Genomic DNA, 57671 nt, shown 5'->3' with positions numbered 1-57671 from the left:
GCTCTAGGAAAGCTGAGGCGGGACGAAACAGGAAATCCTATTCCGCCGCCTGCGCATGCGGGCGATGCTCGATTGCATCGTCCTCGTCATCCTCTACCGGCTTCGGCTGTTTCCAGGCGATCAGGCGGTAGAACATCGGAATGAAGAAGGTGGCGATGAAGGTCGCCGCCAGCATGCCGCCGATGACGCCGGTGCCGATGGCATGGCGGCTCGCCGAGCCTGCGCCCGTGCTGATGGCCAGCGGCACGACACCGAGGATGAAGGCGAGCGAGGTCATCACGATCGGGCGGAAGCGCAGTCGCGCCGCCTCAAGTGCTGCTTCCGCCGCGCTCATGCCGTCCTTGCGCTTCAGCACGGCGAACTCGACGATCAGAATGGCGTTCTTTGCCGCCAAGCCGATCAGAGTCACCATGCCGATCTGGAAGTAGACGTCGTTGGTGAGCCCGCGCAGATAGGTGGCCAGCAACGCACCGAACAGCGCGAAGGGGATCGCAGTGATGACGGCAAGCGGCAGGCTCCACTTTTCATACTGCGCAGCGAGGATCAGGAACACCATGATGACGCCGAAGATCATCGCCTGCGTGCCAGCGCCGCTCGTCTCCAGCTCCTGATAGGCAGACCCCGTCCAGGCGATCTGGAAACCTTGCGGCAAGGTCTCGGCCGCCACTTGCTGCATCGCCTTGATCGCATCGCCTGACGTATAGCCGGGCGCCGGATTGCCGGTGATCTTGGCGGCATTGAAGGCGTTGTAGCGTTCGAGCTGGTCCGGCCCGATAGCACGCGTCACCTTGATGAGCGTGTCGAGCGGGATCATCTTGCCGCTGTCGGAGCGAACGAAGACCTGGCGCAGATCGTCGGGCGACTCGCGGAATGGCGCTTCCGACTGCAGGTTGACCTGATAGTTGCGGCCATAGAGCGTGAAATCGTTCACGTAAAGGCTGCCGAAGGTCGCCTGCATGGCGTCGAAGACGGAGTTGATCGGCACGCCGAGCGCCTTGGCCTTCTCGCGGTCGAGATCGGCGCGGAACTGCGGAACGTTGGTGTCGAGCGTCGTGCGGACACCGGCAAGCTCCGGCCGCTTGGAGGCTGCCGCGACAAGCTTCTGCGCCTCATCGGAAAGCCCTGCGACGCCCTTGCCGCTGCGGTCCTGCAGATAGACCTCGAAACCGCCGGTCGTCGAAAGACCCATGATCGGCGGCGGGTTGAAGGCGAGCACCATGGCATCCTTGATGCCCATATTGGCCCCGATCATCGGGCCTGCGAGATTGCGGGCGTCGAGTTCCGGCGTCTTGCGCTCGCTCCAGTCCTTCAGCGTCACGAAGGCGACGCCGGCACTGCTTTTCAGGCCGCCCGACAAGAGGTCGAAGCCCGAGACCGCAAAGACGTTCTCGACACCGGGCAGTTTCTGGGTGTTGACCATCGCCTCATCCATGACCGCCTGCGTGCGCGTCAGCGACGCCGCCGGCGGCAGGATGGCGATCTGGAACAGCGATCCCTGATCTTCGTCCGGCACCAGCGATCCCGGCAGCGTATAGAAGAGATAGCCGGTCACGCCGAGCAGGCCGGCAACCAGAACGCAGCCGACGATGACGCGCTTCAGGAAGAAGGCGACGCCCGCGGCGTAACCCTCAGTCAGCCGGTCGAAGGCGCGGTTGAAGATGCGGAACGGCAGGACCGGTTCGTGATGGCCGGGCTTCAGGATCAGCGCGCAGAGTGCCGGCGTCAGTGTCAGCGCCACGATACCGGAGAGCGTGACCGAGATCGCGATGGTGACGGCGAACTGCTTGTACATCTGACCGGCGAGGCCGCCCATGAAGGACACGGGAATGAAGACCGCGCAGAGCACGAGCACGATGGCGATGACCGGACCCGTTACCTCGCCCATCGCCTTGATGGCTGCCTTCCTCGGCGACAGCTTCTCGGTCGACATCAGACGCTCGACGTTTTCGAGCACGACGATGGCGTCGTCGACGACGATACCGATCGCGAGCACCAGTCCGAACAGCGTCAGCAGGTTGATCGAGAAGCCGAGTATGTACATGCCGGCGAAGGTGCCGATGATCGAGATCGGAACGGCGATCACGGGAATCAGCGTCGCCCGCCAGTTCTGCAGGAAGACGAAGACGACGATGATGACGAGGAGGATCGCCTCGATGAAGGTCTTGATCACCTCCTCGATCGACACCTGGATGAATTTCGTCGTGTCGTAGGGAATCTCGTAGGCGACGCCCTGCGGGAATGACTTCTGCAGCTCATCCAGACGCGTTTTCAGCGCCTTCATCGTGTTCAAGGCATTGGCGCCGGGCTGCAGATAGACGGCGATCGGGATCGCCGGCGTACCATTGAGACTGCTCTGAACGGAATAGCTCTTGGTGCCGAGTTCGATGCGCGCTACGTCCTTCAACCTGAGTGTCGCGGCATTGGCGGTCGAACGCAGGATGATTTCGCCGAAGGCGTCGACATCGGGCAGGCGCCCCTGCGTCGTCACGGTATAGGTGAAGGCCTGCGGATTGTTGCTCGGCTGATCGCCGAATCGGCCGGCGGCAAACTGCGAGTTCTGCTCCTGGATGGCGGTCGCGACATCGCTCGGCGTCAGATTATACTGTGCCAGCTTGTCCGGCCGCAGCCAGATACGCATCGAATAGTCGATATCGCCAAGCAGGTTGACATCGCCCACGCCCGGAATGCGCTTGAGATCGTCGATGACGTTGAGCAGCGCATAATTGCCGACATAGGCGCGGTCGTAGCGGCTGTCGGTCGAATACATGGCGATGAAGCCGAGGATCGAGGTCGAGCGCTTGGTGACGACGACGCCGAGGCGCGTCACATCCTGAGGCAAAGTCGAGACTGCGCGCTGCACACGGTTGTTGACGTTGATCGCCGCCTGGTCCGGGTCCGTGCCGAGCGCGAAGGTCACCGTGATCTGCATGGAGCCGCTGTTGGAGTTCGTCGACTGCATGTAGAGCATGTTTTCGACGCCGTTGATCTGCTGCTCCAGCGGAGCCGCAACGGTCTGCGCCACCGTCTCGGCGCTGGCGCCGGGATAGGTGGCCGTCACCACCACCTGCGGCGGCGTCAGCTCCGGATATTGCGCGATCGGCAGGATGCGCAGGCAGACCGCGCCCGCAAGCAGGATGACGATCGAGATCACCGCCGCGAAGACGGGGCGGTCGATAAAGAATCTGTTGCCCAACATCAGTTCTGCGCCACCTTGTTCGTATCCTTGGGCGATGCATCCGCCGTCGCCTGCACCGGTGCGCCCGGGCGCACCTTGATGATGCCTTCGGTGATCAGCCTGTCGCCGGCCTTGAGGCCGGACAGCACCAGCCAGCTATTGCCGATCTTCTGGCCGAGCGTCACGGGATTGACGTGCGCCTTGCCGTCCTGGTCGATCGTATAGACGAACTGTCCCTGCGGGCTCTGCATCAGCGCCACTTCCGGGATGGTGATGGCGTTGTCGAGCGAAACGCCCGTCACCTTCGCGCGCACGAACTGACCCGGCAGCAGACGGCGATCGGGATTGTCGACCACGGCGCGAGCCTGCAGGGTGCCGGTGGACACATCGATCGTGGATGACGTGAAGTCGACGACACCGTCATGATCGTAGGACGAGCCGTCGCCGAACGAGATCTTGACGCCGAGGTTCGGCGCCTCGCCCTTAGCCTTCTTCATGTCGATCAGCCGGCGCACTTCGGCAGCTTCCGCATCGGAAAAGGAGAAGTTGACATAGACCGGGTCGAGCTGGGTGATGCTGGTTAGCAGGCCGCTATCGCCCGTCGTGCCGATGAGACTGCCTTCGGAGACCTGCTCCAGGCTGGTAATACCGCCGACCGGCGCGGTGACCTGCGTATAGTCGAGATTGAGTTGGGCCGTCTGCAGCTGCGCTTGCGCGGCAGCGACAGCGGCGTCCGCCAGCTCCCGCGCCGAAATGGCATCATCGCGAGCCTTCTGCGTCGCGGCATTCTGCTGGAAGAGCGTGACGTTGCGCTTCTCTTCGCGCTGCGTCTGGGTCAGCTGAGCCTGGCTCTGCTGCAATTGCGCCTGGGCCTGGGCAAGCGCTGCCTTGTACGTTGCCGGATCGATGAGGAACAGCACGTCGCCGGCCTTCACTTCCGCACCTTCGATAAAGTTCCTTTTCAACAGGATACCGCCAACGCGCGCCCGCACATCGACTTGCCTAAAGGCAGAGATGCGCGCAGCATATTCATAAGAGAGCGCCACGGTCTGCGGCTTGACATCGACCACCGTCACCTGCGGCGGCGGCATCTGTCCGGCTTGCTGCGCGAAGGAGGAAGACGCGCAGAAAAAGAGCAGTCCGGCTGCAATGAGACTGCTGCGCAGGAGGAGGGATTTATGCGTCGTCATGGGAAAATCACCGCGAGATTCGACATTCTTGTTGCGGCGCAATATACAAACATACATGAATGATTGTAAACATCAAATCGATGTGACTTTTGCGACTAAGATCGGAAGTCGCCCGACGGCTTCAGATATTAACGCATGAAATCATGGACATAAGACGAGGCGAAATTCCCCCTTTTCGCCCGCAAAAGTTTTGAGGAGGCGCATGCGCAGAACGAAGGAAGATGCCGCCAAGACCCGCGAGGAAGTCCTTAGCGCCGCCGCCGAGATCTTCTATGAAAATGGCGTCAGCGGATCGAGCCTCGAGAAGATCGCCCAGCGCGCCGGCGTTACGCGCGGTGCGATCTACTGGCATTTCAAGGACAAGGCCGAGGTCTTGACGGCGCTGCATAAGGAGATCCGCCTGCCGCAGGAGACAATCGTCGACTATGCGATTGCTCACGGCCATGACGATCCCCTCGGCCTGATCGAGAATGCTGCAATCGACGTCCTGCAGATCCTGGTGAACGACGAGCATCAGCAGCGCGTCTTCGCCATCATGATCCTCGGCTGCGAGTTTACGGAACACCTGTCCGATGCAGCCCAGCGTATCATTACGGCCAATGCCGAAATGTTCGGCAAGCTGCAGAAACTGATCGAGATGGCGGATGGGCAGAGCGCGCTTGCACCGCTATGGACCGCCGATTCCGCCGCCCGCGCCATTCAATGCTCGATGAATGGGCTCCTGGCCGAGTGGCTTCGATCCGGCAAATCCTTCCCCTTGGTCGATGTCGGCGAACGGCTGATACGTAGCCTGGTCGGCTCGATGCGGAGCGGCGGCAAGCAGTAGCTATCCTTCGGCGTGCCGCACCGCCTCTGCAAGCGAGATGTCCGACTTGATCTCCCGCGTCGACATCGACGTCACGGTGTGCCGGACGCCGGGCAGCCTGTTCAGCTCCTGCCGAAGCAACCGGTCGAGGGCCGCCATGTCGGTCGCCAGAATATGCAGGAGATAGTCGGCCTCGCCCGTCGTCGCATGGCAACGCCAGATCAGCGGATGGCGGCGCACGGCGGCCTCAAACGCATCGAAACGCTCGACATCGATCGACACCTGCACGAAGGCCTCCAGCCCGAAGCCGAGCTTGGCCGGGTCGAGAAGCGTCCTGTACCCCCGGATCACGCCCGCTTCCTCCAGCGCCTTTACGCGCTTCCAGCATGGCGTCTTGCTGAGACCGGCCAGATCGGCAAGCGCCGCGAAGGAGAGGCGGGCGTCGGCCTCCAGCGCGGTAATGATCTTATGGTCGAGCGCGTCCAATTCCATCGTTCTCTCCATGACCGCAAGAATGATCGATCGTACTCCATTTTTCCAGATTTGAATGACAAATAGGAACAATGTTCAAGCTGAATTTCGTATCCTTGAAAGCGGGCAAATATGCTTGACGGCCGAGAGCCGGAACAAAGGGAACGAAGATGCAGAAGAAAGATTATTACGCGCGCATCGAGGCGCCCGAAATGCGCGACTATGGCGTCTACCTGCAGTGCGACAAGCTGCTCGCCTGTCAGAAACCGTTGAACGGCATGGTCAACGGCGACGAACTGCAGTTCCAGATCGTCCATCAGGTCGAAGAACTCTGGATGAAGCTGATGGCCTATACGCTAGTCGATGTCATCGGTTTCATGCAGGAGCGCAATACGCATCGCGTCGTGACCCTTATGGGTCGCGTGCATCGGATCATGCGCATGATGACGACTCAGCTCGATCTTCTGGAAACCATGTCGCCGAAGGAATATCAGCAAATCCGCCTGCAGCTCGGCAATGGCAGCGGCCAGGAATCGCCCGGCTTCGGGTTTCTGCTGCGCATGCCGCCGGATCTGTGGCATGCCTTCAAGGCGAACTATCTCGATGCTGCCGGCCTGACGGTCGCGGATATCTATGACGGCAAATACGATCACGGCGACAGTTACGTGGTCGCCGAGGCGCTAGTGGAATATGACGAGTTGTTCCAGAAGTTCCGCGCCAATCACCTCTATCTGATCCAGCGTTCCATCGGCCTCGGCTCGAAATCGTTGAAAGGCCGTCCCGTCGAGCTGCTGCAGGCCGGCACGCGCCATCGCTTCTTCCCCGATCTATGGGATATTCGCCACGAAATGACCGATCGCTGGGGTGGCCAATATGGCATCGTCCGCGATTCCATTTCCAAGCATGACGCCGCCGAATAGGCTCTGACCGGCGACCGCCTTCCGCTGCTTCGGTAGCGGAGGGCCTCCTTGCTCGGACGAGATTTAGCGAGCTGCGCCAAGCCTCGGCTCTCTCGCTCCAAGACGCATCGGCCCGCCATGGGCGAAACGACACCGTCTCGCCGCTCGCATCCCCCTGGTTGATCCAACTTTCCCTTCACAGACGCAGGCATTACCAGCGCCGCCCATCTCGACACCCGTCTCCTAGGCAAACGACCGGCAGGCCAAGGCTTCGGCCGGAGACGATGCAATGACCATTGAAATATAGCCTATTGCATAATTCTGATATCGGTCATATTTATTTAGTAGTCTCATAGCATGACCCTCCCGGAGCCCCGCATGACGCAAGTTCAGGAAGCTGCAGTAGAGCGGCGCGCATGGCAGTTTGCCAGCCGCGACGAGGACGATCGTCCGAGCCTTCCGGAAGTCAACGCCACGGTCAAGGTTCCTCATGGCGGCAGCTGGATTCGACGCCTGCTGGCTTTCGTCGGCCCCGGTTACATGATTTCCGTCGGCTATATGGACCCCGGCAACTGGGCGACCGATCTCGCCGGCGGCGCGCAGTTCGGTTATACGCTTCTCACCGTGATCATGCTGTCGAACCTGATGGCGATCCTGCTGCAGGCGCTGTCGGCAAGGCTCGGCATCGCCACCGGCCGCGATCTCGCCCAGGCCTGTCGCGATCACTATCCGCGGCCGGTCAATCTGGCGCTGTGGTTTGCCTGTGAGCTCGCCATTATCGCCTGCGATCTTGCCGAAGTCATCGGCACGGCGATTGCCCTGCAGTTGCTCTTTGGAATTCCGCTGATCGGCGGCGCGCTGATCACCGCGCTGGACGCCTTCTTATTGCTGTTGCTGATGAGCAAGGGCTTCCGCTACCTCGAAGCTTTCGTCATCGCGCTGCTGATCGTCATCGCCACCTGTTTTGCGATCCAGATCGCAGCCGCGGCGCCGCCGGTAGCAGCGATCCTCCAGGGCTTCATCCCCTCGCCCGAAATCGTCACCAATCACGAGATGCTCTATATCGCCATGGGGATCATCGGCGCGACAGTCATGCCGCATAACCTCTATCTGCATTCCTCGATCGTGCAGACCCGCGCCTACAAGCGCACCGAAGAAGGTCGCCGCGACGCCATCAAATGGGCAACGATCGACAGCACCGTCGCGCTGATGCTGGCACTCTTCGTCAATGCCGCGATCCTGATCGTCGCAGCCGCCGCCTTCCACACCAGTGGCCATTCCGATGTCGCCGAGATCAGCCAGGCTTACGAGCTGTTGTCGCCGCTGCTCGGCCTCGGTATCGCCTCCACCCTTTTTGCGATCGCGTTGCTCGCATCCGGCCTCAACTCGACCGTGACGGCGACGCTTGCCGGCCAGATCGTGATGGAGGGCTTTCTCCGGCTCAGGATTCCGCACTGGGCAAGGCGACTTTTGACCCGCGGCCTCGCAATTATTCCGGTTGTGTGCGTGACCGCCATTTATGGTGAAAAGGGCACTGCGAACTTGCTCGTGCTGAGCCAGGTCGTGCTATCAATGCAATTGCCCTTTGCCGTCATCCCCCTGGTCCAATTCGTCACGAATCGCGAGAAAATGGGCAGTTTCGTCATCTCCAGAAGCATCGCCATTCTGTCTTGGATAGTTGCCGCGATCATCCTGGCGCTGAACTTCAAACTGCTCTACGACACCATCTTCGGTTGACGAATCATCTTGAACGCGCGAATCTCGCCCTGTGGATGATCACGGCAGTTAACCGACTCGTAATATTTGCCTAGATTTTGCCATGATTTGCCCTAGTTTGGGCCCACCGCAATCTGCAGGGTTCCTCACTTCATGGCCGAAAGTCCATTGCGCGTTCAATTTCCTGCAGAGGCTGCGATCCAGGCGCGGCCACATCACGATTTTCATATTCCCTTTCTGCCCCGCTCCGCCCATCTTCGCCATCTGATCATCATCGGTCTCGCTGGCACTGCGTCCTTCGGCCTGCTCGCCACCGTGCTCTATCCCTTGCTGGCGCGTCACGCGATCGAACGGGCAACGCCGGTGCGCACCTCCCAGCTCGCGCGCTCTCAGCCAGCCATGCGCAAAGCCAGCAGGCTGGCTGCAAAACAGCGTTTCGACGGTGCCCGCTTTGCGCAGGTGGCCGAAAAACTATCCAGCGGCGAAACCCGTATCTTCACCTATCATCGCACGACGCTGGTCTTCAAATCCGACGAAACCGCCCTGGCGCGTGACGGCGCTCGCGCCATCAATGCCTCCTATGGCGACGAGCGCGCCGACAACGTGGCATTTTCGCCGCCGTCGCTTTCCGATATCCGCCACGGTATCTATCCGCAGAGCAGCACGCGCTATGATGCGGTCCGCCGTTCCCGCTTCCCCGTTCGCGGTGTGCCTCTGAACGTCAGCGTATCACGCGCCACGACCGGCGAAGCCGGGCGCGAATTCCACCGCCTGGTCTCCATGCCGAAGGACAAGCAGGATCTGCAAGACATCCTCGCCTCGGCAGGCCTCGGCAGCGATGCTGGAGACGAGCTGCAGCGCGCCCTAGAGACCGATACTGTTTCCCCGGGCGACAGCCTGGAACTGCTGCTTGAGAAGAAAGGCCCCAATGCCCGGCCCAAGCTGATCATGGCGCGCCTCAGCGGCGACAAGACGCCGGAGCGCGTCGTTGCCCGCGACGATGCCAATGGCTTCGTGCCGATGGCCAATGACAGGCTGTTTTCCACGCTCTATAGCGAAAGCCAGGCCGACGCTCCATCCTCGACGGAGGTTGCCGCGGTCGATCTCAAAGGCGTCGACGAAAGTGACGAGAGGGCGGTTAGCGACAAGCTCGAAAGAGCCGGCCTGACCAAGGAATATGCCTCGCAGCTCATAAAGCTCGCCAAGGCCAAGGGCATTTCGCTGACCAGCATCGATGAGGCTCCCGACAGCGTCGACCTGCTCTTCCGCAAGGCAGACGACGGCCGGAGCGAGCTGATGTTCATCGAATTCCATGCCGATGGCGACACGCACCGCTTTTATCTGCACAAGAACGAAGGCGAAGGCCCCTCGGAATTCTACGACGAGAGCGGCCACTCGATCGCCAAATCGCTCGTGCACCGCCCCGTGCCAAACGGCACGCTTGGCGATGGCTTTGCCTGGCGCATCCATCCCATTCTCGGCGTGAAGAAATTCCACAATGGCGTCGATTTCCGCGCCCCGATGGGTAGCCCCATCCAGGCCGCCGGTGACGGCGTCGTCGAAAAGATCTCCTGGGAAACCGGCTACGGCAAATATGTACGCATCCGCCACGACGGCGGCTACGAAACCACCTATGCCCATATTTCGGCAACGCCGTCGGATCTGCGCGTCGGACAGCGCGTCACCCAGGGCCAGGTCATCGCCTATGTCGGCTCGACGGGCTACTCCACCGGGCCGCATCTCTACTACGAGCTGCGCGTCAACGGCCGTTACGAAAATCCGCTGACAGCGCAGTTGCCTGCCGGCACCAATCTGACGGGCAAGTCGCTCGACAGCCTGCGCTCGCAGGTCAACCATGTCGAGAACATCATGAGCTACCTCGACGTTCCGCCGGCTCGCGACAATCCGCCCACCCCCTTTGCCAACTTCGAGCAAGGCCCGAGCTTCGGGCCGAATTCAGGATCTGATTTCGGACCGAACTTGGGACCAGGCTTTGGGCCAAATCATTTCGGCGCACCGTCTCCATAAGTCGGCCAGAAATCCGCACGAACGTCCTTCCCGATTCTCGCAAGCCCGATTCCCGCTTGCGGCAATGGCGTCTCGCTGCCGAATGCGATAACAATCCTCCTGTATTTGGCCATGGAGAAGATATCGCCGCGCACTATCTGACGCGAATGCCGGATATCATCACGTGGCAATCCGCAAGGAGCAGAAATTGGCACGCAAGCCGTTGCCGGAACCAAAGCCTATGCTGCCGAATGAAAGCAAGCGTCTGCGCGCCGATGCGCGCCGCAACTATGACAAGCTGATCGAAGTGGCTGCACAAGCCTTCGCCAGCCACGGCACCGCCGCCTCACTGGAAGACATAGCTCGCCGCGCGGATGTTGGGATCGGAACGCTCTATCGCCATTTTCCGAGCCGGGAACATCTGGTGGAAGCTGTTTATCATCACGAAGTCGAAGCGCTGTGCGATGCCGCCGAGGAGCTTTCACGCGAGCGCGCACCGGATGAAGCCCTGGAGGAATGGATGCATCGCTTCGTCGGTTACATCGCGACGAAACGGGGCATGGCCGATAGCCTGCGCATCCTTTTCAACAGCAATTCCAAGCTCTTCGCCGACAGTTACGGCAAGGTGCCGGTCGTGCTCGCAAGCCTGATCGAGCGCGCAGTTGCCGCCGGCTCGATCCGCACCGACGTCGACAGTACCGACGTGCTGCAGGCGCTTTCCGGCACCTATTCCATGCCCAGTTCGCCGGAATGGTATGAGCGCTCCCGCCGCCTCGTGCGTCTCCTGATGGATGGATTGCGTTGGGGTGCGCGCAAGGGCTGATAATCCGGGCGGGGCATCCCTACATCTTCTGGAACAAAGTCAGCCTGGGCCGGTTCCCTACGGAGAAAGATGCGCCCAGCCGCCCTTGCAACTCATCTCAGGAAATCCAATCATGTCGGAAAGAGCAGTCAAGATCCCCGGTCCGGATCATCCGATCACGATCGAGGACAAGCAGGCCCATGTCATCGTCTCCGCCGCCGGCAAGGTCATCGCCGATACGCATGAGGCGTTATCGCTCAAGGAAGCGTCCTATCCAGCCGTCATCTATATCCCACGCAAGGATGTCGATATGTCGTTGCTGGAAAAGACCAGCCATGAAACCTACTGCCCTTACAAGGGCGAATGCTCCTATTACAGCATCCCGGCCGGCGGCGAGCGCTCGGTAAACGCCATCTGGAGCTATGAAACCCCCTATACGTCCGTCAGCCGGATCAAGGATTACATGGCCTTCTATCCGGATCGCGTCGATGCGATCGATGTGAGAACTTAAAGAGCCAGGCCACTCGCGGCATCGAAGACATAGACCTGTTCCGGGCTGACGGAGACGTTCAGCGGCTGCCCGTAGCGGACCGGCGCCTCGCCATCGACAACAGCCGTCACCTGTTCGCCGGCAAGGTCGAAAAGCACATGCGTCTGGGCGCCGGTCGGCTCGACGAGCAGCGTCTGGCCCGTGAGTGGCGAACCGGCACTTGCAAGGCTCAGATGCTCGGGCCTCAAACCAACCTTCACGCTCTGGCCCACCTTCACCTTGCGTTCCCCGGCAATGCGGATCGGCGTGCTGTCCTTCAGCCGTACGGCCGGCGCACCGTCGAGGCCCTCGACCGTACCGTCGAGGAAATTCATGGCCGGCGAGCCGATGAAGCCGGCGACGAAGAGATTGGCCGGCTTGCGGTAAAGCTCGATCGGCGTGCCCTGCTGCTCGATCTTCCCCTGGTTCAGCACCACGATCCGGTCGGCAAGCGTCATGGCCTCGATCTGGTCGTGGGTGACGTAGATCGAGGTGGTCTGCACCTTCTGATGCAGCGCTTTGATTTCGGAGCGCATCTGGACGCGCAGCTTCGCATCGAGGTTGGAGAGTGGCTCGTCGAACAGGAAGACGGCGGGGTTGCGCACGATGGCGCGCCCCATGGCGACGCGCTGGCGCTGGCCGCCGGAAAGCTGCGCCGGCTTGCGGTCGAGCAGCTTGGTGAGATCGAGCATGCGCGCGGCTTCATTGACCCGCTGTTCGATCACCTGCTTGGTCTCGCCCGAGAGCTTCAGGTTGAAGCCCATGTTCTCGGCGACCGTCATATGCGGATAGAGCGCGTAGGACTGGAAGACCATGGCGATGTTGCGCTCGCGCGGTGTCATGGCGTTGACCACCTGACCGCCGATCGACACGTCGCCATCAGTGATTTCTTCCAACCCGGCGATCATCCGCAACAGCGTGGACTTGCCGCAGCCGGAAGGGCCGACGAGCGCGATGAACTCGCCATCCTCGATCGAAAGCGAGATATCGTGGATGACGGTCAGCGCCCCATAGGCCTTGTGGATATTGTGCAGTTCGACGGATGCCATTTGTTTGTGCTCCAATAAGGCTCAGGATTTCACAGCGCCGGCGGTGAGGCCGGCAATGATGTGCTTCTGCGCCAGGAAGAAGACGATGACGGTGGGCAGGATGGTGAGCGTGATGAAGGCGAGCACCAGCTCCCATTCGGTACCGAATTCGCCGCTATAGACCATCATGCCGAGCGGCCAGGGGTAGATCGAATCCGAATTCAGCATGATCAGCGGCAGGATGTAGCTGTTCCAGCTGCCGACGAAGGAGATGATGCTGACGGTCGCAATGATCGGCCGCGAGAGCGGCAGCGAGATGTGCCAGAAGAAGCGGATGTAGCCGCAGCCGTCGACAAAGGCCGCCTGGAACAATTCTTCCGGAAGGTTTCGAAAATAATTCCGGAAGAGCAGAATGCTCATGCCGAGGCCGAAAGCCACCTGCGGCAGCACCACGCCCCAATAGGTATTGAGCAGGCCGAGATCGCGGATGCGGATAAAAAGCGGCAGGATGGCGGTCGCGGCCGGAAACATCAGGCCGATCAGGAAATAGTTCAGCAGGAAGTTCGAGCCGAAGAACTTCACATGCGCGAAGGCGAAGGCCGCCATCGCTGAAACTGACAGCGTCAGGAACACGGTCAGCACAGCGATGATCAGGGAATTCATCATCTGCCGCCAGTAGCGGTCGCCGAACAGGATGCCGGTATAGTTCTCGAAATGCCACTCGGCCGGCAGGCCGAAGGGGTTGGTGCGGAGATCGCCGAGCGTCTTGAAGCCGCCGAGCGCGGTCGTCAGCAGCGGGATCAGCACGATGGCGGCAATGATGGTCAGCGACACATAGAGATAAATCTTCGTGCCGGTGGTCAGTCGAACGGATGAGGCCAGATCAGTCATTGCGCATAAATATCCGTTTGTAGCCGAAGGCGAGGGTGACGCAGATCACGAACAGCACGACGCCGACGGCGCTGCCGAGGCCGACCTGCATGCGGGTGACGCCGAAATTGTAGAGGAAGGTCACCATCGTCTGGGTCGAGTTGAACGGGCCGCCGCCGGTGAGCGGCATGATCATGTCGAAGAGCTGCAGCGATCCGACAACGGCGAAGAACACGGAAAGACGCAGCGTCGAGCCTAAGAGCGGCAGCGTCACATAGCGGAACTTCTGCCAGCCGGTGGCGCCGTCGATCTCGGCCGCCTCCAGCACGCTCTTGTCCAGCGACTGCATGCCGGCGATGAACAGCATCATGTGAAAGCCGAAATATTTCCACACGATCACGCCGAGCACGGCGTACATCGCCAGGTCCTTGTCGGCGAGCACATAGGGCGTCGGCGTGCCGAGGAAATGCGCGATCGCGGCGAACAGGCCGTAGTCACCGTCATAGACGAAGCGCCAGATCAGGCCGGCGGCCACTTCGGCGAGTACATAGGGCAGGAAGAAGATCAGCCGGAAGAGCACGACGCCGCGAATGCGGTGCGCCAGCATCGTCGCCAGCCAAATGGCAAGCGGCACCTGGACCGCGATCGACACGACGATGATCAAAGCATTGTTCTTCAGCGACGTCAGAAAGGCGCCGTTCTTGAAGAGCACCTGGAAATTGCGCAAGCCCACGAACTCGGTCGGCGGCCCATAGCCGTTCCAGCGATAGAGGCTGTACCAGGCCGCTTCCCCCATCGGCAGGATGACAAAGATGGTGAAGAGCAGAAGAGCAGGCGGCAGGAATAGCAGGATAACGGGCATGCGGCCGCGCGCGGCCGGCGATTTTCGCTTCGCGGCGGGTCTCGCTCTTGCGACAGAGGGCATAGTGGTCGTGGCGCTGACATCGGTCATGGGCAGTCTCGACGATTGCAGTTCAAAGAAAAACCGGCGCCGGCACAAGGGAGCGGCCGGCGCCGGATGCCGCTAGAGCTGGTCCTGTTCGAAGGCGTCCTGGACCTGCTGCGCGCCATCCTTCGGCGTGATCTGGCCGGAGACGATACCGACGGCCACATCGTTGACGACGCGGCCGACGGAGGGGCCGAGATCCTGGTCGAAAAAGTTCTGGTGCCAGGTCGAATGCGCCAGCTGGTCGGCAGCTTCGTGCATCAGCGGACCCTTGACGCCGTCTTCGGCGCCGACGGCGACCGGGATGATCATGCCGGCTTGCGCCATGGTGCGCTCGTTTTCGGCATTGGTCAGATAGGCAAGGAAATCGAGCGCCTCGGGCGGGGCCTTCTTGGTGACGGCCCAGCCGTTCAGGCCGCCGAGCGTATCGGTCGGAAGGCCGGCACCGCCGGTCACGGCCGGGAAGGCGAAGCGGCCGATATTGTCATCCGCCAGACCCTTGCCGTCACCGGCATTGGTGCGCTGGTTGGCAACCGTATTTTCAAAGCCGAGGATCATAGCAGCCTTGCCGTCACCGAAGACACCGAGCGCCTGCGGCCAGGTGGTGCCGAGATAGCCGGGCTGGAAGGGTTCAAGCTTGCCGAGTTCGGCAAGCTGCTCACCGGCCTTGATAATGGCCGGATCGTTGAAACCGTTGCCCTTGCCGTTCTTGGCGTCGTTGAAGACCTGCTGACCGCCGTCGCGCATCACCAGATAGCTCCAGTAGAAATGGATCGGCCACTTCTCGCCGCCGCCGCCGGCGATCGGCGCGATACCGGCAGCCTTGATCTTCTTGACCGCGGCCAGATAATCGTCCCAGGTTTTGATGGCACTAGCATCGACGCCGGCCTTGGCGAACAGCGCCTTGTTGTAGAAGAAGGAAACCGTGCCGAGCTTGTAGGGTACGGCGCTGATCTTGTTATCGAAGGTCAGGCCCTTGACCGCCGCCTGATTATAGCTCTTCAGCCAGGCGCCATCCTTGGCGTTCATCGCCGCGGTCAGGTCCAGCAGCGTGCCGGTCTGCTGTTGCTGCTTGAGCACACCACCGCCCCAGCTGAAGAAGAAATCGGGAGCATCCTTCGATTGCAGCAATGTCGGCAGCTTCGCCTTGAAGGCCTCGTTGGCCAGGAACTGCATCTCGATCTTCGTGCCGGGGTGCTTGGCCTCATACTGGTCGGCGATCTTGCGCCAGACGGCGACATAGGTCGGATCGGTTTCCAGATGCAGCCATTTGACGACGGTGTCGGCGGCAGCGCCCGTCGCGCCGGCGAGAATCGCCAGTCCGGTCGTGGCGGCAATAGCGGCGATTCGAAGGGCCTTGGCCCCACGTAGATGGATCATGATGTTCTCCTCCCAAGGGAACCAAGAGCCTCAATATTTTTTCCCTTATGCGGAATAATTCAGCGGAGCTTTGCCGAAATGTCAACCGCCACCGCCAAATTTTCGGCAGATTGACCGCAAAATGGCTTGACATTGGGCAAGTGCCATAGGTTATTTAATTCGCACTCCGTTAAAAATACCAGGCCGCAGCCGAGCGGGTTCATCATTCGGCACGATTTTCATGAAAACAGCAGATCCCGAGCTTATGCGGGCGATAAACCGCTTCAATGTGCTGGATACGATCCGGCGGGCGGGCTCCATCGCACGTATCGAAATCAGCGACCGCACCCAGCTTTCGACCACGACGGTCTCGGCGATCACCGCGTCCTTGCTGGATGACGGGCTGATTCTCGCCCGCACCGAAGGCGACCTACGCGAGTCCGCCAGCCGCGGCCGGCCCCGCGTCATGCTGGAACTCAATCCGGATGCGGCCCGCGTCGTCGGCGCGAAGATCGCCGCCAACCGCATGGTTTTCGTCGTCACCGACTTCTGCGGCGAGGTTCTCTCGACGCTGACACTGGCATTACGCGTCGACCGGCAGCCGATCGGCGTCATCGCCGATCTGATCGAAGACGGCGTGCGCCGCTGTGTCGTTGACGCCAATCTGGCGCTGGACGAGGTCGATTCCGTCTGCCTCGGCCTGCCCGGCGTCGTCGAGCATCGCACCGGCCATGTCCGCACCAGCCCGATCTTCCGCGAGACGGGCGTCGATTTCGCCAAGGAAATGTCGGAGCGGCTGGGCGTGACCACCATCGTCGAAAGCGATGCGCATGCCATCACCCTCGCCCATCACTGGTTCGGCAAGGCGAGAGACCTCGACGATATGGTGCTGGTGTCGCTGGAACAGACGCTGGGGCTCGGCGTGCTGCATGGCGGCCAGCTCTTTCGCGGCGCCGGCGGTCTCAGCCACAATCTCGGCGATCTCGTGCTTGGCATGGGTTCCCAGGGTCTCATCAGACTGGCAAGCCTTGCCGGCGAAAGCGCTATCCTTGGCGACCAGCCGAGTGGCCGCTTCGCCGAAGCAATCCGCCTCGGCCGGGGAATGGCGCACGCCAAGACGCTGATCGACGCCGAAGATATCTCGCTGATCAGCGCGGCCATCCGCGCCGGCGAAGCCTGCGGCATGGCGCTCGCCAACATCGTCACGCTATTTGCCCCACCGCGCGTCATTCTGGTGGGATCGAGCCTGGCGCTCGGACAGCCCTTCCTCGACAGCCTGCGGGAGGCCTATTCACTGGCGATCCCACCGTCGATCAGGGGCGTGACCGAACTGGTTTTCGACCAGTCGACCGACGAGACCTGGGCGCAGGGTGCTGCGGTCGTGGCACTGCGCGAACTTTACGAATCGCCCTGGGGAACGACGGGACCGGCACCGGCCCTTTGATTTCGCGGGACAGCAAAGACAATTCATCTGGAGGAAGCTTATGAACAAGGTCGGTATCGGCATCATCGGCTGCGGAAACATTTCCGGCGCCTATCTCACCGCCATGAAATCCTTTCCCATTCTCGACATCAAAGGTGTCGCCGACCTCAATCGTGAACTCGCCGAGGCAAAAGCCGCCGAATTCGGCCTGAAGGCGGTCGATATCGCCACTCTGCTCGCCGATCCCTCCATCGAGATCATCGTCAACCTGACCATACCGAAGGCGCATGTCGCCGTTGGTCTGCAGGCGCTGGACGCCGGCAAGCATACCTATTCGGAAAAGCCGCTCGGCATCAATTTCGCCGAAGGCAAGAAGCTTGCGGATGCGGCTGCCGCCAAGGGCCTGCGCATCGGCGCAGCGCCCGATACCTTCCTCGGCGGCGGCCACCAGACGGCGCGCGCCATCATCGACGAGGGCGCGATCGGCATCCCGGTCGGCGGCACCGCCACCTTCATGTGCCCGGGCCATGAGCGCTGGCATCCGAATCCGGCTTTCTATTACGAAGTTGGCGGCGGCCCGATGCTTGATATGGGTCCCTATTACATCACCGATCTCGTCAACCTGCTCGGCCCCGTCTCGCAGGTCGCCGGCTTTGCGGTGACGCCGCGCAAGGAGCGCGTCATCACCAGCGAGCCGCGCAACGGCGAGCACATCCCGGTACATGTGCCGACGCATGTTGCCGGCGTCATGGCCTTTGCCAGTGGTGCGGTCGTCCAGATCGGCATGAGCTTCGATGTGGCTGGCCACAAGCATGTGCCGCTCGAAGTCTACGGCACCGAGGGCACGCTGATCGTGCCCGATCCCAACCGCTTCGGCGGCCCGGTCGAGTTTTTGAAAAAGGGCGGCGAATTTGCCGAGTGCGAGATCACCGCCCCCTATGCCGATGGCAACTACCGCTCGCTCGGCGTCGCCGACATGGCGCACGCCATCCGCTCGAACCGTCCGCACCGCGCCAACGGCAGCCTCGCGCTGCATGTGCTTGAGGTCATGGAAGCCTTCCAGACGGCTTCCGACAGTGGGCGCACGGTCACCATCGCGACGCAAACGGAGCGTCCGGCACCTCTGTCCGAATCCCTGGTGGATGGGCAGATCGGCCGCTAACGACACAATTTCAGGAGGACTATCATGCGTGAAGCACTTATCGTCTGGGGCGGCTGGAGCGGCCACGAACCGCAGGAATGCGCCCATATCATCCGCGACATGCTGGAAGAGGACGGCTTCAAGGTCTACCTCGAAAACAGCACCGAGGCCTTCGCCGATCCGTCGATCCACGATCTCAGCCTGATCGTGCCGATCGTCACCATGTCGAAGATCGAGAAGGAAGAGGTGAAGAACTTCGCCGCCGCGATCGAAAGCGGCGTCGGCATAGCCGGCTATCATGGCGGCGCAGGCGACTCGTTCCGCGAAAGCGTCGAGTATCAGTTCATCATCGGCGGCCAGTGGGTCGCCCATCCCGGCAACATCATCGACTACACGGTCAATATCACCCGCCCGGACGACCCGATCATGGAGGGGATCACCGATTTCCCCTACACGTCGGAGCAATATTACATGCATGTCGATCCGTCGAACGAGGTGCTGGCGACCACCACCTTCACCGGCGACCATGCCTACTGGATCGACGGTGTCGTCATGCCGGTTGCCTGGAAGCGCAAATACGGCAAGGGCCGCGTCTTCTATTCCTCGCTCGGCCACCAGGCCAAGGAATTCGACGTGCCGCAAATGAAGACCATCTTCCGCCGCGGCGCCAACTGGGCCGCGCGCTAAGCGCGCGCCGCATATTTCGAACATTGCCGCCCCTTATATTGTTTGAGGGGCGGTTTTCATTTGCAGCCCGATAATGGCGCGATCGCACAGACCGCGATGAAGAAAGCTCTCCAGAAGCTCCGCCCTGCTGCATCCCGCTATCGATCGCCTCCCCCAATTTACCCTCGGGCGTTGCAGATCTCGCCTTGCATTCAGTGCTGGCTCCGCTGCCATTTTAAGCGCTCAACTGTCGAAACGGACAACGGGACTTCCCGGCAACCGCGATCCGCGCGGATGCGGCGAAGAGCCCGTCGCCCCCATTTGCAATTCCAATCAATTGCTTACCTGGCATGCAATAAATCGCTAAAACACGCTCAAGATGAGATTAATGAAGCGAAACTGAAACGCGATCAGTTTTCGTTTGACATTCCTTTATCTTCATTTATCGTCATTCTTGTTTCGGTTTTCGCGTGAGGGATGCAAATCGAAACAGGGGGAGGGATAATTGTCCGAACATCAGATCGATACGGAAAATGGCATGGCTGGCGGCACCGTCTGCATGGCCATCGACGTCGCCTGGCGCAATCCTTGCCGGCGCGACAGTTCCGCGGGCAGATCGGCACAATCCACTTCCGAACAATCATAATCTCAGCAGCAGGCACCGTCCGGCAACGACAGGACGGATCGGTCTCTTCGCAATCCTCGCGGCGGCATTGATATGCGGCGCATGGAAGGAATCTATCGTGCTTGAACTCAGGGGCGTATCGAAGTCTGTCGGCGGCGAAACGCATATCGCAGAAACAAATCTGACGTTGCAGCGTGGCACGCTGAATGTGCTGCTGGGGCCGACGCTGTCGGGCAAGACCTCGCTGATGCGGCTGATGGCTGGCCTCGACAAGCCGACCACGGGCACGATCCATGTCGACGGCACCGATGTGACCGGCCAGCCGGTGCAGCGCCGCAACGTCGCGATGGTCTACCAGCAGTTCATCAACTATCCCGCGATGACCGTCTACGACAACATCGCCTCGCCGATGCGGTTGAGCGGCAAAAGTGCTGATATCATCGACCAGGAAGTAAAGAAAGCGGCCGATCTTCTGCGCCTCGGCCCCTTCCTTGATCGCCTGCCCTTGAGCCTCTCCGGCGGTCAGCAGCAGCGCACGGCGCTTGCCCGCGCCATCGTCAAGAATGCCGGGTTGGTTCTGCTCGACGAACCGCTTGCCAATCTCGATTACAAGCTGCGCGAGGAACTGCGTGCCGAATTGCCGAAGATCTTTGCCGAATCCGGCGCGATTTTCGTCTATGCCACCACCGAGCCATCCGAAGCCCTGCTTCTCGGCGGCAATACCGCCACCTTGTCGCAAGGCCGCATCACCCAATTCGGATCGACGATCGACGTCTTCCGCAATCCCCGGGATCTGATCACCGCCACCACCTTTGCCGACCCGCCGCTGAACACGATCACGCTCGACAAGCGTGGCCGGGAATTCGCGCTTGATGGCAACATCCGCCTGCCCGTGCCGAAGGGTTTGGAAGACCGGCCGGATGGCCGCTACACGATCGCCTTCCAGCCGCATCATCTGGCGCTTGCGCCGCAAACGCCGGAAGCCGTCGCCGCGCCGGCAAGGGTCATGGTGACCGAGATCACCGGCTCGGAGAGCTTCATCCACATCGATTTTGCCGGCCAGCGCTGGGTCATGCTGACCCAGGGCGTACAGGATATCGATGTCGACGATGCGATCGATGTCTATATCGACCCGCGCCACATCATGGTCTTCGACACCGATGGCTCCGCCGTCACTCCCGCCCTGCAACAAGCCGCCTGAGGAGAGACAATGGCCCGCATCGATCTTGACCACATCCGGCACGCCTACAACGACCACCCGAAATCCGACGCTGACTATGCGCTGAAGGAAGTGAACCACAGCTGGGAAGATGGCAGCGCCTATGCGCTGCTCGGCCCTTCAGGCTGCGGCAAGACCACCCTTCTCAACATCGTCTCGGGCCTCGTGCAGGCCTCCGAGGGCCGCATCCTGTTCGACGGCAAGGACGTGACGCGGCTGTCGACCCAGGAGCGCAACATCGCCCAGGTCTTCCAGTTCCCGGTCGTCTACGACACGATGACCGTCTACGACAATCTCGCCTTCCCGCTGCGCAACCGGCATGTTCCGGAGGCAGAGGTCAAGCGCAAGGTCGACGAGATCATCGAGATGATCGGCCTTTCCGACAGCGCTCACCGCAAGGCACGCGGGTTGACGGCCGATGCCAAGCAGAAGATTTCGCTGGGTCGCGGCCTGGTGCGTTCCGACGTCAACGCCATCCTGTTCGATGAGCCGCTGACGGTTATCGACCCGCATATGAAATGGGTGCTGCGCTCGCAGTTGAAGCAGCTCCATCGCCGCTTCGGCTTTACCATGGTCTATGTCACCCACGATCAGACGGAGGCGCTGACCTTCGCCGATAAGGTAGTGGTCATGTACAACGGCGAAGTCGTGCAGATCGGCACGCCAAACGACCTGTTCGAGCGCCCGCGCCACACTTTCGTCGGCTATTTCATCGGCTCGCCCGGCATGAACGTCATGCCCATCGAAATCGAAGGCAGCAGCGCACGCCTCGGCAACCGCACGATCGCGCTGCCCGGCGCACCGCTGGAAAAGCGTGGCGGCCGCTCCGAACTCGGTATCCGCCCCGAATTCGTCCGTATCGGCCGCGAGGGCATGCCCGCCACCGTCACAAAGGTCGAGGATCTCGGCCGCCGCAAGGTCGTCCGCGCCAAGCTCGACGGCCAGGACATCGTCGCCGTCATCGGCGAGGACCAGACGGTGCCGGCCGAGCCACACATCGCCTTCGATCCCGCCGGCATCAATATCTACGCCGACTCCTGGCGCATCGAAATGGGAGCCTGACGATGGAGAAGACCTGGAACAACAAAGCCTGGTTCATGCTCATTCCGGTTCTGCTGCTGGTCGGCTTTTCCGCCGTCATTCCGCTGATGACGGTCGTGAACTATTCGGTACAGGACACCTTCGGAAACAATCAATTCTTCTGGGCGGGCACGCAGTGGTTCGAAGAGATCCTCCACTCCGGCCGCTTCTGGGACTCGATGATCCGCAATCTGATCTTCTCCTTCGTCATCCTGGCGATCGAGGTGCCGCTCGGTATCTTCATCGCGCTCAACATGCCGAAGAAGGGCATCGGCGTTCCCGTCTGCCTGGTGTTGATGGCCCTGCCGCTGCTCATTCCGTGGAACGTCGTCGGCACGATCTGGCAGGTCTTCGGCCGCAGCGATATCGGGCTGATGGGCTACGTCCTCGTCAATCTCGGCATCGACTATAATTACGTCTCCGATCCGGCAGATGCCTGGGCGACGATCATCATCATGGACGTCTGGCACTGGACGAGCCTTGTCGTGCTGCTCTGCTACGCCGGTCTCGCTTCCATTCCGGATGCCTTCTATCAGGCCGCCAAGATCGATGGCGCCTCGCGCTGGTCCGTCTTCCGCTATATCCAGCTGCCGAAGATGAACCGCGTGCTTTTGATCGCCGTGCTGCTGCGCTTCATGGACAGCTTCATGATCTATACGGAGCCTTTCGTCGTCACAGGCGGCGGCCCGGGCAATTCGACGACTTTCTTGTCGATCGACCTCGTGAAGATGGCGCTCGGCCAGTTCGACCTCGGCCCGGCCGCAGCCATGTCGCTCGTCTATTTCCTGATCGTGCTCCTGCTGTCCTGGGTCTTCTACACCGTCATGACCAATTACGATGCGGGAGCAAGCCGATGAGCGGCAAACCTCTATCCACCACGGCCGATGACGCCGCGATGCACAAGATGGCCGCTTCCGCAGCCGTAAATGCGGCTGCTGCGACAGGCACGCAGGTTGCCCGCCGTCATGGCGAAAGGGGGCGTTTGTCCTGGCTGGTGCCGGCGATCTACATCATCTTCCTTTTGCTGCCGATCTACTGGCTCATCAATATGAGCTTCAAGACGAACGAAGAGATTATCAGCGGACTGACGCTCTATCCGCACCAGCCGACGCTGCGCAATTACACGATCATCTTCACCGATCCGTCCTGGTACAAGGGCTATATCAACTCGATCACCTATGTCGTCATGAACATGGTGATCTCGGTCGCCTGCGCCCTTCCAGCAGCCTATGCCTTCTCGCGCTACCGCTTCCTCGGCGACAAGCATGTGTTCTTCTGGCTGTTGACGAACCGCATGGCGCCGCCGGCGGTCTTTGCGCTCCCCTTCTTCCAGCTCTATTCGGCCTTCGGCCTGATCGACACCCATATCGCCGTGGCGCTGGCGCATTGCCTCTTCAACGTGCCGCTGGCGGTCTGGATCCTCGAAGGCTTCATGTCCGGCGTGCCGAAGGAGATCGACGAGACGGCCTATATCGACGGCTATTCATTCCCGCGCTTCTTCATCAAGATTTTCATTCCCCTGATCGCAAGCGGCATCGGCGTCGCCGCCTTCTTCTGCTTCATGTTCTCCTGGGTGGAACTCCTGATCGCTCGTACCTTGACGACGACCGATGCCAAGCCGATCGCCGCCGTCATGACGCGCACGGTCTCGGCTGCCGGCATGGACTGGGGCCTGCTTGCCGCCGCCGGTGTCCTGACGCTCATCCCCGGCGCACTCGTCATCTATTTCGTCCGCAACTACATCGCCAAGGGCTTCGCGCTCGGCCGCGTCTAAAGGAAAACCGCCATGAATACAGACTTTTCCTGGATGGCCTGGACGCTGCCGACGGCGCTGTTTTTCGCGACGATCCTGCTGCTGCTGATCGGCATGGCCGTGTGGGAGTATTTTGCTCCCGGCGGCAACCCTCGCCTCGGCATTCTGCGCTTTGAAACGACGCGCGGCGACCGGCTATTCATTTCGCTGCTCGGCGCCGCCTTCATCCATCTCGCCTGGCTGGGTCTGGGAGGCCCAAGCCTGTGGTGGGCTCTTGCTCTTTCCGTTGTTTACGCCATCGGCGTCTTCCGTCTGGTCTAGCGCGGAAATTCAACCCGTTACCGCCCCGTTGCCCATCCGGTCATGCGGAGCAGTAAGGCAAATCGATACAGACGGCCGGACATCCGGCCGGCTGACAATGCACTCGCAACCTGTAGGGAGGAATATATGCGACGGCATCTCTTGACGACAACGGCAGTTGCCCTGCTGGCCTTGGCTGGCACGGCGCACGCCGGCATGAACGAAGCCAAGACATTCCTGGACAAGGAGATCGGCGATGTTTCGACGCTCTCGCGCGCCGACCAGGAAAAGGAAATGCAGTGGTTCATCGATGCGGCCAAGCCTTTCCAGGGCATGGAAATCAAGGTCGTTTCGGAAACCCTGACGACCCACCAGTATGAATCGCAGGTTCTCGCTCCGGCCTTCACCGCCATAACAGGCATCAAGGTCACCCATGACGTCATCCAGGAAGGCGACGTCGTCGAGAAGATCCAGACACAGATGCAGACCGGCCAGAACCTCTATGACGGCTGGGTCAACGATTCCGATCTCATCGGCACGCATTGGCGCTATAAGCAGGTTCGTAACCTGACCGACTGGATGGCCGGTGAAGGCAAGGACGTCACCAATCCGGGCATCGATATCGCCGACTACATCGGCTCCAGCTTCACGACAGCTCCTGACAAGAAGCTCTACCAGCTTCCCGACCAGCAGTTCGCCAACCTCTATTGGTTCCGCTACGACTGGTTCAACGACGAGAAGAACAAGGCCGATTTCAAGGCCAAGTATGGCTATGATCTCGGCGTGCCGGTCAACTGGTCGGCCTATGAGGATATCGCCCAGTTCTTCACCGGTCGCGATGTCGACGGCAAGAAGGTCTTCGGCCATATGGACTATGGCAAGAAGGACCCGTCGCTCGGCTGGCGCTTCACCGATGCCTGGCTGTCGATGGCCGGCAACGGCGACAAGGGCCTGCCGAACGGCCTGCCCGTTGATGAATGGGGCATCAAGGTCGATGCCAATTCCCGCCCTGTCGGTTCCTGCGTCGCCCGCGGCGGCGACACCAATGGCCCGGCCGCCGTCTACTCGATCCAGAAGTATCTCGATTGGCTGAAGGCCTACGCCCCGGCGGAAGCGCAAGGCATGACCTTCTCGGAATCCGGTCCGGTTCCGGCACAGGGCAATGTCGCCCAGCAGATCTTCTGGTACACCGCCTTCACCGCCGACATGGTCAAGCCCGGCCTGCCGGTCATGAATTCGGACGGTACGCCGAAGTGGCGCATGGCTCCCTCGCCACATGGCGTCTACTGGAAGGACGGCATGAAGCTCGGCTATCAGGACGTCGGCTCCTGGACGCTAATGAAGTCGACCCCGGTCGACCGCGCCAAGGCCGCATGGCTCTATGCGCAGTTCGTCACCTCGAAGACGGTGGACGTGAAGAAAAGCCATGTCGGCCTCACCTTCATCCGCGAATCCACCATCCGCGACAAGAGCTTCACCAAGCGCGCGCCGGAACTCGGCGGTCTGATCGAGTTCTATCGCTCGCCGGCCCGCGTGCAGTGGTCGCCGACCGGCACGAACGTTCCTGACTATCCGAAGCTTGCGCAGCTCTGGTGGCAGGCGATCGGCGATGCCGCATCGGGTGCCAAGGACGCTCAAGGTGCGATGGACGCTCTTTGCGCCGACCAGGAAAAGGTGCTGCAGCGCCTGGAACGCGCCGGCGTTCAGGGCGACATCGGCCCGAAGCTCGCCGAAGAGCACGATCTTGCCTACTGGAACGCCGATGCCGTCAAGAACGGCCATCTCGCTCCGCAGCTGAAGATCGCGACCGAGAAGGAAAAGCCGATCACCGTCAATTACGACGAACTGGTCAAGAGCTGGGCTGACGCCCAGAAGTAGGCTTGATCGACAGTGAGATGCGGCGGTGCCGGGGTCTGGAAAGGCCCCGGCATTTTGTTGTTCCAGGGCTGAAGCACGACCTTTATCAGAAATGCCCTCACCCAGAGGCGCCCGACACAGGCGGCGGCGCAAACCAAAACCAAGGGAACGCGGATTCGTGCGCTGTCATATACTTGACACATTCCGTCCACGCGCAAACTATCCTTACCCGGATCAAGACTTTGACGCCTGTTTGAAATCGTTGATGCGACGCGTTGATTTCCGGAATTTCATAAAGGAGAACCGAGTGGAAAACAGATATTTAAGGCAGCTGACATTCGTGATCGGCCTTGCGTCCGCCTTGCCGGCTTTGGCCGCCGATCTGCCGGCCGCCATGCCCGACGATAATCTCAATGCCGTTCTTTGGGATCAGACCTCGGTGGAGGCGCAGGCCAATGCACTTGGTGCCTATGCGCTCGGCCGTATCCGGCTTGACGAAGCGCTGGCTGACAAGAACTGGACGGCAGCTCCTGTGGAGCAAACCGGTAATTTCCAGGACTTTCCTCCGGCCATCATCCTCGATGTCGATGACACCATTCTCAATACGTCGCCCTATCAGGCGCGCAACATCACAGCTGGCACCAGCTTCAAGCCGGAGACCTGGACGGAATATGTGAATGCCCAGCAAGATAAGCCGATCCCCGGCGCGGTGGAATTCACTCAATACGCGGCTTCGAAGGGTGTGAAGGTGTTCTACGTCACCAACCGCACCGTCGACGAGGAAGGCCCGACCGTTGAGGAACTGAAGCGTTTCGGCTTCCCGATGGGCGACAATGTCGACACTTTCCTCAGCGCCAAGGAGCAGCCGGACTGGGGTTCGGCCAAGGGCACGCGCCGCGCCTTCATCGCCAAGAACTATCGCATTCTCCTGATGTTCGGCGACAATTTCGGCGACTTCACCGACGACTACAAGGGCACCATCGAAGAGCGTCAGAAGGCCTTCGAAGCCAATGCCGCGCATTTCGGCCACGACTGGATCGCCATTGCCAACCCGACCTACGGCTCGTTTGAAAGCGCGCCCTACAAAGGCGATTACAAGCTGCCGCCTGAAACGCAGCGACAGCTGAAGCAGGATGCGCTGAAGCCCTGGGATGGGAAGTAGATATTAGCGGTGGAACTTGAGGAGAGTGTAATACCCCCCTCTGTCACTTCGTGACATCTCCCCCACAAGGGGGGAGATCGTCGGGAGTTCGCAGCCGCTTTCGTTAGCGCAACGTCGCTCAGTCTCTACGGATACAATGCTGGTTTGAGGCGCGGCTGCGCCGCAGGTTACCAATCCCCCCCCCTTGTGGGGGAGATGTCGCGACAGCGACAGAGGGGGGTAGCCTCTCCGCCTACTGTGAAGCCTCAGCTGAGCCTCCGCTCAGCTCTTCCGCTTCAATTTCGTCGCCCCTTCCTCCACCAGCCGCTTCGCTGCCTCGGCAACCGTGATCTTGCCGAAGGCGAGTTGGTCGGCGACGGGGCGCGCGACGTTCTGGTCGAATTCGCCGGAGCCGAGCGGTGCCGGCACAGGATAGGTGCCGACCTGATCCTTCAACAGCTCGATATATTGCACCGTCTGCTGCTCGACCGGATTGAGCGTCGGCAGGATGGCGGCGCGCACGGCAGGCGACATCGGCACGCCGCGCTCGACGCCGAGGATCTTGCCGGCTTCGACATCGTTGACGAAGAAATTGATGAATTTCGCCGCCGCTTCGCCGTTCTTGCTGGTGGCGCCGACGCTCCAGATCAGCGCAGGACGATAATAATGGCCGGAAGGGCCATCCTTCTTCTCGCGCGGCAGCATGGTGACGGCAAGCTTGCTCTTGACGACGAGCTGATAGCCGACGAGCTGGTTGGAATAGGCCATGCCGATGGCCGATTTGCCGAGCGCCAGGCAATTGCTCTCAATGACGTTCTGGTCGAGCGTCTGGACATCGGCGGAGACCGTGCCGCCACGTTTGCGCAGGTCTTCCCAATAACTGTACCATTCCTTGGCATCGTCGACACTAAAGCCGAGCCCGCCCTCCTCCGTAAAGAGGCTCTTGCCGCGCTGGCGCAGCCAGACATCGAGGACATAATTGTAGCGCGCGCCATAAGGGCCGCCCCAATAGCCGCGCTTGCCGGCGGCCTTGGTCATCTCCACCGCAAGATCGGCATATTCGGCCCATGTGGTGGTCGGACCGGGTGGCGTCAGGCCGGTCTTCTTGAACATGTCCTCGTCATAGAACATCGCGAAGGAGTTGAGCCCGAGGCCGACGCCGTAGAGTTTGTTATCCACCGTGGTCAGCTTCAGCACGTCCTTGCCGAAACTATCGACATTCAGTGTCGAGGGCACGAACTGGTCGAGCGGCATGCAGGCGCCGCGCTTGGAATAGTCGGATATCGTGCTCGGCTCGAGTTGGAAGACATCGGCGATGTTCTGGCTCGCCATGCCTGTTGCAAGCTTCGCCCAGTAGCCGTCGCCGCTGATGCTCTCGCCAATGACGGACAAATCCGGGTTCTTGCTGTGGAACAGCTCTGCCACGGCGACCGTGCGCTTGCCGCGATCGGGCGAGCCCCACCACATCGCCCTGAGCTGCGTCGCATCCGCAAAGGCCGGCATCGCGCCTCCCCCGAAGGCAAGGCCAGCTGCGGCGCCAGTGGCTCCAATCATGAATGTACGACGGTTCATGCGCATGAGATTCCTCCCTCTTGCGTTGTCATCCGCGGCGATCTCCCCGACGCCTTCAGCGGACAAGTGGCGCGAGGATATGCAAACTCTTTGCACTGCGCAATAAAAAATCTTTCTATTGCAAATTTGCATAATTTTGCATAGCATTTGCGATATGAACGATATTCGCTCCAAACGCATCAGACAGGCCGACATCGCCGCTGCGGCCGGCGTCTCGGTTTCGACCGTGTCGCGGGTCCTCACCAATGAACCCGGCATCAGCGAGACGATCCGCCAGCATATCTTCAAGGTGGCGAGCGATCTCGGCTATCCGTTGAAAACGGCCCCGGAGGCCGAGACCGGAGGTTTGGCACTGATCGCCAGCGACAGCGTCACCGGCGGCTTGAGCGTCTTTTATGAGGGCATCCTGGAGGGCTTGCGCGCAGGAGCCGCCGAGCGTGGCATGCGCTTCGACATCCGCCTCGTCCGCGAGGCGCGGACGGAACCGGAGCTGGTGAAGGAATATCTGCAGACGGCCGGCGCGGAAGGCCTCTTCCTCGTTGGCATCGACCCCTCGGAGGAACTCTGCCGATGGCTCGAGGCCAGCGGCACGCCCACCGTGCTTGTCAACGGTACCGACCCGAAGCTGAGATTCGATGGCGTTTCGCCCTCGAACTTCTTCGGCGCCTACAATGCGACCCGGCGCCTGCTCGATGCCGGTCACCGCCGCATCCTGCATTTGACCGGCTCGCATCGCCAGACGATCCGCGAGCGCGTGCGCGGCTTCGAAGCCGCGATCGCTTCGGTCGAAGGCGCCCATGGCCGGCTCGTGCCGATGAATTTCCGCGGCAGCTCTAGCCACGAGGCCCATGACAAGACCGCCGAGATCCTTGCCGCCGGTGAGGGCTACACCGCGGCGTTCTGCATGAACGATTTCATTGCCGTCGGCGCGCTTGACGCCGTGACGGAAGCCGGTCTGCGCGTGCCGGAGGATTTCGCCATCGTCGGCTTCGACGACCTGCCCTGCGCCCTGATGACCAATCCTCGGCTGGCAACCATGCGCGTCGATCGCGCGGCGCTGGGCCGCGAAGCCATCGGCCTGATGATCGCGCGCTTCCGTGACCGCGAGGCACCGGCCCGCCACATCTGCCACGGCGTGCAGCCGATTGCCGGCGGCACGCTGCCACCTGAAACCTGAAATCCAATCCCGCCGCGGAAACGATCAAGAAAGCCGAACCGATGATCTATGACCCCGCCAGCTCCAATCCGCTTGCCGGCAACCCGCTGAAAACCCTCCCGGACATGCGCCGCGCGCTGACCGACCTGTTTAATCCGCTGCTGCCCTATTTCTCCGGGGGCAATGCCCGCGTCCGCATCGATGCTGCCGGCGCCCATTTCGACCGTGCCGCCGCCGATCTCGAAGGTTTCGCGCGCCCGCTCTGGGGCTTGGCTCCACTCGGCGCGGGCGGCGGCGATTTCAGCCATTGGGGTCGCTACGCCGAAGGCCTCGCCAACGGCGTCGATCCAAAGCATCCGGAATATTGGGGCACGGTCAACGGCCGCGATCAGCGGATGGTCGAACTGGCCGCGCTCGGCTTTGCGCTCGCCCTTGTGCCGGAAAAGATCTGGGAGCCGCTCGATCAACGCGCCCGCGACAATCTGATCACCTATCTCAAGCATGCCCGCAGCTTCGATTATGCCGACAACAACTGGAAGTTCTTCCGCATCTTCGTGGATATCGCGCTTAACCGGCTCGGCGCCACCTTCGACCGCAGCCTGACGGAAAGCTACCTGAACGAACTGGACGGCTTCTATATCGCTGATGGCTGGTATCGCGACGGCAATGTCCGGCGCATCGATCACTACATTCCCTTCGCCATGCACTTTTACGGGCTGATCTATTCCAAGCTCGTGGATGACGATCGCGCCAAGCGCTACCGCGAGCGTGCCATCCTCTTCGCCGAGGATTTCCGTCACTGGTTCGCGCCAGACGGCGCCACCATCCCCTTCGGCCGCAGCCTCACCTATCGCTTCGCCTGCGCGGGCTTCTGGTCGGCGCTCGCCTTTGCCGATGTCGAGGCGCTGCCATGGGGCGAGATCAAGGGCTTGTGCCTCCGGCACCTGCGTTGGTGGGCTGACAAGCCGATCGCCCATCGCGACGGCACCCTGCCGATCGGCTTTGCCTATCCCAACCTCTTGATGTCGGAAAACTATAATTCCGCCGGCTCCCCCTATTGGGCCTTCAAGGCCTTCCTGCCCTTGGCGCTGCCTGAAACGCATCCCTTCTGGACAGCGGAAGAAAAGCCGCCGGAGAATGAGCCGGCTATCATCCCGCAAAAGCATCCCGGCATGGTGTTGATGCGCAGCAAGGCCGATGTCGTTGCGCTCTCCTCCGGCCAGGAAAACCAGCAGATGCGCTTCGGCGCGGAGAAATACTCGAAATTCGCCTATTCAGCCCGTTATGGCTTCAGCGTCGAAAGCGACGAGCGCATCTTTGCCGGCGGCGCCTTCGACAGCATGCTCGCCTTCAGCGACGACGGCCTGCACTACCGTGTGCGCGAGACCAATGAAGAAGCCAAGCTCGCCGGCGATACGCTCTACGCCAAATGGTCGCCCTATCCGGATGTGACCGTGGAGACATGGCTCGTGCCGGCCGCGCCCTGGCATATCCGCCTGCACAGGATCAGCACGCCACAGCCGCTGCAGACGGCCGAAGGCGGCTTCGCCATTGCAAGGCGCGATCTGGAAGCCGATACGCTCTCATCCGCGACCGGTTCCGCCTATGCGATCGGCGAAGAGGATTTCAGCGGCATTGTCGACCTTGGCTCGACCATCGCTCGCGAGGGCACCGCGCAGAAGGCGCCGCCGAACACCAACCTCATCGCCGCGAAAACTCTGGTACCGCAGCTGCGCGGCAGCATTCCCGCAGGCGAAACCATTCTCGTCTCCGCCGTGCTGGCGGAAAAGGATCCCTCCGCGGTCCAACACGCCTGGGCGAAACCGCCTGCTCGGCCCGATATCGACGCCTTGCGTGCCCTCGCCAAAGACAAGGGCATCACAGTCAGCGCCATCGAAGCGCCCGGTCGCCTGCCATGACGCAATCTGCTTCCGGCCGGCCGGCCATCACCTTTGCCATGCAGCCATCGCGCACGCAGCATGTGCTGCCGGAAGCGCTGATCCGGCGTCTCGATACCATCGGGCGCGTGCTGGACGCCGCGCCGATGCAGAGCTTCGGCGACGCGCGTGCGGCAAAGCTACTTGCCGAAACCGAAATCCTGATCACAGGCTGGGGCTCGCCGACCATCGATGCCGCCACGCTGGCGCTGGCGCCACATCTGAAGCTGGTGGCTCATTCCGCCGGCACGGTGAAGGGCCTGCTCGGCGACAGCCTGTTCGATCGGGGCGTCCTCGTCAGCCATGCCGCCCAGGCCAATGCCCTGCCGGTTGCCGAATTCACGCTTGCCGCCATCATCTTTGCCGGCAAGAAGGTTTTTCGATTCCGCGATTTCTACGTTGCCGATCGCAACCGCCAGCGGACGATACCCATACAAGCAGAGGCCATCGGCAACTACCAACGAACCGTCGGCATCATCGGCGCATCGCGCATCGGCCGGCGGGTGATCGAGTTGCTTTCGCCTTTCGACTACCGCATCCTGCTCTATGATCCGATGGTCGATACAGTCGAAGCACTACGCCTTGGCGTCGAAAAGACCGAACTGGACGCCCTGATGGCAGCGGCCGACATCGTCTCGCTGCACGCCCCGTCCCTGCCCGCCACACGGCATATGATTAACGCTCACCGCCTGTCGCTGATGAGAGACGGGGCAACTTTCATCAACACGGCGCGCGGTGCTTTGGTCGACGAAATGGCCCTGATCACCATCCTGAAAACCGGCCGCATCGACGCGATCATCGACGTCACCGACCCGGAAATTCCGGAAGCGGCATCGGCCTTCTACGATCTGCCAAATGTCTTCCTGACCCCGCATATCGCCGGCGCCATCGGGCTGGAGCGGACCCGCCTCGGCGAGATGGCGGTCGACGAAGTCATCCGCTTCATCGAAGGCAGGCCGTTGCTCTACGAAATCCGCCGCGAGGACATGGCGCGCATGGCATGATGCGACGCAACAAATTCATGAAAACTCCCTGAAATCGCCCCATTTCGGCACAGGCGAAAAACCCGTTTTTAATCATTCCGCGCTAGCACTCTTCTCAGCGCATGACCTCAAAAGTTCGGTTTCGAATTTTTGAAAAGGATCATGCGCCAACAGAGTTGTTGCTGCGTCCTTTGCGCGCCTGGAAGACGCGCGGCGGAAGAGGTTCTAGTAATGCGTACCCGCGTCCTTTCCATTCTGGCCGTGATGCTGCTCGGTGTGCTGGCAGGCTGTGCCACTGCCCCATCGCGCACCCGCAACATCTGCGCGATCTTCGACCAGCGCGATGGCTGGTTCAACAATTGGCAGCGGGCAGCGGAGCGCACCGAACGCAAATACGGCGTGCCGGTGCCGATCCTGATGGCGACGATCTATACCGAATCCGGCTTCCGGCCGCGCGCCCGGCCGCCGCGCCGCTATTTGCTCGGCTTCATTCCCTGGAAGCGCCCGACGACGGCCTACGGCTATTCGCAGGCCCTCGACGGCACATGGGACAAGTATAAGCGCGAGACCGGCAACTGGACGGCAAGCCGCACCAATTTCTCCGACGCCATCGACTTCGTCGGCTGGTATCATTACCAGACCCATCTGCAGACAGGGGTTGCCCTGAATAATTCCTACGATCTTTATCTCGCTTATTATTCGGGACCCAAAGGCTATCTACAGGGATCGTGGCGCGGCAATGCGACCGCACTCGCCGGTGCCAGGCGCTTCAACGGCATGACACGAATCTATGCACAGCAGCTCCCGGGCTGCAGCTGATCTCGGAACCGGAAGACTTAAACACCGCGGCCCTAAGGCCGCGGCTCCAGCAAGTTCAACCCGCCATCCTCGCCCCAGATATCGGCCACCGATACCTGCTGGCCCGTGCGGCTGCTCTGCAGCGCGGCAATGCCACAGAGAACCGACATCGCCCCTGCCCGCGAGCCGGCGCGCTGTTTGAGCTCGTCGTTCGGACCGGAGCGCAACAGCATGTTGCGCAGCCGGTCATCGCCGCCATAATGCCCGCCGGATGAATGCGGCACCCATATCCGCTCGACATCACCGAAATTCTTCATCACGACGATCTCATCAGCGGGAGGCGTCGTCCAGTTCTGCTTCTCATACTGCCGCAGCTCGATGCGACCCTTATGGCCGTTGAAGGCGATGTGATGCCCTTCGATCGGCATGTAGGTATTGAGCGAATAGGAGACGTTGACGCCGTTGCGATAGCGGATGGAGGCAACCATCGTATCGGGGATGTCGATATCCTCTCGGAAGACACAGGCATCGCGCAGATAGCCGTCGACGGTGGAAGGCTCCTCGTAAAGGCTCTCGAGCAGCGGCGTCGCGCTGATGTCGAGATAATAATCGCATTCGTCCTTGTAGCGACAGGTGCGACAGCGCTCGCCGCGAAACGGACCCTTGCGGCCATAGTGCTTGAGATCGGCAAAAGCGGCGACCGTTTCCGGATCGGAATCCAGATACCAGTTCAAAAGGTCGAAATGATGCGTCGCCTTGTGAACGAAGAGGCTGCCTGAGTTTTCAACGAAAGCATGCCAGCGGCGGAAGTAATCGGCACCGTGACTGGTGTCGAGGTACCAATGGAAGTCGACTGAAGTGACGTCGCCGATGACGCCGGAATTGATCAGTTCCTTGATCTTCGCTGCCGTCGGCGCAAAACGGTAATTGAAGGAGATATCCAGCCGCTTGCCGGTGCGCGCCTCGGCGTTGAGGATGCGCTTGATCTTGTCGACGGTCGTCGTCATCGGCTTCTCGCTGATGACATCGGCGCCGGCCTCCATCGCCTTGACGATCAGATCGTCATGGGTCGAATCGCGGGTGCAGACGATCACGAGATCGGGCCTCTCCACCCGCAGCAGCTCGTCGAAATCGGTGTAAACAGGCACGGAGGCACCGATATATTCGAGCCCCCGCTGAGCCCGCATGGCGTTGAGATCGCAGACTGCGACGAGTTCAACCGCGCTGCTCCAGCGCTCGACAAGGTCCTTACCCCACATGGTCACGCCGCGATTGCCGGTGCCGACCAGAACATAGCGTTTCTTCGATGACGACTGCATATCTCTTCCTCCAGAGTCTGCAAATGGCGATGTGAGGCCGCAGGCCTCTACTTCGGTGAGATGCCCCTCACCCCGCTCGCGGGGAGAGGGAGCTTTCCGTGCCAAATCCGCGCGGTGAATTCGAATGTCTTGCTCCGTAGTCCCCTCTCCCCGCGAGCGGGGAGAGGGCTAGGGCTAGGGTGAGGGGCCAGGCACGAGGCAGGACACCGACGCGGACCCTAATGACCCTGACCAAAATCCTACGCCAGAGCCCCCTCCATCGCCGCCCAGTCTGGCTCGACCGACGAGCCAAGTCCGACAGCGCCGACAACGGAGCCGATCGCAAGCTGCCCCGCTTCGATCCGCAGCCGCGTGCGGCCATTACTGACGCGATAGAGATCGGAATGCGCCCTGGCGAAAGCGGCCTGCTCCGCCTCCGGCGCGCCAGCCATGCCGTCAACATAGTGATGACCGTTGCGCTCGATATGCGTCATGCCGATGAGGGAAGCCAGCGCCAGGTCCTGCTGCACGGCAAGCCCCCCTTGAGTCGTCAGATCCTCGGCCGACATGAAATAGGGGATACCGTCCTCGGCGCTCCACTTGGCGACGCGCGCCCGGTTCAATAGCGAGCGATAGAACCCTTTACAGGATTTCGAGGAAATGCCGGTATAGCCGAGCCCCCTCGCCGTGACGAAGGCATCGATATCCGCATCGGATTCATCGATCTCCACCGGCTTGAAGGCAGCCAGTGCCTTCACCGGCTTCTCGAATGCATGAGCGCGGGCGATCGGCTGCTCGACGAACAGGATCGAAGAGGCGAAACGCGCAAGCCTCGGCTCCTCCCTCACGCGGGAAAGCAGATCGGCGACGGCTTCGGCAGATGAGAATTGTTCGTTGCCGTCGAGCGTCACCGAATAGCTGGGCACCTTGGCATCTATGACGGCGGCGACGCGGCAGAGACGATCGATATCGGCGTCAGGCGCACCCGAAACCTTGACCTTGAAGAAGGTCAGGCCATAGGCGTCGATCGCCTCCTCGAAACTCTCCGGCAGGCCGTCGTTCAGCCGTTCGCTTGCCGGAATATCGCCAGACACGATGGCATCGACCAGACCGACGGTATGGCGCGCGGCAAGGCTTGCCGCCGGCTCCAAGGTCGACAGGAAGCCGGGCAGATCGAAGCCTGAGAGATCGGACGTCGTGGAAGCATCGATGCCGGGACGGTTCGCCTTGATCGCTTGTGCGACCGTCAGCCCCTCCAGCCGGCAGAGCGCATCGAGAATGGCCCGGTTGGCAAGCGCCAGGCCGAAGGATGCGACAAGCCCATTCAGTTTCTCCGCCGCCGCTCGCGCATGATGCGAGGCCTCGACGGCGGCATGCAGGCCGAAAGCTGTTCCAGCGCCCGCGCCTCTCAGGGAATCGAGCGCCAGCGCCAACGACCGCCGCAGCTGGTTTTCATTGTCGGCATTGGAAAGCTCGGGTGATTTATCGAACCATTTCGGCACCATCAGCTCCGCCGCCATGCCCTTAGCCGAACGTCCTTGCCCATCCTCGATGCGCACGTGCAGAAAAATCTGCCGCGCTTCCCGCAAGGTCGCCGCCCCGAAACGGAAGGGCAGCCGCAGCTTGACTGGGCGCACGAATGCTTCAGCCTCGGCGAGCCTGATTTTTAATGGATCGGTCATGATGGCAGGTGGCTCCTGTGATGGTCAGGCAAGTCTGTAAGTAGGACATTGGCGTGTATGGCCCCTCACCCCAGCCCTCTCCCCGCATGCGGGGCGAGGGAGTCTTCCAGCCTACGTCCAGCCCAAAATTGCGATAGCGAGTTGGCTTGCTCTGTCGCCCCCTCTCCCCGTTTCAGCGGGGAGAGGGCTGGGGTGAGGGGCTATTCAGTTCATTGCAGAAGCAGTTTGCCGTCAGCCAATCGCATCGCCCTGTGGCAGGCGATGGATCGTGTCGGTACGACAGGCTTCATGATTTTCCTCCATGCCCGACTCCCTCCGGAATCAGGAAAAGCAAATGCTTGGTCGCCTAGGCAATGTAACCATATGGTTACAAGATCGCGCGTTATCTCCAGCCTTGTCAATCACCTTTTGAAAATTTCTCGAAACCGCCACACTGCCGGGCACTATGCGCGGATCGAAGCGAGCGTGACGGCAACGATATGCTCGCCCCACTCATTCAGCGCATCCGGCGCCGTCAGCTTGCGCGCGAAAATCGTCGACAAGGTGTGTCGGTTCGACAGATAGAAAAAGCCGAGTGCCGCAATCGTGAGATAGACGGATATCGGATCGACCGCCGGCCGGAAAATGCCGAGCGCCTCGCCGCGGCGCAGCACATCCGCAAGTTCGTCGATCAGATGCGAATGCATGGCCGAGACCTTGTCGGAGCGTTGCAGATAATGGGCATGATGCAGGTTTTCGGTGGCAAGCAGGCTTAGAAACTCGGGATGCGCAAGGAAATGCCGCCAGGTGAACAGGGCCAGCTCCCGCATTCCTTCCTCCGGATGGCGGCGTGCGAGATCGAGCTGCTTTTCGGCATTGCGGATCGTCGCATAGGTCGCCTCCAGCACGGCGAGGTATAGGCCCTCCTTGTCGCCGAAATAGTGATAGAGCATCCTTTTGTTGGTCTGCGCCCGCGCTGCAATCGCATCCACCCTGGCGCCACCGAAACCATGCGCGGCAAATTCTTCCGTCGCCGCCTCCAGGATCGTTTCCTGGGTGCGCTGCGGATTGCGCGACACCTTTTTCGATCGCTTCGCGACGGCCTTGTCGGCATCCGCTTGTGCTGTATTTTCAGTCTCTTGTCTCGCCCTGCCCGCCATGGACGATCTCCTTCCCGAACGATAGCATTAGCGATGGATGCTGCCGGCTCCCGCACGCCTCGTTTTCATTGTGACGCGATTGGTGCTTGACAGCGATCGCGTTTCTATCCAACTTGTAACCAAATAGTTATATCATGCAAAGCAGTTCGTAAATCATCGGTTCGCTGGGGAGGAGACCAGGATGACGTTGACGATCGACCGCCGGCAGTTGCTTGCCGGAATGGCAGCCACGCTAGCTTTCAGCAGTATCGGACTTTCCCGCGCCAATGCGGCAACCGCGATGCGCCTTCTTTGGTGGGGGTCAAAGGAGCGCAGCGACCGGACATTTGCAGCCGTAAAGGCCTATCAGGCGAAGAACCCGGATATCACCATCGCTGGCGAATCCTTCGGCTGGGACAGCTATTGGACGCGCTTGGCCACCCAGACCGGCGGCGGCAACGCGCCCGATCTCATCCAGATGGATTATCGCTACATCTTCGAATATGCCCGCCGCGGCGCCTTGCTCGACATGACGCCCTATCTCGGCAAGAGCCTGGCGATCGAGGATTTCGGCCCGGCCAACATCGATTCCGGCAAGGTCGACAACAAGATCTATGGCGTCAACCTCGGCGTGAATTCCTCGATGGTCGTCGTCAACTCGGCCGCCTGGACGGAAGCCGGCGTCGAACCGCCGCATGACGGCATGGCCTGGGAAGATCTCGGGGATGCCTGCGCCAAGGTTACGGCCGCGAAGAAACGCCGCGGCTTTTACGGCACGGCGGATGCAAGCGGTGGCGAGCCGGCCTTGGAATGCTGGCTGCGCCAGCGCGGCAAGGCGCTCTACACGGCCGACGGCAAGCTGGCTTTCGAAGCCAAGGACGCGACCGAATGGTTCGATTTCTGGGGCCATATGCGCAAGATCGGCGCTTGCACGCCAGCCGACGTCCAGGCGCTGGACCAGCAGACCCTCGAAACCGACATGCTCGTGACCAAGAAGGCAGCGGTCAGCTACGCCCATTCCAACCAGTTCGTCGCCATTCAGGGTTTGGTCAAGGAAAAGATCGATCTGGTCGCCTATCCGAGCAACCCTGGCAGCAAGCCCGGCCAATATCTGAAACCCTCGATGCTGATGTCGGTTTCGGCAACGTCCCAGAATAAGGACGCAGCCGTCGCCTTCGTCAATTATCTGGTGGAGGATCCGGAAGGGGCAAAGACGCTCGGCGTCGAACGCGGCGTTCCCGCCTCGCCGAAGATCCGCGATCTTCTGACCCCAGCTCTTGATGAGACAAGCAAGAAGGTGGTCGATTATATCGGCCGGCTGACGCCGCATGTCGGAGCGCTGCCGCCGTCTCCGCCGAACGGCGCCGGCGAGAATGCATTCCTGCTGAAGAAGATCGCCGAGGAAGTGGCCTTCGGCAAAACCAGTGCGCAGGACGCTGGCACGAAGTTCACCGAACAGGCAGCAGCAAACATTACGCGAGGCTGATACCGTGGGTACAAACAGCAAGAGCGTTGCCGGCGGCTTGGCCGTCGGCGCGCGCGCGCCGTTGCGCGTGGAAACCACCTATAAGGCGCCGGGCGCCTTCGCGCGCAATGCGCCCGGCTATCTCTTCCTTCTGCCGTGGTTCATCGGCTTCTTCGGACTGACCCTCGGGCCGGCGATCGCCTCGCTCTATCTCTCCTTCACCGACTACAATCTGCTGCAGTCTCCGAACCTCGTCGGCATCGACAACTATGTGCGGATCGCGACGGCGGACGACAAGTTCCTGTCGTCGATGAAGGTGACGCTGTTTTACGTCGTCTGTTCGGTGCCGCTGAAGCTCGCCTTCGCGCTGCTGGTGGCGCTGCTGCTCAACCGCGGCATCAAGGGCCTGCCGGTCTATCGCGCCATCTTCTATCTGCCGTCACTGCTCGGCTCCAGCGTCGCGATCGCGGTGCTGTGGCGGCAGATCTTCGATGCCGACGGCATCGTCAACACCCTGCTCTGGTACGCCTTCGGCATCAACGGGCCGAGCTGGATCTCCAATCCGGATTATTCGCTCTATACGCTCGTCATTCTCGCCATCTGGCAGTTCGGCTCGCCGATGATCATCTTCCTGGCAGGCCTTCGTCAGATCCCGACCGATCTCTATGAAGCCGCCAGCCTCGACGGCGCCTCCAAGGCACGGATATTCTTCAAGATCACCCTGCCGCTTCTGACGCCGGTGATCTTCTTCAACGCCGTGGTGCAGACGATCGACGCCTTCAAGGCTTTCACGCCGGCCTATGTGATTTCCTCCGGCACTGGCGGCCCGATCGACTCGACGCTGTTCTACACGCTCTATCTCTACCAGGAAGCCTTCGGCTATTTCCGCATGGGCTACGCCTCGGCGCTGGCCTGGGTTCTGGTTATCATCATCGCGATCTTCACCGCCTTCTCCTTCCTCTCCGCTCGTTATTGGGTCCACTACGATGACTGACGCGAAGCTCACCCATTTTGCCGAGGACATGAAGCCGCCGCGCGAGCGCCCGTGGTTTCTCTCCGTCCTCATCCACATCGCCCTCGTCGCCGCGTCGATCGTGATGCTCTACCCGCTGCTGTGGATGCTGTCCGGTTCGATCAAGGACCAGAACGAAATCTTCGGCACGGCCTCGCTGATCCCATCGCACTTCGATTTCAGCTCTTATGCCCGCGGCTGGTTCGGCGGCCAGGTGACCTTCGGCAAATTCGTCTGGAATTCCGCCGTTATCGCCGTGCTCTCGGTCATCGGCAACGTCATTTCCTGCTCGCTGGCAGCTTACGCCTTCGCGCGGCTGAACTTTTGGGGCAAGAATTTCTGGTTCGCGCTGATGCTGGGCACGCTGATGCTGCCCTATCACGTCACGCTGATCCCGCAATATATCCTGTTCCTGAAGCTTGGCTGGGTGAAGACGATGCTGCCGCTCGTCGTGCCGAAATTCCTGGCCGTCGACGCCTTCTTCATCTTCCTGATGGTGCAGTTCTTCCGCGGCATTCCGCGCGAACTGGATGAGGCGGCCATGATGGACGGCTGCAGCCCATGGCGCATCTACTGGCGCATCATGCTGCCGCTGTCGCTTCCCGTTCTGGCAACGGCCGCCATCTTCTCCTTCATCTGGACCTGGGACGATTTCTTCGGGCCGCTGATCTACCTATCCGACATCAACACCTACACGGTGCAGCTCGGCTTGCGCTCCTTCGTAGACTCCACCGGAAGTTCCGACTGGAGCAGCCTGTTCGCCATGTCGAGCCTGTCGCTGATCCCGGTCTTCCTGATCTTCCTCTTCTTCCAGAGGCTGCTGATCGACGGCATCGCGACCGCCGGCCTCAAACGCTGATTACGAACCCTGCGGTCCCGAATACCCAAGATTTGGGACCGCAAACCAACAAACCCATTGAAAGGAATGTCGCATGAGCGCGCTGCGCTTTGCCGCCATCGGCCTCAATCACGATCACATCTACGGCCAGGTCAACGTCATGCTGCGGGCCGGCGCCGAACTCGTCGCCTTCCACGCCGAGGAGGACGATCTCGCCGCCGTCTTCGCCGGGCGTTTTCCGCAAGCGAAACGCGTTGCAGATAAAAGAGAAATCCTGGAGGACGGCTCCATTGCGCTCATCGTCAGCGCGGCAATCTCCTGCGAGCGTGCCGGCCTTGCCATCGAGGCCATGCACCACGGCAAGGACGTGATGCTCGACAAGCCCGGCATGGTAACACTGGATCAGCTCGCTGACGTCCGGAAGGTGCGGGCCGAGACCAAACGCATCGTCTCCATCCTCTATTCCGAGCATTTCGAGACGGCATCGACGGTCAAGGCCGGCGAACTGGTCAAGGCCGGCGCCATCGGCAAGGTCATCCACACGACAGGCCTCGGCCCCCACCGTCTGCGCAAACCGACCCGGCCGGACTGGTTCTTCGACCGCAAGCGCTATGGCGGCATCATCGCCGACATCGCCTCGCATCAGTGCGAGCAGTTCCTGTTCTTCGCCGATTCCCTTGAAGCCGAAGTGCTGTCGGCGACGGTGTCCAACCGCGCCAATCCCGAAACGCCCGGCCTGCAGGACTATGGCGATTTCCATGTGAGGACGCCTGACGTCACGGGCTATGTCCGCGTCGACTGGTTCACGCCGGATGGTCTTTCGACATGGGGCGACGGCCGCCTCTTCATCGTCGGCACCGAAGGCACGATCGAGCTGCGCAAGTATATCGACGTTGCCGGCAGGCCCGGCACAGACCATCTCTTCCTCACCGACCGCAAGGGCATGCAGCATATCGACTGCACCGGAGTGGAACTACCCTATGGTCGCCAGCTGGTTGCCGATATCCGCGATCGCACCGAAACGGCCATGGGCCAGGACCATTGCTTCAAGGCCATGGAGCTGGCGTTGAAGGCGCAGGTGCTCGCCGAGGCGACATCGCTCAAGAACATTCAAAGGTAATTGCGTTATGTCCGACATCAAGAAAGTCGCAATCATCGGCCTCGGCATCGGCCGCTCCCATATCGTCGAAGGCTATCTGCCGCATGCCGATCGCTATGAAGTTGCCGTCCTCTGCGATCTCAACGAAGAACGTCTGAACGCCGTCGGTGATGAATTCGGCATCGCGAGACGCCTAAAGGATTTCTCCGAAGTCCTCAACATGCCCGATATCGACATCATCGACATCTGCACGCCGCCCGGCTCGCATTTCCAGCTAATCATGCAGGCGCTCGCCGCCGGCAAGCATGTGGTCTGCGAGAAGCCCCTGGTTGGATCGCTCGCCGATGTCGATGCCGTCATCGCCGCCGAAAAGACGGCCAAGGGCCGGCTGATGCCGATCTTCCAGTATCGCTATGGCGACGGCATCCAGAAGGCCAAGCGCATCATCGCTTCGGGCATTGCCGGCAAGCCCTACGTCGCCACGTCGGAGACGCATTGGGTGCGCGGCGCCGACTATTATGCGGTCCCCTGGCGCGGCAAGTGGGATACCGAGCTCGGCGGCGTGCTGATGACCCATTCCATCCATCTGCATGACATGCTGACCTATCTGATGGGGCCGATCGCGGGCCTCTTCGGCCGCGTCGCCACCCGCGTCAACGATATCGAGGTGGAGGATTGCGCCAGCGCCAGTCTGCTGATGGAAAATGGCGCGCTCGCCACCATCAGCGCGACGCTCGGCTCGCAGGAGCAGATCAGCCGCCTGCGGCTCGCCTTCGAAAACGTCCTGATCGAAAGCAACCACGAGCCCTACAGCCCCGGCCAGGATCCTTGGAAGATCATTCCTGCCAATGATGAAATCGGTGCGAAAATCGATGCGCTGCTCGCCAACTGGTTACCGATCCCGAACCGTTTCAATACGCAGATGAAACTGTTCCATGAAGCGCTGGTGTCGGGCGGACCGCTGCCGGTGACCACAGTCGATGCCCGCCAGGCGCTGGAGCTGGTCACGGCATTCTATGAATCATCGGAAACCCGCACCGAAGTCCGCTTCCCCGTCGGACCGGAAGCCAAAAAATACAAGAGCTGGAGGCCGTCATGAACGTTGCCCCGCGAACCATCAGAACCAACAAGGAGGGAGCGCCCATGGCGACAAGCGTATCGCTGCAGAAGGTTATCAAGCGCTATGGCGAGCTTCAGGTGGTTCACGGGATCGACCTGGAGATCGAGCCGGGGGAATTCACCGTTTTCGTCGGCCCCTCCGGCTGCGGCAAGTCCACGCTCCTGCGCATGATCGCCGGCCTCGAGCCGATTTCCGGCGGTGGGCTCTATCTCGACGGCAGCCGCATGAACGATGTGCCCGCCTCCAAGCGCGGCATCGCCATGGTCTTCCAGTCTTATGCACTTTACCCGCATATGAGCGTCTACAAGAACCTCGCCTTCGGTCTCGAAACCGCAGGCATGAAGAAGCATGAGATCCAGCCGCGCGTCGAAAAGGCAGCCGAAGTCCTGCAAATCACGCAGCTACTGCAACGCAAGCCAAAGCAGCTTTCCGGCGGCCAGCGCCAGCGCGTCGCCATCGGCCGCGCCATCGTGCGCGAGCCCAATATCTTCCTTTTCGACGAGCCGCTCTCGAACCTCGATGCCGAACTGCGCGTGCAGATGCGCGTCGAAATCGCCCGCCTGCACCAGCGGCTCGGCAACACCATGATCTATGTCACCCACGACCAGACGGAGGCCATGACCATGGCCGACAAGATCGTCGTGCTGAATGGCGGCAAGATCGAGCAGGTCGGCGCTCCCCTTGATCTCTACAACAAGCCGAAGAACAAGTTCGTCGCCGGCTTCATCGGCTCGCCGAAGATGAACTTCCTCGACGCGAAGATCGTCGCCTCCGACGACGGCTCCGCGGTGATCGATCTCGCCGGCCAGACCGTGCGCCTGCCGCGGCGGCTGGGCAGCCTCCAGCCGGGGCAACCTGTGACCCTCGGCGCCCGCCCGGAACACCTGAATGTCGGCGATCGCGGCCTGGCGCTCGGCAATGCCCGCGTCGATCTGGTCGAGCATCTCGGCGGCCAGACGATCCTCTACGTCACGCTGCATGGCGGCCAGGCATTGACGGTCGCGCTGGAAGACCAGCAAGCCATCCGCGCCGGCGAGACGATCAGCATCCATATCGATCCCGAACGCTGCCATTTGTTCGGGCCGGATGGGGTGACCTTGTAGGAGCATGTTGAAGCAGGTTGGGGCCTATCTCGCCCCTGGCGGGCGAGAAAGTAAAAACTTAGGATTAGGCGAGGGCTCGTTCCTCGTCTAATTCTTAGTTTTTACAAGAGCGGGGGTAGGCATGGACGCAATCAGCTTCCAGTTTATTGGCGCAAGAAACGACCCCATCTCTTGCAATTTCAATGGCTTAGAAATTGCGCCGAGCTTTTGAACGCGCTGAGCCTCCAATGTCGCAATTCCTAAACCAATGAAATTGCTTTCTCGCCCGCCAGGGGCGAGATAGACCTCCGCGCCTTCTCACACCTCCACGATCCGCCGGCTGCCGACGGAGCGGATTTGCCCGGCTGGAACAACATCGGCCGGAATACTCTCTCGCCGGTGCAGCCGAATCCGCCGGCTGCCTGGCGCAAGATGGAACCAGTCATCCTCGGCCCGATAGGCTTCCAGATCGATCTGCACCGATTGCGCCAGCCGGTCGCTTCTTAACTCCAGATACCAATCCTCGCCCTCCTGTACCGCCGATGCCGTGATCTCAGCGTCGTGGAACGCCTTGGTGCGCCCAAGCGGAAAATAGAAGGCCTCAGCGATGACAGAGCCCGTTGCCGGCGCCGTCAGCCGCGCCATAGTCACGTCATGCGACGGCGGCCCGAAACGGAAGGCGTAGGTCGTGTCGAAGAAGGCGCCGAAAAGATCAGTGCAGGCTATCTTTTGCTTGCCGCGCGCTTCTACCAACAGATCGCGGCCACCACCGACGACGATCTGCCGGCCGTCGCGCAGGCAGGAGACCTCGACCGTCAGGTCAAGCGCCGTATCGCTTTCATTGATGACATGAACATCAAGACCGTTCGTGCCCTCATCCATCAACAGCACCTGCACGGGCCGGAAGGCGCGGCGTAGTCCATACCAGACTGGCTTCGGCTCCCCGGTGGAATCGATCACACCCCAACCGGGGCCGGGAAGCAGGTCCTGCAGCGTCCAGACGAGCGCGCCGTTGCAGCCGGAACCGTGGCGGCGCCACTCGGCATAGGTCTCTTCGGCGACTTCGCCAGTCACGGCGCGCGAAAGGTTGAGATAGAGATCCGGGTCTTCCCGCCGCAGCCGATTGGGCTCGAAGCCGTAGAGTTCTTGAAGATAATGGTCGCGCACATCCTCGAAATCCCAGGACGCGCCGCGATCGCGCGGCACACGCTCTTTCCATAGCGGGCTATGGACTGCCGGAACCGGCAGATGCTGACCGAGCGTGCGGGCTTGCGGCACATGCGCGAAAGCCAGGCTCTCGGCAGCAAAGCGGACGTCGGCACAGCGCGCGTCGGCAAGCGGCCGCATGTAAGCGCCGACGCCATAATAATGCGTGACCCCGGCATTCGGCGAAAACGGCATGGCACCGCCTGAGGGCGAATTGACCACATAGGGCACATCCGGCCGCAGCGTTTGCACCAGCGGCGGGATGATCTCCTCGACGATGGGGCTTTTCCAGAACTGTTCGGGCAAGCCCATCATGGCCGCCTGCTGATGGATCTCGCTGCCGCCGCAAAGGACCGCCAGCGAAGGCGACAGGCGGGTGCGGTTCAGAAGCTCGGAAACCTCCGATTCGACATGGGCGTTGAAGGCCGCGTCGTTCTTCGGATAGTCGAAATTGGCGAACATGAAGTCCTGCCAGACCAGCAGACCAAGTTCATCGCAGAGGCGGAAGAACTCCGGCGTCTCATAGGCCATAGTGCCGCCTATGCGGATCATGTTCATGCCGGCCTCGGCCGCCAGCCGCAGCCAGCTCCGGTAATCGTCGCTGCCGCCGGGCAGGCGCACGATATCCGCCGTGGTCCACACGGCACCTCGGCAGAAGATCCGCTCGCCATTGACGATCACAGCGAAATCCTCGCCATTGGCGCCGCGATCGACGGACAGCCGGCGAAAGCCGGTCTGCCCAAGCGCGTGTTCGGCGCCATCGACGATGAGCGTCACATCATGAAGCTGCGGCGTGCCATGCGTATGCGGCCACCAAGGCGCCACGCCAGGAATTTTCAGGATTGCGGTGTAGCGCCCGGGACCATCCTTCTCGAACGCCTGTTCCGTCTCCCCGCACTTCAGCAGCAGCTCGTTGATATCGCCCTCGGCCGCCAGCGAGGCATAAAGCCTGCCTTCGCCGTTATCGAGCAGATCCGGCCGCAGGGAGAGATCGCGGATCACGGGCGCACTCGGCCGCAGAAGCGAAATCGGCCGCCACGGGCCGACCGCCTGAACCTCCGGGCACCAGCCGGGCATATGGCCGAGCAGCGTCGTGCGCACCATCCGCAAGCCCTGCGGCGTCATCATCTGCGGCCGCCAGCGGGCGCGCGGACCGGGCTCGGAAAGCCTCGGCTCCAGCGCGCGGAAGCAAAGTGCCAGCTCGTCGCCGCCAAGCAAGGTAACGTCGACGTCATGCGCTTCGAACATGCTCTCGGAGACGAGGATTTGCTGGCCGTTCAGGAAGACTTCGCACAGCGTCGCCAGCCCTTCGAGCCGCAAGACCGCCTCGCCGGCCTCCGCATCCACCAGACGGCAGATGTACCAGGCATCGCTATCATGCAGAGGCTGAGGCCTCGTCCGGTCGAAACGCCCGGCCTTTTCCAGCGCTTCCGCCACCGTGCCCGGCACTGGAGCCGGAATGAAGCCTGATGTCAGCGGCACGTCAGAGGGCGAGACGCAGGTGCCCGCCTCCGTCAGTACCAGATTCCAACCTTCGCTCAGCCGCATTCCACCGCCGAGATCCGCCAAGCGCCCGCCCATGACATCTTCCGGGGGATTTCCCCGCCCCAATATTTTCAGAAATGACCCAGCCTGCCGCGGATCGAACGGGAGCCGCCTAAAGCTTCCGTTCGAGCTCGCCCATCATGGCATCCCACGCATCAGCGGCAGGATCAAGGGCCGTGCGCAACGGCTCGAATTTCTTGCGCGTGATGGCGCGGGCAAGCTGGAACTGCACCGATTTTGCTGTCTCGGAAATTTTCCGCGCTTCTGTCGCCGCATCGGACAAATCGGCCGAGAACCAATCGAAATGGCTGCCGGCCAGTTCGAAATTGGCGCCGAGCTGGCGCAGCGTGTTGAAAGCATATTTATGGAAGAAGCCGAAAGGCCGTTCGGCGACCGCTTCCACCTGCACAGGGAAGACCTCCGCGAAGGCGCGGATCGGATTAGCCTTCGGTCGGCGGCGGAAATGAAAGGACAGAAGCTGCCGCGCCGTCTGACGGATCGCGGCTTCGGCCGGTGCCTTCTCCGGGAATTTCGCAAATTCCGTGTAAGGCAGGAAGGGCAGGTCCTCATCCGTCAGATGCAGTTGGAAAAGCCCGTCGAAATCCTCACCCGACAGCTGGAAGAAGCCGCCATTGTGGAAATAGTCGAGCCTGCGACCCTGCATATCGAGCCGGTTGATCGCCACCGTCGTCTTGCCGTGTTCGCGGCGATAGCCGATCCCTTGAGTATCCGGCATGAAGAAGGAATCCATCTCCACCAGGCAAAGCCGGCCGCGACCGATCTGCTCGGCGACATGGTTCTCAACCTTGTCGTAGATCGCGAGCTCGGTGCAGCGAACGCCGTAAAGCGCTTCGAGATCCTCGAGCGGTGCCTTGAAGAAGGTGAACTGGTCACCCTCGAAATCCTGTGTCACCGTGAAGCCGAGCATGGCTTCCGGCGGTAGCTTCAGGCTCGAAAGCACCTCGATCCAGAGATCGATGTAGCAGTTCGTCTCTGGCCACATGCGCTCGCTGTCGTGCAGCGCATGTGGCTTGTAGGTGGCGGGTTCCAACCCTTGAAAGACGGCAGCCATGGAAGCGATCAGCCCCACAGCGCCTTGCGCACGCTCTCGGGCCATTCCTTGGTGTCGAGACCGTGGGTATGGAACAGCGCCAGCGCGATGCGCTCCAGGCCGAAGCCGACGCAGGCCGTGTGCACGACGCTGCCATCAGCAAAGTTCAGACCCCACTTCGTGCCAAAGGCATCCTGGTGATAGTTGAAACTCATGCAGGCGGTCGGCTTGGCGACAGAGGTGATCGGGATCAGCAGCTCGAACTTCAGATTCTGGTCGCGCTGGTTGTTGGCAAGCATCTTGCCGGCGCGGCCAAAGAACGGGTCGTTGGCGACATCGATGGTCACATCGAGGCCGACGGCCTTCATCATCTCGACACCGCGATCCATCCAGCTCTGGCGGAAATCCGTCACATGCTTTTCGCTGCCCATGCAGACATATTCGCGCATGCGGAAGAGCTGCTGGCGGGCCGGGTCCTTGGAGGGCTCATGACGGAAGCAATAGGATTGCAGATCGTAGAGCGCGCCGTCTTCCGGAATGGCGCCGCGCTTGGCAACCGTCGGATAGAGCGGATAGCAGGCCGCCGGCGTCAGCACGATATCGGTCGCCTGTTGATCTTTCGTCCAGTCGTCGCCGACTTCCATGCACTTCAACAGGCCCATATGGTCGAGCTCGTTGCCGCAGAAGCTGTGCACCGTGCCGGCCAGCTGCGGGAAGCTCTTCATGTAGCCGCTGGTTTCGAAGAAGGCGCGGTTCATGCCGGGCGGAAAGCGGATAGCTTCGGCGCCATCGGCGCCGCCGAACTTGTCGATCAGCCGCTCGAAGGCGGAAATGACGTCTTCGAACTGGCCGCTGCGACCGTAGAGGCCATCAACGCCGGTGTCGATCAGCAGGCCGGATTCGAAAAGACGGTCGAGAAACGATGTTTGCATATCCATGACGATTACCCCAACAGGCTGGTATCTTGTTTGTGGACGAGCAGCATGGTCGACGTATTGCCGAGAATGCGGTCATTCGAGATCATCAATTGTGCCGAATGCGCGTCGCGCAGGTGGCGGCCGAGGCTGTAGGGCGTACCGTTCTTGTAGCCCATGATGCCGCAGATCAGCATGGCGTGGTTGATGATCGGCAAGATCATCTCGGACGAAGCGATCTTGACGTTGTTCATCGCCACGGCGAAAGCCATAGACGACAGGCGGTCCGCATCGAGCTTGGCCTCTTCATAGGCCTTCAGCCCGGCAACCACATTGGATTTCACCATCTGCAGCATGCTGGAGGCCTCGGCGAGGCGCAGGGCGCCGGGTGGTGGCGCGCCGGGAGACTTGCGGGCGGCGGCACGCACGAAAGCCTGTGCGCGGGAAACCGCATCGGCGGCAATGCCATACCAAACACCGCTCCAGAGCAGGTGCGAGCTTGCCAGCATCGATTGCGCGGCGATCTCGGCAAACGGCTTGGGCAGGATCTGCTTGGCCGGAGCCTCGCCCTTGAACAGGAAGCCGTCGGAGCAGGTGCCGCGCATGCCGAGCGTGTTCCACTCTACGGTGCGCTTGATATCGTATTGGTCCTTCAGGAAGCAGGTCAGCACCTGATCGGAAGAAGCCGCCTCGGCATGGCTGCGCGATGTAATGAGGATGGCGTCGGCATGGGCGCCATAGGAAATGACAGTCGCATCTTTTTCGAGATAGCAGGTGTCGCCTTCGACCTTGATGGCGCAGATGCTGTTGCGCAGGTTGCCGCCGATCCCGCCTTCGGTCGTTGCCGAAGCGAGAAGAAGCTGTTCCCTAGCGATGCGGCGCATGAAGTCGCGGTGCCAGTCGCTGTCGACGCCATGCTCGACCAGGCTCGATAGCTTGATCTGGTGCATGGCGAAGACCATGGCGCTCGCCGCACAGGCCTGGCCGAGGATCGAGCAGAGCTCGGCGATTTCGGTCATCGACGCGCCTTCGCCGCCGAGATCGGCGGGAATCTGGATGGAAAGAAGCTTCTCGGCGCGCATGGCGTCAACGGCTTCCTGCGGGAACCGGCCCTCGGCATCGACGGCATCGGCGTGCTGGCTGGCGATCGCTGCGACGCGGGCGGCGCGCACCGCCGCTCCCTCGCCCGTCCCAACCTCAAGTAAAGCGACCGCCGCACTCATCATGCGACCTTTCTACTATCGAGGATCATGCCGACGGTTCTTTCGATCGCGGCGATGCTGGCGAAGGACTTGCGGTTCAGCAGATTGTCGGGAAACTCGATATCGAAGGCTTCCTCGATGCCAAGCATCAGCTGTACGGAAGCGAAGGAAGACAGTCCGGTTGCGTAAAGATCAGCATCGTCTTCAATTTGATCGATAGCAACGGGAAGCGCGCCGAACTTGGCCAGCAAATCGCGAATCGTCTTGTTCATAGTCTAGTCCCTTCTGGCAATGGTAAGCATAACCGCAGTTACACCGTCTTATCCTTCGCCAAGAAGTAACAGGCAAAATAGAACATTCCGCTAAGCGACGTGGTAAATACAAACAACTTATACTTCGTAGAAAATTGCTATAGTCGATATTTTTCTCATTTAAATTAACCAAGCATAAGCCATATAAGCCGCGGCCCACGCACAAATATCATGAATACCTAATATTAAGCCGTGCCAATTTTTGGAAGAACGCAGTTCGCAAGAAGGTTAACGCGCCAAAATTCACCGCCACGTTTTATTCGAAAAACGCCATCACAATCAGAGCGTCAGTGAAAGTATAAGATCGGAAGATTGGAAGTTAGCCTTGCGGCGGATAGATATGTTCGCCGCCGCGATAGTCAGAAACCGAATAGCAACCTTCCCCTATCTCGCGCACCGAGCTCTGGCCGATATCGGCCTTGCCGTAACCGCCGGGGATATCGAGAATGTAGGTGGGCTGGCAAAGGCCGGAGATGCGGCCGCGGAGTGCGGCGACGATCGCCTGCCCCTCGGCGATGCCAAGGCGGAAATGGCTGGTGCCGGGCGCAAGATCCGGATGGTGCAGATAATAGGGCTTCACCCGCGTTTCGACGAAGGCCTTCATCAGCGCCGCCAGCACCTCCGGATCGTCGTTGACGCCCTTGAGGAGAACCGACTGGCTGACAAGCACGATGCCGGCATCGACGAGCCGGGCGCAGGCAGCACGCGCCTCGTCCGTCAGCTCGCGTGGATGATTGGCATGCAGCGCCACATAGACGGTCTTGCCGCTCGCTTTCAGGGCCGCAATCAGCGCCGCATCCACCTTTGACGGGTCGACGACGGGAATACGGGTATGGAAGCGGACGATCTTCACATGGTCGATATCGGCAAGCTGCCTGAGAATCTCTTCGAGCCGCCGCGGCGAGAGAACCAACGGATCGCCGCCAGTGAGGATGACCTCCCAGATCTCATCATGCTCGCGGATATAGGCAAAGGCACCGTCGAGCGCATCACCGTCCAGCGTGCCGAGCCCTTGCGGTCCGACCATCTCGCGGCGGAAGCAGAAGCGGCAATAGACCGGGCAGACATGCACGGCCTTCAGAAGCACGCGGTCCGGATAGCGATGGACGATGCCTTCGACCGGGCTATGCACGTGATCACCGATCGGATCGGCCCGCTCCTCGGGCGTGACGATGAGTTCGGCGGCATCCGGCACGAACTGCCGGGCAATGGGATCGGCGGGGTTCGCGGGGTCGATCAGGCGCGTCACGGTCGGTGTCAGGGCAACGGCATAGCGCTCCGCCACAGCTTCCAGCGCGACCGCCTGATCGGCATCGATCAGTCCGGCACGCTCAAGCTCGCCGATAGTCCGGATCGGTCGCATCACATTCATGCGTCATACTCCGCAACCGGCGCCCAGAGCACCTGCTCGATCCGCGAGGCGCCGGTTGCCAGCATCACCAGCCGGTCGAAGCCGAGCGCAATGCCGCTGGCATCGGGCATGACGGCAAGCGCCTCCAGAAAATCCTCGTCGAGCGGATAGGTCTCGCCATAGACGCGCTGCTTTTCCGCCATCTCGATCTCGAAGCGGCGGCGCTGCTCCTCGGCATTGGTGAGCTCGCCGAAGGCATTGGCAAGCTCGACGCCGCAGGCATAAAGCTCGAAACGCTCGGCAACGCGATGATCCCTGGCCGAAGGCCGGGCAAGTGCCGCTTCTGAAACGGGATATTCGTCAAGAATGGTCGGACAACCGAAACCAAGGTTCGGCTCGATCTTCTCGACCAGCACGCGGCTGAAGAGATCCTGCCAGAGATCGTCATCGGCAACCCGAATGCCCGCCTTGCGCATATCCGCCGCCAGCCGCTCGCGATCCGTCGAGCCATCGAGACCGATGGAGGCAAAAAGATCGATGCCGGCATAACGCTCGAAGGCCGCGGCGACACTGATGCGCTCGGGCAGCAGGAAAGGATCCGTCTCCGCGCCGCGATAGGTCAGCTTTTTCGCCCCGACCGTTTCGGCCGCCAGCGCCAGCAGCGCGGCACAATCCGCCATCAAGGTCTCGTAGCTCTCGCCGGCCCGATACCATTCGAGCATGGTGAATTCCGGATGATGCAGCGGCCCGCGCTCGCGATTGCGATAGACATGCGCAAAGCAGGCAATGCGCTCTTCGCCGGCCGCCAGCAGTTTCTTGCAGGCAAATTCCGGCGAAGTGTGGAGATAAAGAGGCGATGGCTTGCCGTCAGTCGTCAGCGCCTCGGTCTCGAAGGCATGCAGATGCGCCTCGTTGCCAGGCGATACCTGCAGCGTCGCCGTATCCACCTCGATGAAGTCGTTGCGCGCGAAGAAAACCCGCAGCGCCGCCTGGATGGCATTGCGGCCAATGAGGAACGGCCGCCGGTCCGCATGGACATTGCGGGTCCACCAGGGGGACGCTTTGCTCGTCTTTGGCTTCATTCCTAGCTTTCTTCAGCGCACCGGCCGCCTTGGGGGTGGCAATTTCCGTTGATTTAGGGTAGTTGCGCCCCCAAGCAAACAAAAGCTGCGTCTCGGAGAGCATTCAGACAGTCCCTCTACGACGCAAAACGCAGCGTTACAAGGAAGTCTTATGGTCAAGGTCATCGCCTCTTCCGTCCGCAAGGGCAACGTTCTCGACGTCGACGGCAAGCTCTACGTCGTTCTCACCGCTCAGAACTTTCATCCGGGCAAAGGCACCCCGGTCACCCAGGTCGACATGCGCCGCATCGTCGATGGCGTGAAGGTCTCCGAGCGCTGGCGCACCACCGAACAGGTCGAGCGCGCCTTCGTCGAAGACGTGAACTTCCAGTACCTTTATGAAGACGGCGAAGGCTTCCACTTCATGAACCCGGCCACCTACGATCAGGTCGTCGTCGATGTCGAAACCATGGGCGACCAGAAGGCCTACCTCCAGGAAGGCATGACCTGCATCCTGTCGATCCACGAAGGCATCCCGCTGGCACTCGAACTGCCGCGCCACGTGACGCTCGAGATCACCGAGACCGAGCCGGTCGTCAAGGGCCAGACGGCATCCTCGTCCTACAAGCCCGCCATGCTGTCGAACGGCATCCGCACCCTGGTGCCGCCGCACATCAACGCCGGCACCCGCGTCGTCATCGCAACGGAAGACAATTCCTACGTCGAGCGCGCCAAGGACTGAGCCTCGGCCACCTGCTTGCATGAAGAACGCCTCGTCCTCGTGACGGGGCGTTTTGCATTTTGCGTTTTGGGAGAATGTAAGCCAGAGCGGCAGCGGCTGCGTGAAGACTTGCCGTGCCGCCGTAGAGCAATTCCAGGAAAAGTGCATAGCGGTTTTCCGCCTGGAATTGCGTAAAAACAAAGGGATAGAGCATTTTCGCGATTCGAAGAAAAGCGAAACTGCTCTAGTTACGGCGCACTTGGTTATGGTGCACTGGCCTTTTTCTCATCCACCTGCGCCGCACCGGCAATTTCGGAAGGCGTTTGCATATCGGTGCTGTGCTCATGCGGAGCCAAGGACTGCAGATGCAGGACACGCGGCGACATGGCATGCATGAAGGCGTCGGAGCGGCCGATATAGATCAGGGTCGCGTCCTCCAGCTCGCCCAGCATGGCAAAGGCCTTCGCCTGAACTTCAGCTTCCAGCCCTTCCAGGGCATCGTCGAAGACGACCCATTTCGGCTTCGCGAGCAGCAGATGCGCAAAACCGACGGCTTTCTGCTCCTCGGTATCGAGCAATCGATCCCAGCGAGCCTGCGTATCGAGACGGCTCTTCAGACGGCCGAGCCCCACCTTGTCCAGGACCTCATCGACGGCGGCATCGTCGTAGGCGTCGCGGTCATCCGGAAAACAGATTGCCTCCCTGAGCGTGCCGGTCGGCACATAGGGCGTGTGCGGCACGAACAGCATATCGTCCATCGGCGGCAGGCTGACCGTGCCGGAACCGCTATACCATTGATGCGCCAGCACCTCGAACAGCAACCTGCGGTTTACGCCGTGATCGCCGTTGATCATCACATGCTCGCCGGCATTGATCGTCACGGTGCCTTCCGCGATCCGGAAGCCGTTTTCCGTCGCCTCGTCGTTGGTCTTCGTCGAAATCTCCAGATCGGTCCAGACCATCGTGCCCGGCGCCGCCTTTTCGAAGACGAGGGTGTGCGGCATCGGCGTTTTATCGTCCATTTCCGTCAGTGCCTTGCGGAAATCGGTCACGCGCATCAGCGTGGCACGCCATTCGGCGATCGGCCCGAAATTGGCGACATACCAGCGCAGCGCCGAATTGACCTGATTGAAGGCGCCAACCGCCACCATCAGCTGGCCGAAGGTCAGGCCGCCGGAGAAATAGGCGGGCGCGGCAACCAGGATGGGAATGATCAGCACCAGCCAGCCGTAACCGGCCGAAACCCAGGTGAGATTGGTATTGGCGATGGCCAGCTGGCGGATGACGGCAAGCACGGCCGATATATCGAGATTGATCCGCCGCCGCTCGTTCTCCTCGCCGCCAGCAATGGTGATTGCCGGCATATGCTCGTTGGCATGCATGAGCGCGAAGCGCAGCTCGGCTTCCTTCGAATAGCGATCCGCATTCAGCCGCACCAGACGGCGACCGACGAACTGGCTGAGGAAGGACGCCGATCCCGCATAAAGGATCGCCGCCCAGACCATGTAGCCCGGAATAGAGAAGCTCATGCCCCTGAGGTGAAAGACCATGCCGCTGGAGAGCTCCCAGAGCACGCCGATGAAGCTCAAGAGCAGGATCGTCGCCTGCACCAGCCCAATGGCAAGCCCCGTCGAGCTTTCGGCAAGATTGCGGGCGTCCTCATGCAGCCGCTGGTCGGGATTGACGCCGATCAGGCCGGAAGAGGCAAGGCGAAGCGCGCGCTTGGCCTGCAGCCATTGATCGACCAGATCGCGCGCCAGCCCTTCGCGCATGTAGAGCGCGGTCATCTGGTTGAGCCAGGCCTGAACGACGTTGAGGACCAGCAGCGAGCCGGCGATGATGCCGAAGACGCCGAGCTGATGGAAGAAAGCGGAAATATCGCGCCTTGCCAGCGAATCGTAGAAAGGCGCATTCCAGTTGTTGAGCAGCACCTGGACATAGGCCGTGACCAGGATGATCACGAAGAGCGCGATTGTCAGGGAAATAATCTTGATGCGAACAGCCGAATTCCAGAAAGCGGAGAACATCATCCTCAGCCGAAAGAAAAGGCTTAAATCGTATCCGACCTGTTCGTTTCCCTGGATATTCGGCTTGGCTTGCTTTTCAACTGCCATCAGCACTTCCCTGCGACGCGTCCCGTCAGTTAATCATGACCCGCCCTCATGTCCACCCTTGCAATAGATCGGTGGGATCACATTCCTATATACACGGTTTCGCGTCTTGAACCGAATAAGGTCAGCAATTAGCTTGCACTCGAAAGATTGAGAAAGCCTTCCGATGCAATTCCAGGGAACTGCCGACTATATCGCCGACAAGGATCTGATGGTCGCCGTCAATGCCGCCATAAGACTGGAGCGCCCGCTTCTGGTAAAGGGCGAGCCGGGTACGGGCAAGACCGAACTTGCACGCCAGGTGGCCGCCGCCCTCGGCCTCGACCTGATCGAATGGAATGTCAAATCGACGACGAAGGCCCAGCAGGGTCTCTACGAATATGATGCAGTCTCGCGCCTGCGCGACAGTCAGCTCGGCGACATCAGAGTTCACGATGTCACGAACTATATCCGCCAGGGCAAGCTCTGGCAGGCCTTCACCTCGCCGAAGAAGTGCGTGCTGCTGATCGACGAGATCGACAAGGCCGATATCGAATTTCCGAACGATCTCCTGCAGGAACTCGACCGCATGGAATTCCATGTCTACGAGACCGGCGAGACGATCCAGGCCGCGATCCGCCCGATCGTCATCATCACCTCGAACAACGAGAAGGAATTGCCGGATGCCTTCCTGCGCCGCTGTTTCTTCCACTATATCCGGTTTCCCGACATGGAGACGCTTAAGCGCATCGTCGAGGTGCATTATCCCGGCATCAAGCAGACGCTCGTCCATGCGGCACTGACTCAATTCTTCGAAATTCGAGACGTATCGGGCCTGAAGAAGAAACCCTCGACCTCCGAAGCGCTCGACTGGATACGCCTGCTGGTCGCAGACGACGTCGATCCCGAAACGCTGCGCGCCGATGCGAAGAACGCGCTGCCGAAGCTGCATGGCGCATTGCTGAAGAACGAGCAGGATGTCCATCTCTTCGAACGGCTGGCCTTCATGGCGCGAGGGCAGGGAAAATAATGCAGCCAGATGCCGTCAAGGTCCTGATCTGCGCCGTTCGGGATGGTCATCTTCTTGTCTTCGACGAGCCGGATTTCCCAACAATCGAACCGCAGGTGCCGGGCGGTACGGTCGAGGAAGGCGAAGATCTGGCGCTCGCAGCAGCGCGCGAATTTGCCGAGGAGACAGGGCTGATTGCAGATACTATGCACCCGCTCGGCATCCGCGATTACCGCTTTGAAAAGAACGGACGCAGCTATAGCCATCGGCGACATTATTTCCGTTGCGATGTGCCTGAGACTACACCCGCCGAATGGCTCCATTTGGAAGCGATCCCGTTTGGCGGCGGCGAACCCATCCGCTTCCGCTTTTTCTGGATGACGATTGCCGAGGCACGCAAACGTCTCGGCTATGACATGGAAGTACTTCTCGACCGTCTGTAAACGGAGGCCGATGTCCCGCCTCCGGAACAGGACAAATAAAGCCAACTACCGCATTTTCCGCCGACGAGTCGGCAAATACCTTCTCATCAGGAATGGGATGCAAATTCCACCCGCCCTCGTGGTTCGAGACGGCCCTGCGGGCCTCCTCACCATGAGATCTGATCTTTCACGCAGTGTTGGAAACTCTCTCCGCCTCACCCTGAGGTGCCTTGGCGTTGAAGCGTGAGCGCAAATGCCGGGGCCTCGAAGGGCGAGGCGGCCTCCGGCCTATCCGTTAGCCCATTGACCCGCCGGAATGACAGGTTTATGAAATCTCTCTCGTGGTGATTTGGCCGGCCGGCTTGCAGCCACGTTAAATAAGTCGCTAAAGGGCCGCGTGCGGACCGGTAGCGATTCATGATCGCGGCCGGTTTTTTTGTATTTGGCGAGTGAAACAATGCCCATCAAGATTCCCGATACGCTCCCCGCGTTTGAAACCCTCCAGAGCGAGGGTGTGCGGGTGATGACCGAAACGGTGGCGTTCCGTCAGGATATCCGCCCCCTTCAGATCGGGCTTCTCAACCTCATGCCGAACAAGATCAAGACCGAGGTCCAGATGGCGCGCC

Annotated in this window: 50 protein-coding genes and 1 riboswitch (1 of these 51 only partly in view); of the genes, 31 read left to right on the top strand and 19 right to left on the bottom strand. The window is 61.0% G+C overall.

Annotated features, from left to right (window positions below; all coding sequences use genetic code 11):
• Positions 1-37: 37 nt before the first annotated feature.
• Entirely contained in the window at positions 38-3196 is a 3159-nt protein-coding gene (locus tag GA0061103_RS31785) for an efflux RND transporter permease subunit (RefSeq protein WP_092719192.1), read from the bottom strand.
• A complete protein-coding gene (locus tag GA0061103_RS31780) occupies positions 3196-4365 on the bottom strand; it encodes an efflux RND transporter periplasmic adaptor subunit (protein ID WP_092719320.1) in 1170 nt (389 codons plus the stop codon). Before GA0061103_RS31780 ends, GA0061103_RS31785 begins: the two co-directional genes overlap by 1 nt.
• A 202-nt stretch (positions 4366-4567) precedes the next feature.
• On the opposite strand from GA0061103_RS31780, the gene GA0061103_RS31775 reads away from it, so the two are divergent.
• On the top strand, positions 4568-5191 hold the full coding sequence (locus tag GA0061103_RS31775) for a TetR family transcriptional regulator (protein WP_092719187.1): 624 nt from the start codon (positions 4568-4570) through the stop codon (positions 5189-5191).
• Here the strand turns inward: GA0061103_RS31775 and GA0061103_RS31770 are convergent, their stop codons facing one another.
• Positions 5192-5662, bottom strand: a complete 471-nt coding sequence (locus tag GA0061103_RS31770) for an Lrp/AsnC family transcriptional regulator (protein ID WP_092719183.1) — start codon at positions 5660-5662, stop codon at positions 5192-5194.
• A gap of 149 nt (positions 5663-5811) precedes the next feature.
• Between GA0061103_RS31770 and GA0061103_RS31765 the strand changes: the two genes are divergently transcribed.
• The 5 genes from GA0061103_RS31765 (at position 5812) to GA0061103_RS31745 (ending at position 11576) form a co-directional block, all read left to right on the top strand.
• Entirely contained in the window at positions 5812-6561 is a 750-nt protein-coding gene (locus tag GA0061103_RS31765) for a tryptophan 2,3-dioxygenase family protein (protein WP_092719180.1), read from the top strand.
• A 357-nt stretch (positions 6562-6918) separates the two neighbouring features.
• A complete protein-coding gene (locus tag GA0061103_RS31760; RefSeq protein WP_092719178.1) occupies positions 6919-8277 on the top strand; it encodes an Nramp family divalent metal transporter in 1359 nt (452 codons plus the stop codon).
• Between the two features lie 132 nt (positions 8278-8409).
• On the top strand, positions 8410-10284 hold the full coding sequence (locus GA0061103_RS31755) for a M23 family metallopeptidase (RefSeq protein ID WP_092719175.1): 1875 nt from the start codon (positions 8410-8412) through the stop codon (positions 10282-10284).
• A 220-nt stretch (positions 10285-10504) separates the two neighbouring features.
• The gene (locus tag GA0061103_RS31750; RefSeq protein ID WP_092719317.1) at positions 10505-11086 is read left to right on the top strand and encodes a TetR/AcrR family transcriptional regulator; all 582 of its coding nucleotides are present in this window, start codon (positions 10505-10507) and stop codon (positions 11084-11086) included.
• 112 nt (positions 11087-11198) lie between these two features.
• Positions 11199-11576 carry a DUF427 domain-containing protein gene (locus GA0061103_RS31745; protein ID WP_092719173.1) on the top strand — a complete coding sequence of 126 codons (378 nt, stop codon included), beginning with the start codon at positions 11199-11201 and terminating at the stop codon, positions 11574-11576.
• Here the strand turns inward: GA0061103_RS31745 and GA0061103_RS31740 are convergent.
• The 4 genes from GA0061103_RS31740 to GA0061103_RS31725 all read right to left on the bottom strand — a co-directional run bounded on the left by GA0061103_RS31740 (position 11573) and on the right by GA0061103_RS31725 (position 15818).
• A complete protein-coding gene (locus GA0061103_RS31740; RefSeq protein WP_092719171.1) occupies positions 11573-12643 on the bottom strand; it encodes an ABC transporter ATP-binding protein in 1071 nt (356 codons plus the stop codon). The two genes, GA0061103_RS31745 and GA0061103_RS31740, sit on opposite strands and share 4 nt — an antisense overlap.
• Before the next feature lie 21 nt (positions 12644-12664).
• Entirely contained in the window at positions 12665-13513 is an 849-nt protein-coding gene (locus GA0061103_RS31735) for a carbohydrate ABC transporter permease (RefSeq protein ID WP_015341575.1), read from the bottom strand.
• On the bottom strand, positions 13506-14444 hold the full coding sequence (locus GA0061103_RS31730) for a carbohydrate ABC transporter permease (RefSeq protein WP_092719168.1): 939 nt from the start codon (positions 14442-14444) through the stop codon (positions 13506-13508). The genes GA0061103_RS31735 and GA0061103_RS31730 overlap by 8 nt, the downstream gene beginning before the upstream one ends.
• A gap of 72 nt (positions 14445-14516) precedes the next feature.
• Positions 14517-15818 carry an ABC transporter substrate-binding protein gene (locus GA0061103_RS31725; protein ID WP_092719165.1) on the bottom strand — a complete coding sequence of 434 codons (1302 nt, stop codon included), beginning with the start codon at positions 15816-15818 and terminating at the stop codon, positions 14517-14519.
• A gap of 220 nt (positions 15819-16038) precedes the next feature.
• Between GA0061103_RS31725 and GA0061103_RS31720 the strand changes: the two genes are divergently transcribed.
• The 11 genes from GA0061103_RS31720 (at position 16039) to GA0061103_RS31675 (ending at position 27023) form a co-directional block, all read left to right on the top strand.
• Positions 16039-17241: an ROK family transcriptional regulator gene (locus GA0061103_RS31720; protein ID WP_092719162.1), complete on the top strand. Its 1203-nt coding sequence runs from the start codon at positions 16039-16041 to the stop codon at positions 17239-17241.
• Between the two features lie 40 nt (positions 17242-17281).
• Positions 17282-18382 carry a Gfo/Idh/MocA family protein gene (locus tag GA0061103_RS31715; protein ID WP_092719159.1) on the top strand — a complete coding sequence of 367 codons (1101 nt, stop codon included), beginning with the start codon at positions 17282-17284 and terminating at the stop codon, positions 18380-18382.
• A 24-nt stretch (positions 18383-18406) separates the two neighbouring features.
• The gene (locus GA0061103_RS31710) at positions 18407-19048 is read left to right on the top strand and encodes a ThuA domain-containing protein (RefSeq protein WP_092719156.1); all 642 of its coding nucleotides are present in this window, start codon (positions 18407-18409) and stop codon (positions 19046-19048) included.
• A 484-nt stretch (positions 19049-19532) separates the two neighbouring features.
• Entirely contained in the window at positions 19533-19673 is a 141-nt protein-coding gene (locus GA0061103_RS35180; protein WP_167376677.1) for a hypothetical protein, read from the top strand.
• A gap of 97 nt (positions 19674-19770) precedes the next feature.
• On the top strand, positions 19771-20853 hold the full coding sequence (locus GA0061103_RS31705) for an ABC transporter ATP-binding protein (protein WP_092719314.1): 1083 nt from the start codon (positions 19771-19773) through the stop codon (positions 20851-20853).
• A gap of 9 nt (positions 20854-20862) precedes the next feature.
• On the top strand, positions 20863-21933 hold the full coding sequence (locus GA0061103_RS31700) for an ABC transporter ATP-binding protein (protein WP_092719153.1): 1071 nt from the start codon (positions 20863-20865) through the stop codon (positions 21931-21933).
• Between the two features lie 2 nt (positions 21934-21935).
• On the top strand, positions 21936-22808 hold the full coding sequence (locus GA0061103_RS31695; protein WP_015341585.1) for a carbohydrate ABC transporter permease: 873 nt from the start codon (positions 21936-21938) through the stop codon (positions 22806-22808).
• 47 nt (positions 22809-22855) lie between these two features.
• A complete protein-coding gene (locus GA0061103_RS31690; protein ID WP_245304937.1) occupies positions 22856-23725 on the top strand; it encodes a carbohydrate ABC transporter permease in 870 nt (289 codons plus the stop codon).
• Positions 23726-23737: 12 nt separating this feature from the next.
• The gene (locus tag GA0061103_RS31685) at positions 23738-24025 is read left to right on the top strand and encodes a DUF2160 domain-containing protein (protein WP_092719151.1); all 288 of its coding nucleotides are present in this window, start codon (positions 23738-23740) and stop codon (positions 24023-24025) included.
• A 126-nt stretch (positions 24026-24151) separates the two neighbouring features.
• On the top strand, positions 24152-25882 hold the full coding sequence (locus tag GA0061103_RS31680) for an ABC transporter substrate-binding protein (RefSeq protein WP_092719148.1): 1731 nt from the start codon (positions 24152-24154) through the stop codon (positions 25880-25882).
• Positions 25883-26168: 286 nt separating this feature from the next.
• The gene (locus GA0061103_RS31675) at positions 26169-27023 is read left to right on the top strand and encodes a 5'-nucleotidase, lipoprotein e(P4) family (protein WP_092719307.1); all 855 of its coding nucleotides are present in this window, start codon (positions 26169-26171) and stop codon (positions 27021-27023) included.
• A 261-nt stretch (positions 27024-27284) separates the two neighbouring features.
• On the opposite strand, the gene GA0061103_RS31670 is transcribed toward GA0061103_RS31675, so the two are convergent.
• Positions 27285-28580 carry an ABC transporter substrate-binding protein gene (locus tag GA0061103_RS31670; RefSeq protein ID WP_092719145.1) on the bottom strand — a complete coding sequence of 432 codons (1296 nt, stop codon included), beginning with the start codon at positions 28578-28580 and terminating at the stop codon, positions 27285-27287.
• Between the two features lie 148 nt (positions 28581-28728).
• On the opposite strand from GA0061103_RS31670, the gene GA0061103_RS31665 reads away from it, so the two are divergent.
• The 4 genes from GA0061103_RS31665 (at position 28729) to GA0061103_RS31650 (ending at position 33469) form a co-directional block, all read left to right on the top strand.
• Complete coding sequence (locus GA0061103_RS31665) at positions 28729-29751, top strand: LacI family DNA-binding transcriptional regulator (RefSeq protein WP_092719141.1); 1023 nt, start codon at positions 28729-28731, stop codon at positions 29749-29751.
• Positions 29752-29792: 41 nt separating this feature from the next.
• On the top strand, positions 29793-31649 hold the full coding sequence (locus tag GA0061103_RS31660) for a DUF2264 domain-containing protein (protein ID WP_092719137.1): 1857 nt from the start codon (positions 29793-29795) through the stop codon (positions 31647-31649).
• Entirely contained in the window at positions 31646-32671 is a 1026-nt protein-coding gene (locus GA0061103_RS31655; protein WP_092719132.1) for a hydroxyacid dehydrogenase, read from the top strand. The genes GA0061103_RS31660 and GA0061103_RS31655 overlap by 4 nt, the downstream gene beginning before the upstream one ends.
• A gap of 210 nt (positions 32672-32881) precedes the next feature.
• The gene (locus tag GA0061103_RS31650; protein WP_092719129.1) at positions 32882-33469 is read left to right on the top strand and encodes a transglycosylase SLT domain-containing protein; all 588 of its coding nucleotides are present in this window, start codon (positions 32882-32884) and stop codon (positions 33467-33469) included.
• A gap of 32 nt (positions 33470-33501) precedes the next feature.
• Here the strand turns inward: GA0061103_RS31650 and GA0061103_RS31645 are convergent, their stop codons facing one another.
• The 3 genes from GA0061103_RS31645 to GA0061103_RS31635 all read right to left on the bottom strand — a co-directional run bounded on the left by GA0061103_RS31645 (position 33502) and on the right by GA0061103_RS31635 (position 37567).
• On the bottom strand, positions 33502-34767 hold the full coding sequence (locus tag GA0061103_RS31645; RefSeq protein WP_092719125.1) for a Gfo/Idh/MocA family protein: 1266 nt from the start codon (positions 34765-34767) through the stop codon (positions 33502-33504).
• A 239-nt stretch (positions 34768-35006) separates the two neighbouring features.
• Positions 35007-36428: an enolase-like domain-containing protein gene (locus GA0061103_RS31640; RefSeq protein ID WP_092719121.1), complete on the bottom strand. Its 1422-nt coding sequence runs from the start codon at positions 36426-36428 to the stop codon at positions 35007-35009.
• A 443-nt stretch (positions 36429-36871) separates the two neighbouring features.
• The gene (locus tag GA0061103_RS31635) at positions 36872-37567 is read right to left on the bottom strand and encodes a TetR/AcrR family transcriptional regulator (RefSeq protein ID WP_092719118.1); all 696 of its coding nucleotides are present in this window, start codon (positions 37565-37567) and stop codon (positions 36872-36874) included.
• Between the two features lie 181 nt (positions 37568-37748).
• On the opposite strand from GA0061103_RS31635, the gene GA0061103_RS31630 reads away from it, so the two are divergent.
• From GA0061103_RS31630 to GA0061103_RS31605, 6 genes are all read left to right on the top strand, one after another.
• On the top strand, positions 37749-39032 hold the full coding sequence (locus tag GA0061103_RS31630; RefSeq protein WP_092719115.1) for an ABC transporter substrate-binding protein: 1284 nt from the start codon (positions 37749-37751) through the stop codon (positions 39030-39032).
• A gap of 37 nt (positions 39033-39069) precedes the next feature.
• Positions 39070-40005, top strand: a complete 936-nt coding sequence (locus tag GA0061103_RS31625) for a carbohydrate ABC transporter permease (protein WP_425349573.1) — start codon at positions 39070-39072, stop codon at positions 40003-40005.
• Positions 39998-40882: a carbohydrate ABC transporter permease gene (locus GA0061103_RS31620; protein WP_092719109.1), complete on the top strand. Its 885-nt coding sequence runs from the start codon at positions 39998-40000 to the stop codon at positions 40880-40882. Before GA0061103_RS31625 ends, GA0061103_RS31620 begins: the two co-directional genes overlap by 8 nt.
• Positions 40883-40955: 73 nt before the next feature.
• Positions 40956-41981 (top strand): Gfo/Idh/MocA family protein, encoded by a 1026-nt coding sequence (locus GA0061103_RS31615; protein ID WP_092719104.1) that lies wholly within the window; start codon positions 40956-40958, stop codon positions 41979-41981.
• A 7-nt stretch (positions 41982-41988) separates the two neighbouring features.
• Entirely contained in the window at positions 41989-43059 is a 1071-nt protein-coding gene (locus tag GA0061103_RS31610; protein WP_092719100.1) for a Gfo/Idh/MocA family protein, read from the top strand.
• A 44-nt stretch (positions 43060-43103) separates the two neighbouring features.
• Positions 43104-44183: an ABC transporter ATP-binding protein gene (locus GA0061103_RS31605; RefSeq protein ID WP_092719304.1), complete on the top strand. Its 1080-nt coding sequence runs from the start codon at positions 43104-43106 to the stop codon at positions 44181-44183.
• Between the two features lie 297 nt (positions 44184-44480).
• On the opposite strand, the gene GA0061103_RS31600 is transcribed toward GA0061103_RS31605, so the two are convergent.
• The 7 genes from GA0061103_RS31600 to epmA all read right to left on the bottom strand — a co-directional run bounded on the left by GA0061103_RS31600 (position 44481) and on the right by epmA (position 52824).
• Positions 44481-46949, bottom strand: a complete 2469-nt coding sequence (locus GA0061103_RS31600; protein WP_092719097.1) for a glycoside hydrolase family 2 protein — start codon at positions 46947-46949, stop codon at positions 44481-44483.
• Positions 46950-47025: 76 nt separating this feature from the next.
• The gene (locus GA0061103_RS31595) at positions 47026-47985 is read right to left on the bottom strand and encodes a DUF1839 family protein (RefSeq protein ID WP_092719301.1); all 960 of its coding nucleotides are present in this window, start codon (positions 47983-47985) and stop codon (positions 47026-47028) included.
• Positions 47986-47993: 8 nt separating this feature from the next.
• A complete protein-coding gene (locus GA0061103_RS31590; protein WP_092719093.1) occupies positions 47994-48902 on the bottom strand; it encodes an amino acid--[acyl-carrier-protein] ligase in 909 nt (302 codons plus the stop codon).
• A gap of 5 nt (positions 48903-48907) precedes the next feature.
• The gene (locus GA0061103_RS31585) at positions 48908-50101 is read right to left on the bottom strand and encodes an acyl-CoA dehydrogenase family protein (protein WP_092719298.1); all 1194 of its coding nucleotides are present in this window, start codon (positions 50099-50101) and stop codon (positions 48908-48910) included.
• Positions 50101-50352, bottom strand: coding sequence for an acyl carrier protein (locus tag GA0061103_RS31580; protein WP_075853503.1), 252 nt, complete (start codon positions 50350-50352; stop codon positions 50101-50103). The genes GA0061103_RS31585 and GA0061103_RS31580 overlap by 1 nt, the downstream gene beginning before the upstream one ends.
• Before the next feature lie 358 nt (positions 50353-50710).
• Complete coding sequence (locus GA0061103_RS31575) at positions 50711-51763, bottom strand: lysine-2,3-aminomutase-like protein (protein ID WP_092719087.1); 1053 nt, start codon at positions 51761-51763, stop codon at positions 50711-50713.
• Positions 51760-52824 (bottom strand): EF-P lysine aminoacylase EpmA, encoded by a 1065-nt coding sequence (epmA, locus tag GA0061103_RS31570; protein ID WP_092719083.1) that lies wholly within the window; start codon positions 52822-52824, stop codon positions 51760-51762. Before epmA ends, GA0061103_RS31575 begins: the two co-directional genes overlap by 4 nt.
• A gap of 151 nt (positions 52825-52975) precedes the next feature.
• Between epmA and efp the strand changes: the two genes are divergently transcribed.
• Complete coding sequence (efp, locus tag GA0061103_RS31565) at positions 52976-53545, top strand: elongation factor P (RefSeq protein WP_004126942.1); 570 nt, start codon at positions 52976-52978, stop codon at positions 53543-53545.
• A 242-nt stretch (positions 53546-53787) separates the two neighbouring features.
• On the opposite strand, the gene GA0061103_RS31560 is transcribed toward efp, so the two are convergent.
• Positions 53788-55638, bottom strand: coding sequence for an ABC transporter ATP-binding protein/permease (locus tag GA0061103_RS31560; RefSeq protein WP_092719079.1), 1851 nt, complete (start codon positions 55636-55638; stop codon positions 53788-53790).
• A 163-nt stretch (positions 55639-55801) separates the two neighbouring features.
• Between GA0061103_RS31560 and GA0061103_RS31555 the strand changes: the two genes are divergently transcribed.
• From GA0061103_RS31555 to metA, 3 genes are all read left to right on the top strand, one after another.
• Complete coding sequence (locus GA0061103_RS31555) at positions 55802-56644, top strand: AAA family ATPase (RefSeq protein ID WP_092719074.1); 843 nt, start codon at positions 55802-55804, stop codon at positions 56642-56644.
• Positions 56644-57066, top strand: coding sequence for an NUDIX hydrolase (locus GA0061103_RS31550; protein WP_092719070.1), 423 nt, complete (start codon positions 56644-56646; stop codon positions 57064-57066). Before GA0061103_RS31555 ends, GA0061103_RS31550 begins: the two co-directional genes overlap by 1 nt.
• A gap of 310 nt (positions 57067-57376) precedes the next feature.
• A riboswitch (SAM riboswitch) is annotated at positions 57377-57454 on the top strand.
• 48 nt (positions 57455-57502) lie between these two features.
• Positions 57503-57671, top strand: partial view of a homoserine O-acetyltransferase MetA gene (gene metA, locus GA0061103_RS31545; protein ID WP_092719064.1) — the beginning only. The gene runs 758 nt beyond the window's last position; 169 of the gene's 927 nt are visible here — the first part of the coding sequence; its start codon is at positions 57503-57505; its stop codon lies off the right edge, out of view.

Origin of the sequence: Martinezella multihospitum (assembly GCF_900094585.1) — a bacterium.
Lineage (GTDB): Bacteria > Pseudomonadota > Alphaproteobacteria > Rhizobiales > Rhizobiaceae > Rhizobium > Rhizobium multihospitium.
This window is presented reverse-complemented; position numbering and strand designations above follow the sequence as displayed.

What these genes read in the sequence shown, in the direction of transcription:
- GA0061103_RS31785 (WP_092719192.1), bottom strand. Translation starts at nt 3,196, where the DNA reads ATGTTGGGCAACAGATTCTTTATCGACCGCCCCGTCTTCGCGGCGGTG.
- GA0061103_RS31780 (WP_092719320.1), bottom strand. Translation starts at nt 4,365, where the DNA reads ATGACGACGCATAAATCCCTCCTCCTGCGCAGCAGTCTCATTGCAGCC.
- GA0061103_RS31775 (WP_092719187.1), top strand. Translation starts at nt 4,568, where the DNA reads ATGCGCAGAACGAAGGAAGATGCCGCCAAGACCCGCGAGGAAGTCCTT.
- GA0061103_RS31770 (WP_092719183.1), bottom strand. Translation starts at nt 5,662, where the DNA reads ATGGAATTGGACGCGCTCGACCATAAGATCATTACCGCGCTGGAGGCC.
- GA0061103_RS31765 (WP_092719180.1), top strand. Translation starts at nt 5,812, where the DNA reads ATGCAGAAGAAAGATTATTACGCGCGCATCGAGGCGCCCGAAATGCGC.
- GA0061103_RS31760 (WP_092719178.1), top strand. Translation starts at nt 6,919, where the DNA reads ATGACGCAAGTTCAGGAAGCTGCAGTAGAGCGGCGCGCATGGCAGTTT.
- GA0061103_RS31755 (WP_092719175.1), top strand. Translation starts at nt 8,410, where the DNA reads ATGGCCGAAAGTCCATTGCGCGTTCAATTTCCTGCAGAGGCTGCGATC.
- GA0061103_RS31750 (WP_092719317.1), top strand. Translation starts at nt 10,505, where the DNA reads ATGCTGCCGAATGAAAGCAAGCGTCTGCGCGCCGATGCGCGCCGCAAC.
- GA0061103_RS31745 (WP_092719173.1), top strand. Translation starts at nt 11,199, where the DNA reads ATGTCGGAAAGAGCAGTCAAGATCCCCGGTCCGGATCATCCGATCACG.
- GA0061103_RS31740 (WP_092719171.1), bottom strand. Translation starts at nt 12,643, where the DNA reads ATGGCATCCGTCGAACTGCACAATATCCACAAGGCCTATGGGGCGCTG.
- GA0061103_RS31735 (WP_015341575.1), bottom strand. Translation starts at nt 13,513, where the DNA reads ATGACTGATCTGGCCTCATCCGTTCGACTGACCACCGGCACGAAGATT.
- GA0061103_RS31730 (WP_092719168.1), bottom strand. Translation starts at nt 14,444, where the DNA reads ATGACCGATGTCAGCGCCACGACCACTATGCCCTCTGTCGCAAGAGCG.
- GA0061103_RS31725 (WP_092719165.1), bottom strand. Translation starts at nt 15,818, where the DNA reads ATGATCCATCTACGTGGGGCCAAGGCCCTTCGAATCGCCGCTATTGCC.
- GA0061103_RS31720 (WP_092719162.1), top strand. Translation starts at nt 16,039, where the DNA reads ATGAAAACAGCAGATCCCGAGCTTATGCGGGCGATAAACCGCTTCAAT.
- GA0061103_RS31715 (WP_092719159.1), top strand. Translation starts at nt 17,282, where the DNA reads ATGAACAAGGTCGGTATCGGCATCATCGGCTGCGGAAACATTTCCGGC.
- GA0061103_RS31710 (WP_092719156.1), top strand. Translation starts at nt 18,407, where the DNA reads ATGCGTGAAGCACTTATCGTCTGGGGCGGCTGGAGCGGCCACGAACCG.
- GA0061103_RS31700 (WP_092719153.1), top strand. Translation starts at nt 20,863, where the DNA reads ATGGCCCGCATCGATCTTGACCACATCCGGCACGCCTACAACGACCAC.
- GA0061103_RS31695 (WP_015341585.1), top strand. Translation starts at nt 21,936, where the DNA reads ATGGAGAAGACCTGGAACAACAAAGCCTGGTTCATGCTCATTCCGGTT.
- GA0061103_RS31690 (WP_245304937.1), top strand. Translation starts at nt 22,856, where the DNA reads ATGGCCGCTTCCGCAGCCGTAAATGCGGCTGCTGCGACAGGCACGCAG.
- GA0061103_RS31685 (WP_092719151.1), top strand. Translation starts at nt 23,738, where the DNA reads ATGAATACAGACTTTTCCTGGATGGCCTGGACGCTGCCGACGGCGCTG.
- GA0061103_RS31680 (WP_092719148.1), top strand. Translation starts at nt 24,152, where the DNA reads ATGCGACGGCATCTCTTGACGACAACGGCAGTTGCCCTGCTGGCCTTG.
- GA0061103_RS31670 (WP_092719145.1), bottom strand. Translation starts at nt 28,580, where the DNA reads ATGCGCATGAACCGTCGTACATTCATGATTGGAGCCACTGGCGCCGCA.
- GA0061103_RS31665 (WP_092719141.1), top strand. Translation starts at nt 28,729, where the DNA reads ATGAACGATATTCGCTCCAAACGCATCAGACAGGCCGACATCGCCGCT.
- GA0061103_RS31660 (WP_092719137.1), top strand. Translation starts at nt 29,793, where the DNA reads ATGATCTATGACCCCGCCAGCTCCAATCCGCTTGCCGGCAACCCGCTG.
- GA0061103_RS31655 (WP_092719132.1), top strand. Translation starts at nt 31,646, where the DNA reads ATGACGCAATCTGCTTCCGGCCGGCCGGCCATCACCTTTGCCATGCAG.
- GA0061103_RS31650 (WP_092719129.1), top strand. Translation starts at nt 32,882, where the DNA reads ATGCGTACCCGCGTCCTTTCCATTCTGGCCGTGATGCTGCTCGGTGTG.
- GA0061103_RS31645 (WP_092719125.1), bottom strand. Translation starts at nt 34,767, where the DNA reads ATGCAGTCGTCATCGAAGAAACGCTATGTTCTGGTCGGCACCGGCAAT.
- GA0061103_RS31640 (WP_092719121.1), bottom strand. Translation starts at nt 36,428, where the DNA reads ATGACCGATCCATTAAAAATCAGGCTCGCCGAGGCTGAAGCATTCGTG.
- GA0061103_RS31635 (WP_092719118.1), bottom strand. Translation starts at nt 37,567, where the DNA reads ATGGCGGGCAGGGCGAGACAAGAGACTGAAAATACAGCACAAGCGGAT.
- GA0061103_RS31630 (WP_092719115.1), top strand. Translation starts at nt 37,749, where the DNA reads ATGACGTTGACGATCGACCGCCGGCAGTTGCTTGCCGGAATGGCAGCC.
- GA0061103_RS31620 (WP_092719109.1), top strand. Translation starts at nt 39,998, where the DNA reads ATGACTGACGCGAAGCTCACCCATTTTGCCGAGGACATGAAGCCGCCG.
- GA0061103_RS31615 (WP_092719104.1), top strand. Translation starts at nt 40,956, where the DNA reads ATGAGCGCGCTGCGCTTTGCCGCCATCGGCCTCAATCACGATCACATC.
- GA0061103_RS31610 (WP_092719100.1), top strand. Translation starts at nt 41,989, where the DNA reads ATGTCCGACATCAAGAAAGTCGCAATCATCGGCCTCGGCATCGGCCGC.
- GA0061103_RS31605 (WP_092719304.1), top strand. Translation starts at nt 43,104, where the DNA reads ATGGCGACAAGCGTATCGCTGCAGAAGGTTATCAAGCGCTATGGCGAG.
- GA0061103_RS31600 (WP_092719097.1), bottom strand. Translation starts at nt 46,949, where the DNA reads ATGGGCGGGCGCTTGGCGGATCTCGGCGGTGGAATGCGGCTGAGCGAA.
- GA0061103_RS31595 (WP_092719301.1), bottom strand. Translation starts at nt 47,985, where the DNA reads ATGGCTGCCGTCTTTCAAGGGTTGGAACCCGCCACCTACAAGCCACAT.
- GA0061103_RS31590 (WP_092719093.1), bottom strand. Translation starts at nt 48,902, where the DNA reads ATGGATATGCAAACATCGTTTCTCGACCGTCTTTTCGAATCCGGCCTG.
- GA0061103_RS31585 (WP_092719298.1), bottom strand. Translation starts at nt 50,101, where the DNA reads ATGAGTGCGGCGGTCGCTTTACTTGAGGTTGGGACGGGCGAGGGAGCG.
- GA0061103_RS31580 (WP_075853503.1), bottom strand. Translation starts at nt 50,352, where the DNA reads ATGAACAAGACGATTCGCGATTTGCTGGCCAAGTTCGGCGCGCTTCCC.
- GA0061103_RS31575 (WP_092719087.1), bottom strand. Translation starts at nt 51,763, where the DNA reads ATGAATGTGATGCGACCGATCCGGACTATCGGCGAGCTTGAGCGTGCC.
- epmA (WP_092719083.1), bottom strand. Translation starts at nt 52,824, where the DNA reads ATGAAGCCAAAGACGAGCAAAGCGTCCCCCTGGTGGACCCGCAATGTC.
- efp (WP_004126942.1), top strand. Translation starts at nt 52,976, where the DNA reads ATGGTCAAGGTCATCGCCTCTTCCGTCCGCAAGGGCAACGTTCTCGAC.
- GA0061103_RS31560 (WP_092719079.1), bottom strand. Translation starts at nt 55,638, where the DNA reads ATGGCAGTTGAAAAGCAAGCCAAGCCGAATATCCAGGGAAACGAACAG.
- GA0061103_RS31555 (WP_092719074.1), top strand. Translation starts at nt 55,802, where the DNA reads ATGCAATTCCAGGGAACTGCCGACTATATCGCCGACAAGGATCTGATG.
- GA0061103_RS31550 (WP_092719070.1), top strand. Translation starts at nt 56,644, where the DNA reads ATGCAGCCAGATGCCGTCAAGGTCCTGATCTGCGCCGTTCGGGATGGT.